This window comes from endosymbiont of Galathealinum brachiosum (assembly GCA_003349885.1).
Lineage (GTDB): Bacteria > Pseudomonadota > Gammaproteobacteria > SZUA-229 > SZUA-229 > SZUA-229.
Genome location: QFXC01000008.1, coordinates 115,344 through 173,014 on the forward strand (window position 1 = coordinate 115,344; position 57,671 = coordinate 173,014).

The window sequence follows — 57,671 nt, forward strand, 5'->3', positions numbered from 1 at the left end:
ATGGCGGTGCGGGTTCTGCCTGGGGTTTATCTGATTGTGATGCCTGTCATGCACTAGGCGTCGTTCATCAAAATGAACCGGCTATTCGTGACATAGTGAAAGTTAATGGATATGAAACCTGTACAGGTTGCCATGGCAGTAATGGAACAGATGCACCTCGCCAGTGTCTAGTTTGTCATAATGAAAATGACTTACCTGAAGCGCCTCTTCAATCCGGTCTACATAAACATGATTTTGATACGGGTGCGGATAATGAATTAGAGGATCAACAATGTATAGACTGTCATTATGCTTCAGATATGGATGGCGTGTTTAATAATAACCGTGACCTGACACGTTACGCTGATTCAAGTGGCGTTAATTCACCTTATTCAAATGGTACTGACTTTTGTCTGCGATGTCATAATCGTGATCATCAACAGGCTGATTTTCCTATTACAGATAAAGTTTTTGATGATCCTTTAATTGCCATTGAAGACACCTACACATTTATAGATAAACACGGGGAAATTAATTCAGCTGGCAGCGGAACCTATGCAGGTTTACGCAATAATTATGTTTATAGCAGCCGGGTTGAATGCACCGACTGCCATGCGATGCATGGTACAACTAATAGCAGGTTAATAATTGATCGGTCTGATAAGGGCACTAGCAAGCTTGATTTATCACTACGTGATCTGCCTCACTCAGTAAAAATAACCGCTGATGATTTTTCTCAGTTATGCGTGCTCTGTCATGATATGGAGACACTTCAGGATGAAGGTGATGTAGATACAGGTAATGGCCTTACAGGTGTCCATCTAACAGGAAGTAGCTGTATAGAGTGTCATAGTCATGGCGAAGCAATTCAGGCGGGCCTGTAATGATTCGATTATGCCTGCTTTTGTTTTTATTTTTATCTACTTCAGCTTATGCTAAAGGTGATCAGGAAATGCCAGCTATGCATCACCTGTATAAGGTTGAACCTTCAAAAGAAATATCAATTCCAGATGACTTCCCATTGAATAAAAATAAGGAAATTGATTGCCAGACCTGTCATGGTATTGAAGATATGAAGCAGCAGGATTTTGAAAAAATTGATAAAAAATCAAATGATTTTTTTCGTGAAGGGCCTTATGACAAAATTACAGACTTTTGTTATCGCTGTCATGATACAAAGCCGTATCAGCGGGATAATATTCATAAAATGCTGGATGAAGAGAATAAAATTATTAAAAAGACCTGTCTTTATTGTCATGAAAAACAGTTAGATCCTGAAGATGACTTAGAAAAGTCGGAACTTAAATTACGTCTGGAACCAGAGAATATATGTTATGGCTGTCATTTAGATATACCTCACTTTAATGCGCTTAATCATCAAATAAAACCAGATGATGAAATGCAAAAGAGAATCAGTGACTATGAGAAGGAGCATAAAATAATTTTACCGCTATCAGAAGCAGGCAAGATAATGTGTGTAACCTGTCACAGCCCACATGAGCTTGATGTAATCAGTCAGAATAAACCCGCTGGAAAACAGGTTGTTAATAATGATCTTGATAAAGGTATAACGTATAGCAAACATAAATGGAATGACGTTTTTAATAAAGATAAAAAGGACAGGCTTAATAAGTTTAATTTGAAATCATCAAAAGCACATATTTTAAATTATCAACGTATTGAAAAAGAAATTTTATTAAGACTGCCTGCAAAAGACGGGGCGCTTTGTCTGGCATGCCACGAGTTTGAAAAATAATATGAGAATAATACAAAACATTTTAGATATACCTAAAGAACAGAAAATACGTTATCTGATTATCATTGCATCCTGCCTTCTGTTTTTTGCACCTTTTGCTTTTATACCCGGTGCAGTAGGTAATGATGACTTGTGTGGAAAGATGTGTATGCGACGATTTTTTCTCTATTTTCCCGGCATGACACTAGAGGATTTAACAATGGCAATTACTGTAGCCTGGATGGGGGTTATATTATTATTTAGCATTTTCCTAACAACATTTTTTTACGGGCGTTTATGGTGTTCATATATTTGTCCTGTAGGTGGTTTCCCTGAGCTTGTCAGTCGTACACTGAGTGATCGTTGGAAAATAGAATATCGTTCTCTGCCACAGGTTCCAATACGTTACGGATATTTTGCAGTTTATGTCTTACTTATGCCAACACTGGGCATTAGTGCCTGTACCTTGTGTAACTTTATAACCGTACCTCGACTGTTTGAGTCAATGAGTGGAGGCATGCGTGGTTTTGCATATATATTTTCTACCATCGGTCTCGTTAATCTTGCATTACTTATACTTTTAGGTTTTTTTGCCAGCAAGGGTAGAGCTTATTGTCAGTTTCTTTGTCCTATCGGAGCGATGGATGGGTTGATTAATCGTATGGGTGCTAAGTTACGCTTTACGCGAAGAATACGGGTGGAGCGTGATCGTTGTACAGGCTGTAATATCTGTGCACGTAATTGCATGACAGGTGCCATAAAAATGGTTGATCGAGTTGCAGTTGTTGATCAACTCTCCTGCATGTCATGTAATGAATGTGTGAATGTTTGTGACTGGCATGCAATAGACTGGCTAGCTTTGCCACCAGACAATCAACCTAAACGTAAAAAGAAAGGCATTGATTTCCATCCATTACCTGATTGGGAAGCTGTTTACATTGTTAAGCCTGAAGCTAAAGGGCTTAAAGCTGTTAACTGGCAACGGGTGTTTATTGGCGTTATTTTGGGATTGGCCATTTCATTTGTTTTTATCACCCAGGTGCAGGCCAAGCAGCGCCAGACAGATCCAGATGGCTGTTTCGCCTGTCATGCGCTTGAAGGACTTGAGTATATTGATGAGAAAGGTGTTCTGCGAAATTCAACCATTAATCAACAACATTATCTCAGTTCATTACATGGCAGTGTTCCCTGCAAAGACTGTCATCGAGAAATAAAGGATTTTCCTCATAAAGTTGAGAACGGTGAAGTTGATTGTGCTGAATCCTGTCACCTTGAAGAACCATCTGAAGGTGAGGCGTATACGCACAAAAAAGCAACTGAGGTATTCGAAAAATCAACACATGGTGAGGGCTGGAGCAAAGGTTTTACGGGTGGAAATAGATTAAAAGAATCAGAGGAAGAACAAAACCCATCATGCCGATTATGTCATCAGAATAGTTTATATATAGATCCAGAAAAAATGCCTGAATTTAAAGCGGCATTTGATCATACCGAATCAGAATGTGGAAGTTGTCATCAGGGAGAAACATGGCTTAACCAGTTTGGTGGTCATATTATGCGACGTTTTCTTTCCGGCAGACAGAGTAAACAGGACGAAAACAAAATGTGTGATAACTGCCATGCAAATAAAGAACGTATGGCAAAAGTTGAAGTTGAAGACAAAGAAACAGGTATAAAACATAAAGTAGGCAGCAAATTTATTCTTGCAAGTAATTCTTATGAAAGAACGCTGCATGGCCGATTGTTAGCCAACAATGATGATCATGGTGTTTCGTGTAATGATTGTCATACCCCAGGAAAAGACAGACATGCAATCTTCAATCATAAACTGATCAGCGCATCAACACATAAAGATAATCTTGATAAAACCTGCTCGGCTTCAGGATGCCATAATTATTCTAAAAAATATATAAACTCAGCTTTTACCCAAACAGATATGCATGATCTGGATTATGTACCTGTATATGAAAGAATTATCTCATCGGAAGCACTTAACTTAAATTCCGGATGGAAACTATTTCTAGCATTTTTTATTCCAATAATAATAATACTGACTATTGGTTCTATTATATGGAGTTTATTTTCAAAACGAAGTAAGTCTGTTGTTTTTTCTCTGTTTGGTGGAAATCATTTCCAGGAAAAGATAATTGGAAGAAAACCGAAATCAAAAGTTAAAGCTTCTAAGTTTAAAAAGAAAAAACAGACTATACAGCGAGGGCAGGATAAATGAGACCATTAATATATTCAGTTATTCTGTACTCGTTTTTCTTATCTGTAAATGCTCAGCCACTTTACTTGAAACAATTTAATAACTCTAAAGTTGATGATAAGAAGATTGAGGAAGCCCATAAACAGATAAAAGAGCATTCAGAAATAGAGGTGAAAGATAACTTGTTTGTTCAGTCATTTCACAAACAAAATTCTAAAATAGAGACTGATAAGCATTCTTTTTGTATCTCCTGTCATCAGCAGAAACCACATAAGTTAAATAAAAGAAAAAGAAGCTTTCTGAATATGCACAGTGATTATATAAGCTGTGAAACGTGTCATTTCGTGCCTAAAAACACATTACTTACATACGAGTGGTTTAATTTTAATAATGATAGTAACAAGGTGTCTGCAAATCGAATTGTTCCTTTATTTAATAATAAACCAGTCATTTTATTAGATAACCATGAACTGGCTTTAAAAATAAAAAAAGAATGGAAAAACAAACCTTCGTTTGAAAAAGCTGGTCTTAAATATCGTTTGCATACACCTCTTAGTAAAAAAGGACCAGATTGCATGGGTTGTCATAATAACAAAGATCAATTGATTGATCTGGTTCCGCTTGGCTTTAAAGAAAAAGAAATTAAGAAACTACAACAGCATTCAATACCAAGGTTTTTCAGTCGGTTTACTAAAGATGATCAGCGATTACGTATGACTGATTTATTGCAATGATAGTTAAAGTTAAACAACTTTTAGCTGCATTAATATTGTTATCGATATTATTTAGCCAATATATTATGGCTGATATCACTGCGAATAAATTATTCTCTATTAAATCAGGGTTAAATCAGCCAACAGATATAGCCGTTTCTCATGATGGCAGCATTTATAGTCTAAATGGTGTATTGAGCAAGGTAATAGTTTTTTCCAATGATGGTAAGCATAAATTCGATTTTGGTAAAGCGGGAAAGGGTGATGCTGAATTAGATTTACCTATGGCTATAGCAATAAATAACAGGTTTGTATATATAGCCGATACAGGTAATGGCCGGATTTCGATTTACAATCTGCAGGGAGAATTTATTAGAGTTATAACTCTAACCTCAAACAAATCAGAAATAAAAAAGGTTTCTCCCGTTTCTCTACTGATAATGGATAAAAATATATTATGGAGTGATCGTCAGAACCATCAAATATGTGTCAGTAAGATAAGCGATGGAAAAACCTTGAGATGCTGGGGAAAAAAAGGTGATGCAGAAGGGCAATTCAATTTTCCATATCAATTAGTTGCTGATTCTCAGGGTTATGTGTTTGTTGTTGATGTGCTTAATTCTCGAATTCAGGCGTTTAGTTCAAGGGGTAAGCATTTTATGAATACTGGGAGTTTTGGTGTCAATATACCAGGTTCGTTATTCAGGCCTAATGGACTGGTATTAACTAAAGATAACTATTTAATGGTCAGTGATGCCTACCTTGGTAGAATTTCTGTTTTCAAAAATGGTAAACCGTTAGGTTTACTTACAAATGAATCAGGTAAACACCTGGTATTTAAGTCGCCTACAAGCCTAACGTTGAATAAATCACGTATTTATGTAACGGATACATTAAATAATAGTATTGATGTTTTTAATGTAAGTACAAATAATAAAAAAACAACCAATAAAAAATCATTTGATAAACCAGAATCAGGTAGTTCACAAAAAAACTGTATCACCTGTCATATATCATGGGCAGATAATTTTTCAATAGATCATCAGACTGATTTTCCTGTTTCTCCTGTTGCGCATCAGGACATGTGTTATAGCTGTCATCACGGTGTTGTTATAGATTCAAGGAAAGATATAGGTCATAAAGAGCAGCACCCTGATATCCATCACAAACGAAAAGAAATAAAGAAAAACTCAGATAAAAACAAAGATAAAATTCCAAAAGAATTTCCTGTTGTTATTCATAAGTCACATAACAAGCATGATATTTACTGTGGCAGTTGTCATACACCACACAAGCTTGAAACAGATAAACCTGCAAACCTTAATGATGAACATAATAATAGCTGGATGCGTGAGAAAAATAAAAGTAGTGAAATTTGTCTCTCGTGCCATGAATCAAAAATCGACCATATACAGGATAAATCACGCTCAAATAAAGGAATAAATCATCCTGTTGGCTTGTATTTAAAGCAGGCTGAACCGGTAAGAAAAAATAAACAATATTACGCAAGAGATAAAAACCTGCATAAAGGTTTACCTGATGAATTAACTAAAGCAGGTGCTACTACAAACAATAAGAATCAGATGATTTGCCAAAGCTGTCATAAAGTCCATGGTACTGAAGAAGAATCACTAACGGCTATTCAATCAGTAAATGCAAAAATTTGTCAACAGTGTCATCAGAGGCATGTGGCAGAAGATCTTATATCAGCTCGCAAAAAAGGAGTTCATCCAGTTAATATAAAACTGGATGAGCCGGTAAAGATTAACGGTAAAGAGATTGAAATAATAACCTGTCTAACCTGTCATGCCCCTCATAATGGAAAAAAAGACAGTGCACTACTTGTTGTAGATGATAAAAATGGTGAGCTCTGTAATGCATGCCATGAAAATTATAATAAGCTTGTAAACACTAAACATGATCTACGTTTAAGTGCAGAGAAAAGTAAAAACAGTTTTGACAAAACACCGGAGGAGGCTGGTTCATGTGGTAGTTGTCATAGCATGCATGAGGTTTCAGATAAAATACTATCGTTAGATGCGACAGAATTAGCTACATATAAAGGAAATGAAAAGCCACTTAATCGAGACCAGGCTTGTTTAAACTGTCATCGTAAAGAGGGTGTTGCTGACAAATCTCAAATAAAATTCTTTAGTCATCCTACGAACAATATTATCTTACGGTCAGACAAAAATAACATGCCACTAGTAGATAATAAAAATGAAATAAATGAATTTGGTGAAATAGCCTGTATTACCTGCCATAACCCTCATAGATGGTCGGGCCATAAAGCAATTGAAGATGAGGAGATTAAAAAAGAAAAACCTGAAAAACAGGTTAATGGTAATGTGCAAAGTAGCTTTTTAAGAAATAAGGCTATTCAGGATTCGTTCTGTAAGGATTGCCATGGTATTGAAACGTCAATGAGGTATAAGTATTATCATCTTGAATTATCACGCAAAATTAAAGATCAACAACACAAGTGATTTGATATCTCTGTAATCGTGATCATTATATCAAACATATTATGTTTTTCTGTTTGATGCTTTATCTTGTTGATCTATCGATGGATAGGAGTTTTATGTCCAGAAAGCAACTCATAGCTATTACTGATTAACAGTTTAGTGGTTGTTGTAGATATTTAGCACTTACTCTGGTTGATCTTAGCTATTTTCGACTACGTCTTTTTAATGGATTATATGCGCATAATGTATATTATGTTAAATAGATAATATGTATTAAATTTAACTATCCCTGCTAGTTCGCACCCATTCTCTAGCAATACTATTTCAATAGCATTCATTATACGTACGCTTAATAACGTCTTCGTATAATTCGAACTAATTATGTATAAGATTCGACTTATTCTTTCTTTTATAAACCGATAGTATGCTTTTAATACGTACTACAGCAGATATTCACACAATTACGTCATTATCATCAATGAATCCTGTCTATATAACTAGTAATTAAAATCAGTAAAAAACCGAGGAATTATCAATGTTGTTTAAAATGTCAGGAATTATTATATTTCTGCTCATGTTAACGGGCTGTACTGAGCCGCCCTACACTAATCTAGATAACGCTCAATTAAAATTAATGATTGATAAAGGTATACCTGTTTATGATGTACGCCGTGTTGATGAATGGCGTCAAACAGGTGTAATTAAAGGAAGTAAGCTTCTTACAATTATCAGTAGTGAAGCCAGAGTTAATCCTGAATTTATGCCTAACTTTACCCGTGCTAATGATATCAATAGCCAGGTCATTCTAATTTGTCGTACAGGTAATCGTACTCGAAAATTAGCAACTTATTTGATAGAAAATTATGGCTATAAGAATATTTATAATGTACAGAATGGTATTTCACACTGGATTCGTGAAGGAAATAGTGTCGTTCAGGCCAGAATTTAAAAAATAGACTAATTTAAGAGAAAATATATGTCTAACTTGTATGATTATAAACGTCGACCAATTGTTGAGTTATTATTTAGCATCATAATTCCTACTATTATATTAATGAAATTCAGTGGTGATGACGATTTAGGGGCAACTAAAGCCCTGATTTTTGCCTTATACTTTCCTTTAAGCTGGGGTTTATATGAGTTTACAAAATATAGAAAGTTTAATTTTATTGCCTTACTTGGCCTGGTAAGTGTTTTACTCACCGGAGGCATTGGGCTTTTACAACTAGATAATCAATGGTTAGCCATTAAAGAGGCATCAATACCCGCAATTATAGGATTGGCTGTGCTTATTTCTACAAGAACCCGCTATCCTTTAATCAAAACACTTATTTATAATCGAAAAATTATGAATACTGATAAAATAAAATCCAGATTAGATGAGCTGAATACTACCGATATATTTGAAAATCGTCTGTTAATTGCAACTTATTTATTGAGCAGTACTTTTTTCTTTTCAGCAGTAATGAATTATATTCTCGCAAAATGGATTGTGACAAGTCCAGCTGGTAGTAGCGCCTTTAATGAGGAGCTTGGTCAAATGACTTTATTAAGTTATCCAGTTATTGCAATCCCATCTATGCTAATGATGTTAGCCATTATTTATTACTTATGGCGCACTATACAAGGGCTGACTATGCTTAGGCTTGAAGAGGTATTTATACACAAGGAGACGCAATAAAACACTTGTTTTATTGATATATACCACTCGTTTTATTCGAGTTAAAACAAGGTGTTTTTTCGAATTTACGCAAACTTAAAGGTAGGTTAAATTCTAAACATCTACAATTAAAGTAAGTTAATAATTAGTTATATAGTTACTCTGTCAATTCATGATAATACATACTAACTTAAGTATAACTTAGCTGGAGATGGGAAAATAAAATTCCCTGCTTTTCTATTTATTGTATTAATATTCACGTCTTTTTCAGTTTTATCAAATGAAAATATAAAGCCTGATAAAACAAGAATTTACTACTATCTTGTAATGCTCTAAAAAGCACACCAGAGCATACTAATGCTAATTACTGTAATTACTTTATACAGGGCTTTCTTGCTAAAGCATTGGCAATCAATACATCAATTATTAATAATCAGAAAAAAATTAAATATAAACCTTACTGCACTAAAGGACGAATGCCTGCATCAAAGTTTAATTATTATTGCGTACCCGATAATATCTCTAATGATAATATTATTAAAATTATTGCAAAGCAACTACCGTCTGAAATAGACACTATAAAAACACTTAGAGATAATATTTTAACAACTCTACGTTCAGAATATCCGTGCAGGAAAGACAATGAAGCTTTGTCGACAACAGAAATGAGGTAATTACTCGCGGTAATATACAAATAATTATCTGTAGTCGCCTGCTCTATTAATTACATCCATTAACTGCTATCGCATTAAATTGTGTTACCAGTTTTTAACATTATTTATAGTTAATCTTTTTAATAGCAGAGTTTAATATTTAAATATTTAATGAAAAAAATAATCAGTATTAATTACAATAACAGAACAGACTAAATCGATAAATTCATCCGGATCTATAGGCTAGTAATAAAGTTCTTAATACCTAATCTCTGTGCTTGTTCAAATTTATAACTTCAGTGTATCCAGAATAAAAAATAGTTCGTAATTCTGGTTTGATCTGTAGTAATTGATGTAATAAATCAGAACCTGATAATTCAGACATTGTCTGATCACTAATTACAAGATCATAAATATCCGGTGTAATTTTAAAATATGATAATACTCCCATTGGCTCGTGCATCGTATATATCGGTTTAATCGTATTGATACATATCAAATACCCCCCTGCTGTTAAGGCTATTCCTTCCTGTTATGCCTTATTAAATGCTTTATAATAGACAGGATGAACGAAATTACCGAATATCAGCTCGTAGAAACCTGTCTACAGGAAAAAATGGATAACGACACCACTCGTTGCAATCTTTGCCTGTGGCGTTGCAAAATTGCACATGGTCAGCGCGGCTTCTGTCAGGCTCATGTTAATCGTAACGGTACACTCTATAACCTGTCTTATGGCATATTGTCATCGATAGATATTGACCCGATAGAAGATAAACCTGTTAAGCATTACCGTCCGGGCACCAGAGTAATGTCAGTTGGTAGTTATGGTTGTAGCTTTCGCTGTGGCGGATGCCATAATCTGGATATTTCCTGGGGTGTTGAAGCACTGGATGATTTGGCTAAGGGTGAATCAACTGAAGTATGGGTTACACCACAATCTCTCATAGACACAGCACTTCGAGCTGGGGTACAAGGAATCGCATTTACTTACTCCGAGCCTGCAGTATGGTTAGAATATGTAATAGATGTTTCAAAACTGGCACATAAAGCCGGTTTATATACGGTTTATGTTTCTAATAGCTATATCACCGATGAGGCACTGGAACTAGCTGCTCCCTATATCGATGTACTCTGCTCTGATATAAAAAGTATGCGTGATGATTTTTATCAGGACATCTGTCGACCAGCTAAAGTTAAACAGGTTTTGCATTCAATAAAGAAAGCCCATGAGTTAGGCATACATGTTGAAACTCGTACCAATATTATTCCTGGAAAAAATGATAATCCGGATGAATATTATGAAATAGCCTGTTGGGTAAGAGATAATTTAGGTGCTGATAGCCCCTGGCATATTACCCGGTTCTTCCCTGCTTATAAACTAAGTCATTTGCCATCAACACCCGAATCATCATTACTCGAAGCTGAAAAAGCCGCTAAACGAGCTGGGCTAAAAAATATTTATGTTTACAACGATAAAGGTTGTGACTGTGCAGAAGAAAACAAACCAATAGAAGCCTATTTAAATAGTAGTGCTGAAGAGTTACACCAGATAAAAAAATGCGCTGCAAGTTGTTGTGGCGATGAAGGTGTATTACTTAAAAAATACGAAATTAACGAAACAGATAAAAACGAAGGTAGTAAATTATGAGAACAGTATACTGTGCCATTTTGAAAGTTGAAGCTGAAGCACTTGATGCAGTTCCTCACCCGGGTGCACTCGGTCAGCGAATTTATAACAACGTTTCTAAAGAAGGCTGGAAACAATGGCTTGAGCGTTTAACTACAATTATTAATGAAAATGGCTTAAATACAGCTGATATTCGCAGCATTGAACTGATTGAGAAACATATGCAGGGTTTCTTTTTTGATGAAGGTGATTATGGTCAGGTTCCTGCTGGTTTTAATGCGGGTGGAGGTGCAAAAAAATAATTTTGTTGTCAGGCTCACTCAGCAAATAAAAATACTAATTAATTTTTACTCACGATATAAAAGTAAGTAACAAAACAAATCAGGCACGAAAACAGTTATTCTTTCAATAACTGTATAACGGGTGCCATTACAAAATTGAGCTGCTCGTAAGCCTTTCTTAAAGCGCTTACTACTTCAGCAGGTGTTTGGGCCTGAGCAAATATATAACCCGGGTATTGATTTCCCTCGGGTAAAGCAATTAACTCATTACCTTCTCGAATAACAATATCCACTTTATCAACATGAGGTGTTTTTCTAGCAGCCGCCAGGCCTTCTACCCTTCTCAATATACCGGACTGCTTAATAGGAATCATCATTACACCACGCGCATTTTCAGGTGCTTTTGTTTCTACCTGATTACCTGTAGCTAAAGAAACAACAAGCTCTTCTAAATTAAAATCGGCACCCGAATCCAGACTTCTAGCGCAGTCACCTCCAATTGTTCTACTTGCGACTTCCAGTATAAAAGCATCTTCCTGATTAACTCTTAATTCAGCATGTATCGGACCTGTTGTTAAACCATAAGATCTGCAGGCTTCTTCAATACGTTGTTTTATTTTTATCTGTATATTTTCATCAAGAGATGAAGGCGTTACATATATTGTTTCTTCAAAAAATGGTCCTGTTAAAGGATCTGGTTTATCAAAAATAACTAGAGTATGTAAATTCCCGTTTTGCAAATAACCTTCAAAGGCAACTTCCGCACCCTCTATGTACTCTTCTATAAGAACATGATTACGTTCAAAATCATCACCAGTATCAGATATGATTTTTTTAATGCGCTGACAGGCCGATATAAACTCATCTTTATTATTAACCCGTATCACTCCACGACTTGCGGATAAATTTAAGGGCTTTATAACACAGGGCCATGGTAATCCAGCGGTTTGACGATCCAGAGAATCCTCTAAACTAATCAGGCAATGTATCGGAACTGAACAGTTATCCAGCGAGAGATGAGCACGTGCCAGATCTTTTCTCATCGTTAGGCGTGCGGCCTCAGGAGGGTTATGCGGTAATTTTAAAACGTTGGCAACTTTAGCCGCCAGTTCAACTGTACTGTCATCAGAGCCCAGTATTCCGACGATATTTAGAGATTTCGATTTATCAATGATTGTTTTTAGCGCGTTATCATGCGAATCAAGGTCGATGTGTATTCCCTCATATACTTCAGATATAAGTGAATACTCACCCTTTGATGCAACAATCACATTTAAGCCAAGCCGCTTTGCTGCATTTATATAGGGCGCAATGCGATAACTATTCGGTTGTGAAATAAGTAGTAGAGAAGATTTAATAACAAGATTCTTTAGTAGATATCTTTCATGCAATAACAACTAGCACTAAACGTTATTAATGCATGAAAGAAGCTTACATTTGACAATTACAGGATTAAGCGCATCCGCCACCTGCTGGTGCAGCACCACCACAACCACCACAGGAACCCGAACCACCTGTCTGTGCAAATACATTTTTAAATACAAAGCTTTGATTCAAACCTTCCGTTTTGTAATCAATTTCAACACCGCTCAAATATCCAAGTGCAATACTATCTACGTATAAGTTAAGCTTTTCAGTTTTAAGAACGGCGTCAAATTCAGTTGCCTGCTCTACCAGTGTCATGCCATAAGCCATTCCGCTACAACCACCACCAGATACATAAATACGGATACCGGAGGCACCTGCTTCCTGATCTACGATTGCAGCAAGCTGATTCATTGCTTCAGGGGAAATTTTTACTTCATCAGTAAGCTGATTATTAAATTCAACTTCAGACATTATTGTCTCCAAATTTAAATGTTTCCTAATATTACCACGCATTTATCATTTGAAATTACATAAAACATTAATAACCAAATAATCTCATGTTTATTTGATCGAGTATTTTAGTGTTAGCTTATATGCAATCATACTGAAAACTCTAGATATAATAAAATACTTATGTAGGTGTGAAACCACATATGTCTATCGATATAAATTACTTTTAAAGCATTAAATTCTATAAATAATACTTATAAAACAATCAAATTAAATATTATTTTATTGATAATTATCAACAACTTTATGGAATAATTATGCCTATCAACTTAAGTTATACCCGAATAACAATAAAAAACTAAGCTTTTCTTGATTTTTATCATAGAGCTATTTATATTCATCATAATTATAAGAAAAATGAGTATAAGAAGTGTCAATTTAGCCATCTACTGGCATTTACTGGGTTCTACATTAAATAACAATAATACTCTGATATTTGAGATTTTATAGATTTACATATCAATTTATAAGTTATCGATGATTTTAAGCATGATGAGTCGGTGATTTTTAATATTTAAGTAAGATAAATATAAAAACCTTTACTCCAGGGGGTAAAAATGAGAGCAGTAACCCGGCCTTTGGGCCTAGCCTGTCTGTTGCTTGCAAGCAACCCGACTCTTGCTGATTATCAATTGAATCTAGCACCGGGTGTCACAAGTACCAGTCAGAACGCATACGATATTCATCAAATAGTAATGTGGATCTGCGTCGTAATCGGCATCGTTGTCTACGGTGTCATGACCTACTCCATCCTTACTCATACGAAAGCTAAAAATCATAAACCCGCAACATTCGACGACAACCTCACCATAGAAATTCTCTGGACGGTTATCCCCATATTAATTCTTATCGGCATGGCCGTTCCCGCTACCTCGGCTTTACTGGCTATGGAAGATACATCTAATTCGGATATGTCGATTAAAGTCACGGGTTACCAGTGGAAATGGCATTACGAGTATGTAGGTGAAGACGTGGGTTTCTTTAGTAACCTCAGCACACCAATGGATCAGATCAAAGATAAAGAAACCAAGGGCGAGAATTACCTGCTTGAAGTTGATAACAGAATCGTTATTCCAACAGGCAAGAAAGTACGCTTCCTGTTTACATCAAACGATGTAATCCACGCATGGTGGATTCCAGCCTTTGGTGTTAAGAAAGACGCAATTCCTGGTTACATCAACGAAAGCTGGACGCTTGTTGATGAGCCCGGTGTTTATCGCGGCCAATGCGCTGAGCTTTGCGGCGCTAACCATGGATTCATGCCTATCGTAGTTGAAGCTAAATCAGAAGAAGATTATCTGGCCTGGTTAAACGAGAAGAAAACGGCTCAGGCTGCAGCTAATGCAAGTGGCGACAAAACATGGACCATGGATGAGTTAATGGCCCACGGTGAAACTGCTTATAACACAAGTTGTGCAGCATGCCATCAAGTAGGTGGTGAAGGCTTACCCGGCGCGTTCCCTGGCCTTAAAGATAGCGCAATTGTAGTTGGTGACATAGCTAAACACATCGAAGTTGTTGTTAAAGGTGTAGCTGGTACAGGTATGCAGGCCTTTGGTCCGCAGTTAAATGATGCCGATCTGGCAGCGATTATTACTTATGAGCGAAATGCATGGGGTAATAACACTGGCGATATGGTTCAACCGTCTGACGTAAAAGCGGCCCGTTAAATTAGACTTAAAAAAGAGGCAAATATGAACGCTGTAGTAGAAGAACATCACGATCACGATCATAAGCCTACTGGCTTAGGTCGGTGGCTGTTTAGTACAAATCATAAAGACATTGGAACCATGTATCTGTGGTTTGCATTTACCATGTTTTTTATTGGCGGTGCGTTAGCACTGGTAATTCGTGCTGAATTATTTCAACCCGGTATGCAAATTGTAGAACCGGAATTCTTTAACCAGCTAACTACGCTGCACGGGTTAATCATGGTATTTGGTGTGATTATGCCCGCTTTCGTTGGTTTGGCTAACTGGCAGTTACCAATGATGATTGGTGCTCCCGATATGGCATTACCCCGCATGAACAACTGGAGTTTCTGGTTGCTACCGGGTGCATTTGGTCTGCTGATTGCCAGTCTGATCATGAGCATTTTGGGTATGGGTTCAGCGCCTAACTTTGGTTGGACATTTTATGCTCCGCTCTCCACTACTTATGGCCCGGATAGTACTGATTATTTTATATTCTCAGTTCACTTAATGGGTATCTCATCTGTAATGGGTGCAATTAATGTTATTGCAACAATTATGAATCTGCGTGCGCCTGGCATGACGTATATGAAGATGCCTATCTTCGTATGGACCTGGTTCATTACTGCGTATCTTCTAATTGCGGTTATGCCTGTACTGGCTGGCGTAGTAACGATGATGTTAACGGATAGACACTTTGGCACCAGCTTCTTTGATGCAGCGGGTGGTGGTGATCCGGTTATGTTCCAGCATATCTTCTGGTTCTTTGGTCATCCTGAAGTATATATTATGATTTTACCGGCTTTCGGTATTATCTCTTCAATCGTACCCACCTTCTCGCGCAAACCATTATTTGGTTATAGCTCAATGGTATATGCAACCGCATCTATCGCCTTCCTGTCATTCATCGTATGGGCTCACCATATGTTTACAACAGGTATGCCGGTTGCGGGTGAATTATTCTTTATGTACGCCACCATGCTTATTGCGATACCCACAGGTGTTAAGGTCTTTAACTGGATCTCAACCATGTGGCGCGGTGCGTTAACATTTGAAACGCCCATGTTATTTGCGATTGCATTTATCTTCTTGTTTACAATGGGTGGATTTACCGGCTTGATGCTTTGTATCGTTCCAGCTGACTTCCAGTACCACGATACTTACTTCGTAGTTGCCCACTTCCATTACGTTCTGGTTACCGGCGCAGCCTTCTCTATTATGGCAGCGGTTTATTTCTGGTTACCAAAATGGACAGGTAATATGTATGACGAGAAGCTGGGTAAACTGCATTTCTGGTTAACCACAATCTCAGCTAACGTATTATTCTTCCCTATGCATTTCGTTGGACTAGCGGGTATGCCACGTCGTATTCCTGATTATGCCTTGCAATTTGCAGAGTTTAATCAGATAGCTACGGTTGGTGCATTTGTGTTCGGTTTCTCACAGTTAATCTTCCTTTACGTAGTTATCAAATGCGTTAAAGGTGGTGAGAAAGCGACTGATAAAGTATGGGATGGCGCACATGGTCTGGAATTTGATCTTCCATCACCTGCTCCATTCCATAGCTATACAACACCACCTGAAGTTAAATAACGGACGGACTGGATAAATATAATGGCAGTGCAAAACTCAGATAAACAGACAGTTAGTAAACCCGGATCAGAAAATAACGGGATTATTGGCAGATTACTGCTTCTGGTAGTAGTTATGTTTGGTTTTGGTTTTGCGCTGGTTCCGTTGTATGACATTTTTTGTGATGTAACAGGTTTAAATGGTAAAACCGGAGATAAAGTTAGTTTTGTTACGGCTCCCATCGTAGATGAAAGTCGCTTAATCAGAATTACCTTTTTAGCCAGCTTAAATGAATCAATGCCCTGGGACTTCAAACCTCAGCAAAGCTTTATTGAAGTTCACCCCGGTCAGCCAACGACTATAAATTATGTTGCAAAAAACATATCCAGTAAGAGCATCGTAGGTAGCGCAGTTCCCAGTGTTGTTCCCGGGCTTGCTGCAGCCTACTTTCAAAAAACAGAATGCTTTTGCTTTACCCAGCAGGAGTTAAAAGCCGGTGAAGAAAAAATTATGCCTGTCACATTTATTGTCGATAGTGAATTATCAACAGATATAAATGAGATAGCATTATCCTATACTTTCTTTATCAGCAAACAAAATAATCAGGATTTAACTGAAGTTATAAAAGAAAAAAATACGAAGGCTAAATCCATAACACTTTCACTTAATCAGGAACACATATTATGAGTACTGCAAGTCACGGTGAATATTATATTCCGGAGCCCAGTAAATGGCCCGTAATTGGAACAGTTGCACTAACAACCTCAGTTATTGGTGCAGTAAACACAATCCATGCTGGCGAGATGAGTCTTCTCTTACCTGTTGGTTTATTAATGATTGCTTATTTATTCTTTGGCTGGTTTGGCGCTGTTATTGATGAGTCACTGGCTGGTAATTACAATACACAGGTAGATAAGTCATTCCGCCTGGGCATGATGTGGTTTATCTTCTCTGAGGTTATGTTTTTTGCTGCATTCTTTGGTGCACTGTTCTATGCAAGGGTATTAGCAGTTCCCTGGTTAGGCGGAGCAGGTAATAATGCATCAACCCATGAGTTTTTATGGCCTGCATTTGAAGCGGTTTGGCCATTACTGAGTAATCCTAGTTCAGATATTGTAGCACCAAGAGAAGCAATGGGCGCAATGGGCTTACCTGCTATTAATACGGCTATTCTATTAACTTCAAGTGTAACGGTAACCTGGGCACATCATGCATTACGCGCAGGCAATAGAAAACACCTGAATATTGGACTTGGTCTAACTGTTCTATTAGGCGTTTGCTTTCTAATATTGCAGGTCGAAGAATACATTCACGCATACAATGAATTGGGTCTTACAATGGACTCGGGTATTTATGGCAGTACATTCTTTCTGTTAACCGGCTTCCATGGTTTCCATGTAACAATGGGAACAACTATGTTATTTGTGATTTTAATTCGTTGTTTGAAGGGTCACTTTACAGCAGATAATCACTTTGGATTTGAAGCGGTAGCGTGGTACTGGCATTTCGTTGATGTTGTTTGGTTAGGCCTGTTCATATTTGTGTATTGGTTATAACTTTAAATAAGTCGTAAGTCAGAAGTCTTTTAATTTTAAACTTAAGACTTCTGACTTAAGACTATCTTTTATAATCCATGCGGTTGAATAAGACCTATAGCCTGTCCAATTAAAAGCAGTATAAAAATCCCAACTGAAAGACCTATTCTCCATGTTAAAGATTTAACAAGCTTATCTGAATCACCTTTATTGTTCACAAGATGGTATAGTGCTGAACCTAAGCTAACTACAACAGTTAACAATAAAACTACAATAAATATTTTGAATATCACTCTACTAACCTCATTTATAAACGCGTAATTTAAATTAATTCATCATGCCAGGTATACAAATAAAAAATTATAATTTTAAAGCTACGCTTATACCTAGCCTGGTTACCATTGCCCTGCTTTATATCATGGTATCACTCGGCTTCTGGCAACTTGACCGTGCTAATTATAAAGCTAATTTACAGTCATTAATAGAGAACAAACAAGACACTCAAGCCATACCTCTTAACTCAGTTGCTAAAGAAGAAAATGACTGGTTATACCAGCCCGTTTTTGCAACTGGTCAATATGATCAGGCTCATCAGATATATCTGGATAATCAGATTAATAACATGGTAGCTGGCTACAGTGTTTTTACACCGTTGATGATATCAGCTGATCAGGCAATTTTAGTAAACAGAGGCTGGCTTCCTGTTGGAGTTAGTCGATCAGAGCTCCCTGACATATCGGTTGATACTCAAACATTACGAATTGACGGAGTAACAGCACACCCGCCGTCCAAAGGTTTAGTTCTATCCAGCAATGCTAATATCTATAAAAAATGGCCCGTCGTTTTACAGTACGTTGACCTGGTTGAAATACAAAAAGAACTGAATTATAAATTGTTGCCAATGGTTATATTAATGAATCAGGCTAACCAAACATCATTAAAACCCCTACCCTTTAAAATTAATATGAGAAGTGAGAAACACACTGCATATGCATTTCAATGGTTCGGGCTTTCACTGGCATTATCTATCATTTACATTGTCGTTAACACAAGAAAAACACAAGAGAATTAAGGTTTATACATGACTAATGAAACAGCAGCTCAACCACAACGCAGCAATATGTCCCTATGGGTATTAACTGCATCATTTTTTATTCCAGCCATTCTTGCTTATGGTTATTTTTATCTAGGTGATAGACCTGCAGTTAAAAGCAATGGTAATTTAATTATTCCAATAGTCGATATACACACATTAGGTATGACTGGAAAGTCTGGTGCTGCATTATCAGAAGAGGAACTAACCCCTCACTGGCGCTTACTTTATTTTGTTGGATCTAAATGTGATTCACAATGCGAACAGACTCTTTATACAATGCGCCAAACTATTATAGGCATGGGTAAGTACCAGGATCGCGTTAATTACGGGATTGTTCTTACCGGTGATACAGACAAAACATTTACAGATTTAATTGAAAAAGAGCACCAGAATGCGGGGCTTCTGTATACAAGCGCTAAAGCCGTTTCGACGATTTCCGCACTTGAAAAAGACCCTGAAAATATGCAATCAATTTATCTGGTAGATCCTTTAGGAAATATTATGATGTATTTCCCTAAAGAACTTGATCCAAAATTAATGCGTAAAGACTTTAATAAGTTACTAAAAGTTTCTCGCTTACGTTAATAATAATTATCAATGGTATGCAGCCTCTTTATCAGAAATTAAAATATTTTTATAAAGAGGCTTATGAAATAACTCAATAATACTTTCTAGAACAATGAATCAAATATTTTATTTACGACCCTTCTCTGACCTTCTTCAATAATAACATCTCCAAAGTCTTTAGATTTAGCCGCTGCAGGTGTATTTCGCATCTGAATTTGCATCTGCTTGTACTGTGCACTTTGAGCCTGTTGCATTTTAGCTAATTTTTCATCCATTATTTTTTGCTGTTTAGCCATTTCAATACGTTGTTTATACAGACTATCTACACGTTTACCTTCATAGTATTTACATTCTTCTGGTTCGCCCTCATGAAAACAGATACCTAAACCATTAGGCTTGCCCTGTTTCATTTTTCCATCGTACATGGGCTGTCCGTTATACTTCACTTTGCCATTAACACGATGACCATTTTGAAACGCACCTGAATAACTTAGATTTTTATCGTTATTAATCGCACTACCACTACCATGCGCAAATCCTGCATTGCAGCTTGAACCTTTATATATCCATCCATCTTCTTTTATTTTACACTTCTGGCTAAGGTAGGCCAAAGCTGTATCAATCTCTGGTTTAGACTTATAACCCGGGTAAGTTTTTATAAAAGACAAACAGCTAGATTTTTTACCCGTTATTCCACAGGCAATTTCGAAACGCTTATCAATTCTTGGTGCATTATTTTGCATAACCGTAAATATTTTACGTTCATATTTTGGGTTAGAAGACGTTTCCTCTAATTGTTTACATTTAATATAGTTAAACTTTTTGCATGATTCATTAAAACGAATTCGTAATACCAGTTCTTCAGCATTAGCTGGTGCAAACACACCATGTATATCCTGTTTTAAAACAGGCAGACATTGTTTGGTGCTTTTTTCTGCGCTACATGCCTGAGTTATTTTTTTATCGAATGATGTGACATTCTTACAATATTTATTTAATTGACAGCTAAGATATTTGGCACTTGCAGACTTGCTTGAGATAACTAAATCAAGAGAATTTTTACCTGATTTATTAGTTGCATTTAAAAGCGTTTTGTTTCGAGATAGATATTTAACTATATTAAGCTGATTATATTGTGCGGCAATATGTAATGCAGTGTTACCAGATGAGTTGGTGGTTTTTAGCAGGCTTTTCTTCTTAGATAAAACTCGCAATTCTTTTAAATCACCATTTTTTGCCAACAACAATAACTCGGGGAGACTTTCATAAGCTTCGAGTATTTTAATTTTTTCCTCTACATTACTAATCATTACTTTAACGGCAGGATTGTCTTTTACATTCTGATCCATTTCACCGTATGCTTTGTGCACCTGCTTAGCAGCATCTGCTGGGCTTACTGCTATATTACCCTGATCGGTCGGATCCAGTCCTTTTTCAATTAATGCCCTAATAACGACAGGTTCTGTAATAAAATAAAACAATGACATTCCGCTATCATTTTTAATATATATATCTGCACCGTTTTTAATCAACAACTCAAGCATGATTATACTTTTCGCATAAAATACAGGTGTCACCCCTATCATACCTTTACTATTTGGACTTGCTCCACGCTTGATTAGTAACTCTGCCGATTTTGGCTTATCGAACATCACCGCTTTGTGTAACAAAGTAAAATTTCCGTCTGTTTTCTTATTTATATCCGGCATGGTATTTAGATAGTTACTCAGACCAGTAATATTTCCCTGCATAATCATTACATCAGGGTTATTAGATACGGATGCAGTTGATCGCTGAGAGTAACTTACCATTGCCGGGTTCGAGTTACAGGCTACTAGAAACATTACGATAGTCAGTACAGAAAAAAGTTTAAATATATTCACGATACAGCCTTATATATTTTAGTTAGATGCTTAAGGGGTGTTAAGCTTTGAGAGAAAAAATAAATACAGGTCATTCTATATTCATTTAAATTTTATGAATTCAGAATTAGACGATTATTGAAGAATAGCAGATATTTGCAGCGTTTCAGTCTATTCAAGTGATTAAAATGACATATTCAAGTTTAAGGTGTTGCAAATGTCATAACTAACTGAACAACACCGATCATTCCTAATATAAAAACAACGACAAATATTATACCTGCAAGAATAAAAGTTGATGGTTCACCATGCTCAAAATCACGCTCGCGATTCGCTTTTGTCTGTATCCCGCTAGCGGCAAACATGGTGCTTTTTAAGACATTTAATAAACCAGTGCCTTTGCGATTTTCTGAATCCTGATTATCCACAATAACCTCTTATTTTAACGATTAATTTATATAAAATACTTAATAGATAATACACTGCCAATCATAGAATTCTATAAATAATAGAGATATTTCAAAAAAATCACTATTACTAGCTTTATAAGGAATATATTGCTTCCCAAATGACCAGTTAGTGTGATATACAAAGATACATAACCCTAATTTAGTGCGGTTATAAATCTAAATTATGATGTATAAATAACAAAATAAAACCGATAATTACTAGAATAAGTTCTATACTTAATTTTAAGTAACTTATTGTTTAAATGAGTAAATTTATCTAATAAAAATGTGGAGTATTAACCAATGCTGTTCAAACACTTTTGCCATGTCTACAAACCTAAAGAATGCCTACGGGACGCTGATCGAGAACCTGCCCAAATAACCGATATATTGCTTCATGTAGCTGTATTATCATTAATACCGACAATTTGTGTGTATTTTGCCACTGTTCATATTGGTTGGGATCTTGGTGTAGATTCCCTCTTCACTATGACGCCAGAAAAAGCCATTATTGCTGCATTAGCAGGTTTTGCTTTTCTTAATATTGGTGTTTATGCTTTAGGCTACGCTATATGCTGGTTTGCCAAAACATTCGACTTAAACCCTAAACCCCTCCACTGCACAGAATTAGCTGTTTTTTCTTCACTTCCATTGTTTCTATTAGGTTTTGTGGCGTTATATCCAGTTTTATATATTAATGTCCTTGTCGGCCTGTTCGCTATGGCTGCAGCGGTTTATCTCTTATATACAGGTATCCCAATTTTTATGCATATACCTGAAGAAGAAGGTTTTGTATATTCAACCTGGGTTATCACTATCGGGCTTGTTATGCTTGTTGTATTTCTTGGTGCAGCAATCTTCTTTATATCAGCTACATCTGCTTAAACCTAAAACTTAAATACTATTAAAAAGCCCGCTTTAGCGGGCTTTTTTTTGTTTAATATACCGCTAGTCCAATATTTCTATATGCCTCTTACAGCATGACTATACTTGCGGATGAAGACTGTTTTTCTGGAGCGCCCCACTCATCTAATCAGGAGAACCCAAATGAGAAAACGACTCTATTTTTTACTTCCAAATCTGGAAGAAGCTAAAAAAACGGTTGATGAACTATTACTTGCCAGAATAGATGATCAACACATCCATGTTATGGCCAAAGACGGTATCGACCTGGGTGACTTACCAGAAGCAACCATATTTCAAACCAGCGATATAGTGCATGGCGTTGAAACTGGTATGGTTATAGGTGGTATCTCTGGTCTGGTTGGTAGCATTATAGCAATAACCGCACTTCAGGTTGGCTCAGTAATGGGCTTAGTTGTACTAGGTTGCACTATTTTCGGTGCAGGTTTTGGTATCTGGACATCAGGCATGATTGGTTCAAGCGCCAAAAATTCAAGATTGAAAGAATTTGAACAATCCATGAACGAAGGAAAAATACTATTGATGACTGATGTGCCAATGGAAAAGGTTGAAGTTATTACCCAGAAAATGGAAGCTCACAAACATACTGTGCTAGGTGGCTCTGATCCTAGTATCCCAGCATTCCCATAAAGTTAAGCTTATTACCAGATGAGCACTCACTATGTTGCTCACTGGTAATAAAATTCTATTTACATAAATGCTCTGAAAATTATTCTTGCGTAATGATCTAGTAATAAAAATCCGAATAAAGCACTCAAATAAAATATCGAGTAACCAAATGTTTTCATTGCATGCTCGTCACTATCACCCGTGTTATATAATTTAAATGCGTGATAAAGAAAACCTAAACCTAAAGCAAGAGCACCCGCAAAGTATATTAAGCCCGTCATATGAATAACAAATGGCATCATAGTGACAGATAACAACATTGCAGTGTAAAGAACGATATGTAATTTAGTGAATACCACACCGTGAGTTACGGGTAACATTGGTAACCCTGCACGCGCGTATTCTTCTTTTCTTTTTATAGCTAATGCCCAGAAATGAGGTGGTGTCCATACAAAAATAATCAGGAATAATAATAACGCTTCACCATTAACTTCACCCGTCATTGCTGCCCAGCCTAATAAAGGTGGTGCAGCACCGGCAGCGCCGCCTAATACAATATTTTGAGGGGTAGAACGCTTGAGAAACATAGTATAGATAACCGCATAACCCACTAATGAAGTTAACGTCAATAATGTGGTTAATACATTTGTCCATATTAATAGTATTACCATTGCAATAACAGCAAGTGACAACGCAAAAGTTAATGCCTGTCTGGAAGATAACTCTCCCTGTGGCAATGGTCTATTACTGGTTCTTTCCATAACCACATCGATACGTTGATCTACCCAGTGATTTAAAGCTGCTCCTGAAGCAGATGCGAGACCTATACCTAAACAGGCAGCAATAAATGTATCCAGTGGCAAAGCACCTGGCGATGAAAGTAACATGCCTACAATAGCGGTAAATACAATTAAATAAACAACTTTAGGTTTACATAAATTGTAATAATTTCGCCAGTTAAAACTGGATGAATTTAAAGTAACTTCAGTCATGATAGTGCCTTGTTTGAATCATTTGAGGGGGTGATTTTTTGTGAGCCCAGGTTAAGGCTATAATTTAATAGCAGCAATGTTAATAACAGTACTGCAGCAATTGCATTATGTGAAACAGCTATTGGTATTGGTAACACCAGTACCACATTCGCTATACCCAGTGATACCTGAACGGTTAAAAATACAAGTAGAGTTATTGCCAGTTTTCGTAAAATAATATTATCTGTTTTAAATAAAATTAATAAAGCCAAAACACTTAACGTAATCGTAGTAATAATTGCACCAATTCGGTGTAAAAGATGCACAGTGACACCCGCTTCTAAAGAGAGTGAGCCACCTTCATAATTAACAGTTGGATCTTTAAAAAATACAAAGGCCTCTGAGAAATTAGTTTCAGGCAACCACTCTCCCTGACAGGTTGGGAAATCAGGGCAATAAAGTGCTACGTAATTTGTACTGGTCCAACCACCTAAAAATATTTGTAACGCCAGTATGAGTACAGCGAATTTCGCGAGAGGTTTAATTTTTTCCCTTGAATTAATACTTCTGATTTTATTAATCCATGGCTGACTATGCTTGAGGAATACCCAGAATAATAAACTTAATGTTAATAAACCAGTTAAAAGATGTAAGGTTACAATTGTCGGTCGCACAAGCTGGGTTACCGTCCACATACCCAGTAATCCCTGAAAGATGACCAAAGCCACAAGCAATAAAGGAAGCCTGAACTGCTGGTTTTCATTGTGACGGTGTTTCCAGGCAAGAAAAGCCATAATAAGAATGAGAAGACCCAGGCCACTGGCGAAATAACGGTGTATCATTTCTTTCCAGGCTTTACCTGAATGCACTTCTATATTTGGATACAGGTTTACAGCCTGTTTAATTTCATGGGCCTCATCTGGTGCACCTATCTGACCAAAACAACCTGGCCAGTCAGGACACCCCAGCCCAGCATCAGACAGCCTCACATATGCGCCCAGAACGATAACAAAGAACGCAAGTAGACAAGCTGTAAGGCTAATACGTAAAAACCACTTATTATTCAAAAAACACCCAGAAATTCATTTAATTTTTGACTCAATCGATGCTATATGAACAATCGAATTGATGCAATTCAATATTTCTTTGGAACGATAAGTATATGTTTTTTATATTATAAGCATATTCTGCTTTAGTTATATTATAGAAATATCAATTTAAAGCATATTTTTACCTTTTTAAAAGGTTAGCTGAATAACTTAGAAAAAATCAGGCTTAGAAACAACCCCTGTTATGTTGACAAGAATCAATGCCAGATAGTTTTCTTTCAAACTACAATCATTCGGGTTTTCCACAACTCACTGTTCTAATTATTAAAAATGCAGCTTTCTGATTATGTAAATACATTCGGGCAAAATTTATTGCAGAAATACGGAGAAAGAGTTCACAAAATTTCTTTAAATGCTAATTTAACCTGCCCTAATAGAGACGGAACAAAAGGCATTGGTGGATGTACCTTTTGTAATAATGTTTCTTTTAATCCGAACGCACGAGATCCTGACTCAATTACCAGTCAGATTGCTTCAGGCCGTAAAGTAATCAGAAAAAGAACTGGAGCAAAAAAATATCTGGCATATTTTCAGGCATACACAAATACCTATGGCGACATTAATCAATTAAAACAACTCTATGATCTGGCGCTATCAGAGGATGATGTTATTGGGTTATCTATTGGAACGCGGCCAGATTGCGTGCCAGATGAGGTGCTTGATTTATTGGCCGAATATCAGAACAGAGGTTATGAGATCTGGCTCGAGTTAGGTTTACAGTCTTCATTTGATGAAACACTTAAAAAAGTAAATCGTGGACATGGTTTTTATGAATACTATCAGGCAATACATTCTGCTCATAAACGCGGAATAAAAGTTTGTACTCATTTGATACTTGGTTTACCTGGTGAAAATTATCAACACTTTGAAAAATCTTTGTCTCGAGTTATTGACGAAGGTGTAGCGGGATTAAAGCTTCATCCATTACATGTAGTAAAGGGTACGCAATTAGCAAGAGAGTGGTTGAGAAAAGAATACATACCTCTATCACAAGACGATTATGTTATGGCTGCAGCTAAATTAATTGAAATGACACCCAGAGAAATAATTTATCACCGGGTTACAGGCACCGCATCTAACAATATTTTACTTGCACCAGAGTGGTGCTCTAAAAAGTGGAATGTAATAAACAGCATTACACAGCAATTACATAATCTTAAAGTTAATAAAACAACATTAACTAACAATAAACAAACTATTCAATATGCATAATATAAATACCATACAGAATGAAAAAATGGAACTGGTCTGCCCTGCAGGAAACCTGCCCGCTTTAAAAATCGCTGTTGATAATGGTGCAGATGCTGTCTATATCGGTTTTAAGGATGATACAAACGCTCGTCATTTTGCAGGACTTAATTTCAATGAAAAACGTACTATTCAAGGTATTGAATATGCTCATAACAAAGGATGCAAAGTTTTTCTCGCAATCAATACTTATCCGCAGGCTAATGGGTGGGAGCGCTGGAAAGATGCAATTGATCTAGCATCAAAATTACATTTTGATGCGCTTATTGCTGCTGATATTGGCGTTTTAGATTATGCCTCAACTAAATACCCTGATTTACGTTTACACCTGTCAGTTCAGGGTTCTGCAACTAATACTGAGTCTATACAGTTTTACTACGAAAACTTTGGAATACAAAGAGTCGTTCTACCTCGTGTCTTATCTCTTAAACAGGTAGAACAGGTTGCGAAAACCAGCCCAGTTCCTCTTGAAGTATTTGGATTCGGAAGCTTATGTGTAATGGTAGAGGGTCGTTGCCTGTTATCTTCATACGCAACAGGACAATCACCCAATACATTCGGTGCATGTTCACCTGCAAGCGCAGTTGAATGGCAGGAAACATCGAGCGGATTACAAACACGGTTAAATAATATTTTAATTGATCAGTATAAAAAAGATGAACCTGCTGCCTACCCTACACTTTGTAAAGGCCGTTTTGAAGTTTCAAATAATACTTATTATGCGATAGAAGAACCTACCAGTTTAAATACAATTGAATTATTACCCGAACTACAAAAAATAGGTATAGCAGCAATCAAAATTGAAGGCAGACAGCGCAGCCCTGCATATGTAAAACAGGTATCTGAAGTCTGGCGTGACGCACTTGATAGCTGCCACAAAAATATAGAAGAATACACAGTTAAACAACAGTGGCTGAAAACCCTTCATTCCGTGTCAGAAGGTCGTTCTACCACTTTAGGCGCTTACCATAGGCCATGGCAATAATATGAATGCTTCTTCAGTAAAGTTATCACTGGGTCCAATTCAGTACTTCTGGGATAGAGAAACTACAATTAATTTTTATAAACAAATTGCTAATACTAAAATTGATATAGTTTATTTAGGCGAAACCGTCTGTTCTAAACGAAAATTACTTAGACGTGATGACTGGCTTGAGATAGCAGCATTACTTAAATCTGCTGGTAAGGAAGTAATATTATCAAGCATGACATTAATTGAAGCTAATTCAGAACTCTCTGCAGTTAAAACATTATGCTCAAACACAGATTATACTATTGAAGCAAATGACATGTCTGCTGTGCAGTTATTAAAAGGTAAATCATTTGTTACCGGTCCTGCTGTTAATATCTATAACCCTCATAGCTTAAATATGCTTGCTAAATATGGTTTAAAACGATGGGTATTACCCGTTGAATTATCTAAAGACACACTTAAAGATATGCAATTACAAAGACCAGAAAAAATTGAAACAGAAGTTATTGTATATGGCCGTTTGCCTTTAGCATACTCAGCTAGATGTTTTACAGCCCGATCGCATAATCTGCCAAAAGATGACTGCCAACTTCGTTGCCTTGATGATCCTGACGGTTTGTTATTATCAACACAGGAAGATGAGAAGTTTCTCATAATAAATGGCATACAAACTCAGTCAGCTAAAACCAGCAATTTAATTTTAGATATAGATGACCTAATTAATCTAAATGTCGACATTCTTCGGATTAGTCCACCCTCAAGACATACAGAAAAAATTATAGATCTATTTTACAAAACTTTAAACGAATCCTATCCAGCTCAAAAAGCAAACATTGAACTACAGAAACTCATGCCTGCCGGTGGTTACTGCAATGGTTACTGGCATGGAACAAACGGTATGAACTGGCAGGAATCAACAGAGGAATTATCATGTCAGGTAACACAATGAAACTAATAAATAACACTTTTGACCTGGACAATCATCAGGCCTACGAAGACTGGCGTTATGAAAAACTCGATAATTACCCAACACAAGTTGAACAACTCATTGTAGAAGTTAATGATCCTTTAAATTTAACAACAACCGAACGCCAGGCTATTATTAATCTTTATAATAAAACTAACATGGTTGTTTATGTTAGCGATAGTGGAACTAACCCGGATAAACGACTCGCACTATCACTTGCTGATAAATTTGGCTTAAAGAATCTAGATAACAATATGGGTGCAGATGATGACGGTATAACATCTTTACAGGTATCAAATATTAAAGGTCGTGAAAGATATATTCCTTATTCTAATAAAGAAATTCACTGGCATACAGATGGTTACTACAACAAACTTGATAAGCAGATTTACGCTTTAAACCTCCATTGTGTCAGACCTGCAAAATCAGGAGGCGAAAACGCAATAATGGACCATGAGCTCGCATATATAAGATTGCGAGACCAAAATCCAGACTATATAAAAGCGCTAATGGCTTCTGATGTTATGACTATTCCTGCGAATATTAAAGACGGTAAAACAATACGGCCAGACAGAAAAGGTCCTGTTTTTTCTATCTGGGGAGATGGAAACTTACACATGCGTTACACTGCCAGAGCCCATAATGTAATCTGGAAAGATGACTCGATTACGCAAGCGGCAGTACAGGCACTGGATAACTTATTAAAATCAGATGATCCTGCAATCTTTAGAGCGACATTACAACCAGGCTGGGGATTAATTAGTAATAATGTATTGCATGACCGAAGTGGATTTGAAGATGATAAAGAAGCACCTCGATTATTATACAGATTAAGATATTTTGATGCTTTAAGTAAAGGCTAGTTAAATTAAAATACGGGATACTAACGATACTGTTAATTTGACGACTCTCCTGTGAAAGCAGGTATGTCGATGAATTGATTTAAACAGAAATATTATTTCTAACTGAATAATCGTTTATATACTGGCAAGCTTTTAATTAACAGCGATTCAATTTTAGCAAAACTACCCTTTGATTCCAAATCAAGACCATCGAGAAAATTTTTAAGTTCTAGCCCTAATTCAGTATCACCCTGCATTATTAACCTACGTTGAAATACTAACGTATCCGGATCTTGTTGACGTGCTGCAAGTTGTAAAAAGTCGTATATATTCGCCTGTATTTTAATATCATTCTCTTTAGCAGCAGTCATTGAAATTAAACGCGCGCTCTTCAGGCCTACATAATATTCGATATTTAGGTCACTAACAGTAACACAGAGTCTTTTATCTTCCAGAAAATCAAGTTCGCCTTCATTTATCTGGTCTTTTAATAATTTATTTAAAAAAGAGGCAAGAATACGAGAATGTATTGAGGAAGGTAACATCTTAAATGGTAAAGATAATACATTTGGTAAGTCAGGTGCTTTTTCAATATTTGTTGTTAAATTCATAATGGTATATTACTGAAACAATAATGTTTGAATTTTGATAAATATCAATAAATTGATGAAGCACTAAACAACTGATATAGTTGATTTAACGGGGCATTACTAAGAAAATAAGATGAAAAAACAACAAAGCATTATATTAGCTATATCTGCGTTAATTGCAGCAAGTGCCGGTATTTGGATGGGACAACAAAACCCTGACACGCAACTACCCAGAATTAAACCAGCTGCCATTCAGGGCGCTATTTATCCAGCAGCTAAAACAATAAATGACTTTTCACTTGTAAATCAACATTCTGAGAAAATAACAAAAGACAACTTTATTGACCACTGGAGTCTGATTTTTGTTGGTTATACCCATTGCCCTGATATATGCCCGACTACAATGACAGTCATGAATCAGGTAAGTGAATTTATGCAACAACAAAAAATCCAGCCACCTCGTATTGTCTTTTTATCTATAGATCCTCTTCGAGATACATCTGAATCACTGAAATCTTATGTGACTTATTTTAATAAAGACTTTATTGGGCTAACTGGATCAGTTGAAGAGGTTACTAAATTAAGCAAGCAACTTAATGCGGTTTTTAGAAAATCCCCGGGGGCAAGTGGTGAAATTTCGAATGATGACTATTTAATGGATCACAGTTCTGCTCTAATGCTCATTAATCCACAAGGTAATTTACAATCTATCCTCACTGCACCGCATACACCTGGAAATATAATTGAGAGCATTATTAAAAGTCAGGCTTATTATAAGGGAACACATTAAGTTAAATTTCTATTCTTATTTCTATTATGAACATTAGAATAGAAACTTAAGCTTTAGTTATCTTTTAAACTTAACAGCCTATAGCAATTAAAAGCGAACTATCCATGTACCTGTTATGCCATTCGTGCCATCAATTGAACTAGCAAAAGCACTGGCATCTTGTCTTGTTTTAAAACCGTTTACCCGTAACCGATACCAGTTATTACCATTTACAACGGCACTTTCAATGCTCGTTGCATAACCAGCAGCAGCTAAAGATGCCATAACCGGTCTTGCAGATGATTCACTTGCTACCGACATTAAATTAACAGCCCACTGCCCATCAATACTCAACACACCAGCACCAGACTTTAATTCAGTTTCATCTGCCCATTTGGCCAGTTTGGCCTGTGGAACAGGAGCTACAGGTAATGCTGGTGCATTTTTAGGAGCTATAAAAAAGGATAAAGGATCTTCCATCGCAAATTCGGGCTCACCCTGTTTTTTTGCTGTTATTTTACCTTCAATCAGGCATAAGATATCCTTTTCCAGATTAGAACTGCCCCAGATATCTGTACCTCTTATACCTGCGGTTATACTACCAATCCTTACATCCACTTTACGACTACGTTTTTGACCTAGTGCAGAAGTAGTAAATCTGAATGCACCTTTAATTACCTCTAATGCAGCTTCAAATATATCAGTATCTTGCTGAGCAGGAATGAGTGTATCTAAATTTAATTCTGCATTTTCACCTAGTTTTACAAAACTACCTTCATCCATTCTTAATAGCAGTCTGGCACTTGTTCCTGTAGTCAGCTTATCTCCACCTTCTAACTCCATTCCCGGTATAATTGCCAATAACTCTCCATTTCGCTCGAGCCAGGCAGGCATTTGTAATGCTTCTACTCTTCCACCTGCAGCATAAACTGAAGTTGAGAATAAAAAATTAGCGGCTATTAGTAAAACAGTAATAATAGAAAATGATTTGAAAAGTCTTGAGGGATTTAAGTGATAATACTTAATTGCGGATAATTGAGATTTAGAATGTGTGCCATGCTGATACTTCATTTTAGGTCCTTATAATATACTCTGTTCTATGTGAGTCTTATTTTTTTTATAAGTTTAGCCTAAATATCGTAAAAAGCCTGTTTATGTGAACTCTGTCATTATTTTAGTGTATATGAAAGAATTTCAACTACCTGTTCAGGTGATGAACATACAGCTACTGCAGAGGCATCAACCTCTTTTAAAGCATGAGTTAACTCTTCATCATGCAGGGTAATTATTGATTTACCCAGTGCAGCTGCGTAACCCGCATCGAAAGCAGCATTCCATTGTTTATATTGATTACCAAAACGCACAACGACAACATCAGCATCTTCTATATACTTTCTAATACGTATAGAGTTAATTTTTGCTGCTTTGTGATCTTTCCAGAATGCTTCAGTTTCAGAGCCAAGAATTTTTTCACCACAGTCGTCACTCGCTTCATGGTTGGTTACGGGTGATTTAATGTCAACATCAAGACCACAGTCTTTTACACCCTGAGTAATTTTTTCACGCCAGTCACTGTGAATTTCACCGGATAAATAAATTTTGAAACTCATATTTTTTCTCTGTAAGGGCTTAAGGTTTAAAAACTAACACGGTTTGAAATCAGGGCGACATAAAGGTCGCCCTGAACACTATGGCATTTCGTCTACTTCTTCTTCTGTTTCTTTTGCATGCTCAAGGAAATCGTGCTTTTCAACTTTCATCATAACAAGACTGTTACTTGCTACATAAATTGAAGAATATGTACCAACAAACACACCAATAATAAGAGCAAATGCAAAGCCATGAATGACTTCACCGCCCAGCATAAAGAGTGTAACCAGCACGATTAACGTGGTTAAAGACGTCATAACTGTACGTGATAAGGTAGCATTGATAGACATATTTAGTATTTCTATAGCAGTACCTTTTCTTTGTGTTCGAAAAGTTTCACGAATTCGATCGAGAACAACAACCGTATCATTTAATGAATAACCTATTACAGCAAGTATTGCGGCTAATACAGTTAAATCAAATTGCATTTGAACTACAGAGAAAACACCAATGGTTATTATTACGTCATGAATCAAAGCCAATATGGCTGCAAATGCCGATTTCATCTGAAAACGAATACCCACGTAAACCATAATACAGAACAGGGCAATCAGCATAGCAAGTCCACCCTGCTCCCTTAACTCATCACCAACCTGTGGTCCGACAAATTCTATACGACGCATATCAACCTGATCAGTTGATGTGTGTTTTAAAATGTCGAGCACCTCATCAGAGATACTCGCGCTGTTTACGCCATCTCTGGGAGCTATTCGCACCAGAACATCTTTTGATGTACCAAAATGCTGAATCAGAGCATCTGAATATTGACTACTAGCTAATGCATTACGCACTGGCTCGAGTTCAACGGATTGTGAATAACCAACTTCAATTAGATATCCACCCGTAAAATCTATCCCAAGATTAAGACCCCGTGTATATAAACTTGCGATAGATACAATTATTAAAACTAACGAAAACCCAAGTGCTATTGTACGTTTACCCAGGAAATCGATTTTGGTTTTGCCTGTTAAAAAATGCATTTTGATTTCCTATATTGAAATTGATTTCAGGTTGCGCCCACCATAAAACAAATTAACCAGTGCGCGTGTTCCCATAATAGCGGTAAACATTGAAGTTAAAATACCAATTGATAATGTAATAGCAAAACCTTTTACCGGCCCTGTTCCAAGACTAAATAAAACAATAGCGGCTATTAATGTTGTTACATTGGCATCCGCAATAGTACTAAAGGCTTTTTCATAACCTGCATGTATACTTGCCTGAGGCGAGTTACCGAGTCGTAACTCCTCACGGATACGTTCAAATATTAATACATTTGCATCAACGGCCATACCAACGGTCAAAACAATACCGGCTATACCTGGTAGTGTTAATGTCGCCTGCATTAATGACAGTACAGCGGTAATTAAAACTAGATTCGCTGTCAAAGCCACATTAGCAATCAATCCAAAAGAGCGATAATAAACAACCATAAAGACCAGTACCAGACAGAAACCAATCATCACCGAATTAAAGCCCTGTTCAATATTATCCTTACCCAGGCTAGGACCAACTGTTCTCTCTTCAACAATTTCAACGGGTGCTTTTAATGCACCAGCTCTTAATAACAACGCAAGGTCTCTTGCTTCAAAAGATTCAAGCCCTGTAATCTGGAACTGCTTACTGAACTGCCCCTGAATAGTAGCAATATTTATAACTTCTTCTTTATGCGTTCTAACTTTAACTTTTTTACCATCAACCATTTTAGTAACTATTTTATTTTCTATGAAAACAACAGCCATTGGTTTTTTAATATTTTCACGGGTTGTTTCACCCATTTTTTTGGCGCCCTTCCCATCAAGCCTTACACTTACTGCAGGCGAACCTGACTGAGTATCAATTGTTGATGAAGCGCTATTGATTTGATCACCGGTTACAATTACACGGCGCTTAAGTAATACCGGATCACCATTTCGTTCATGATAAAGTTTTGCATTAATGGGGATAGAACCACCATTTTCTGCATCCATCCATTCTAACCTTGTACCTTGAGTTAAACGAAATTCCAGTGTAGCGGTTGCACCTAATATATCTTTTGCTCGTGCAGTATCCTGAACACCCGGTAACTGAACAACAATTCGATTTTCACCCTGTTGCTGTATAACCGGTTCTGCAACACCTAACTCATTAACACGGTTACGTAAGGTTGTTACGTTTTGTTGAATTGCAGATTTACGTTCAGCTCTAAGGGTTTTCTCAGTAATTGTGGCAAAAACTTTTAAATCATCTTCTTTAGATGTGTATTCTAAATCACGAAACTGAGATTTTAGCTTTGATTCACCCTGCTCCATGCCTTCAACATCACGAAACTGTATTGTGATACTGCCATCCGATGCTTTAATGCCCCGATAACGAACTTTTTCTTCTCGTAAATAACTACGCATTTCAGAAGTAATATCAGATTCCATGTTTTTAACAACAGACTCCATATCAACTTCGAGAAGGAAATGAACACCACCGCGTAAATCGAGACCGAGATACATAGGTAGTGCACCTAATGACTGTAACCATTCAGGTGTTGCAGGTGCCAGATTAAGGGCAACTGTGTAATCACTATTTCGACTTATAAAATCGAAGGATTTTACTGTTGATGCGGCAATAAGCTGAGTTTCTACTGAATCGAAACGAATCAGAAGTTTGTTATTCTTTAACTCACTGGATTTTTTCTGAATCGAAGCCTGCGTTAGTAATTCATCCACTTTAAGTTGTGTAGCTTCATCAACTTGCTGATTACGTAGAGAGATTAGTACAGATGGATCTTCGCCATAGAGGTTTGGCATTGCATAAATGCCACCTGATATTAGTACTACTACAAGCAGCAGGTATTTCCAAAATGAATACTGGTTAATCATTCTTATTGCCCAATTTTTAAACTTAGTTATTAATATAGTTATTTTATTTGTGACGAAATATACCGGCTCTCAGGTTGAGACCGGTATATTTTGAGTTTTATTTCTGTTCTTTTATAGTGCCTTTAGGCATGAGTGTGCCGACAGCTGCTTTTTGAACTGTGATATTTACATTGTCACTTATCTCTAAAGTAATATAACCATCAGAAACTTTAGTGATTTTTCCAAGAATACCGCCCTGTGTTAACACTTCATCGCCTTTACTTAAAGCGGTAACCATCGCTTTCTGCTCTTTAGCCCGTTTACTTTGAGGACGAATTAAAAAGAAGTAAAACAGTACCAGTAAACCGATTGGAAAAAGTAAGGCAGTTATCGGGTCGCCCTGTTGTGCCGCAGCTGCGCCACCTTCAGCCAATGCATCTGATATAAAAAAACTCATAAAATTCTCCACCCTTTAAGGGTTATATAATGTGGTTTGTTAATTTTTGCGCGCTATTATGCCATTTTGAAGGCTTAACGTCAGTAGTGATTACACAAGTAACACTCTTTATCGCCTTTATTTGCAAATGCCCTTAGATACAAACAAAACAGGCGCTTACACCTGGCACCTACAACTGCAACCAAATGAGCACTACTACGCAATTTCTCTGTTAATTTTATTCAGCACCATTTTTACGTGCTGCATAGAAGTCTTCTACATAGGTATCAAACCTGTCTTCTTCAATAGCTAATCTTATATCTTTCATTAATTGTTGATAATAATGCAGATTATGGATGGTATTTAACCTTGAGCTGAGGATTTCTTTGCATTTATCCAGATGACGTAAGTAAGCACGACTGTAATTACGGCAGGTATAACAGCTACATTTGTCATCAACAGGTCGAATATCGTCCTTATATTTGGCATTTCTGATTTTTACTATACCAGTTGAGGTATATAAGAATCCGGTTCGAGCGTTACGTGTCGGCATAACACAATCAAACATATCAACACCACGGCGAACCGATTCAATAATATCTTCTGGCGTACCAACCCCCATTAGATAACGCGGGTGATCCTGTGGCAATAAAGGTGTGGTAACTTCTAATACTTTATTTCGCTCATCTTTTGGTTCACCAACCGAGAGACCACCAATTGCATATCCATCAAAGCCGATATTTACTAGTGCATTAGCTGATTGTTCACGTAAATTTTCATGCATACCACCCTGTACTATCGCAAACAGCGCTGATTCATTACCCTCATGGGCTTTTTTACTTCTATCAGCCCATCGTAAAGACAGTTCCATAGAATCCTTAGCTTCCTTCTCTGTGGCAGGATACGGGGTACACTCATCAAAAATCATTACAATATCTGAACCAAGATCACGTTGAACATGCATCGAGCTTTCAGGAGTAAGCGTAACTTTCTTTCCATCAACAGGTGAATTAAACGTGACGCCTTCTTCGGTGATCTTGCGTAGTTTTGCCAGGCTAAAGACCTGAAAACCACCTGAATCAGTTAAAATAGGTTTATCCCAGTGCATAAAATCATGGAGATCACCGTGCTTTTTAATAATTTCTGTGCCAGGACGTAACATCAGGTGAAAGGTGTTGCCCAGTATGATCTCTGCACCGAGCTCTTTTAGCTCTTCAGGTGTCATGGCTTTCACCGTGCCATATGTTCCAACAGGCATAAAAGCCGGAGTTTCAATCGTACCCCGTGGAAATGAAATCTGGCCTCGCCTTGGACCACTTGAACCTTTGATTAATTTGAATTGCATCAATGACATAGATCAACTTCTTAATGTTGTTTAACCTGATAGTAAATAAATTTTTTATGGAGCCTTAAGTCAAAGCGGACACCCTGTGAGGTTTTTTACCTCGGACTTACGATTTATGACTTATGACTGCTTTTCCAGAAACATAGCATCACCATAACTGAAAAAACGATACTTCTGTTCTACAGCATGCTGGTATGCTTTCATCATAGTTTGGTGACCTGAAAATGCACTAACTAGCATCAATAGTGTGGACTGAGGTAAATGAAAGTTGGTAATCATTGCATCAACCACTTTGAATTCACATCCAGGATATATAAATATCTGGCTATCCCCATGGAATTCCTTTAATTCACCTTGCATAGCCGCTGATTCAAGACTTCTAACAGCCGTTGTACCAACAGCAATAACACGACCACCCTTAACTTTCGTCTCGTGTATTTGGTCAACTACTGTTTGTTCTACATCTATATACTCAGCATGCATATGATGATCTTTTATATTATCAACCCTCACAGGCTGAAAAGTGCCAGCACCAACATGCAAAGTAACAAAAGCAGAGTTAATACCTTTCTCTTTAATTTTTTCGAGCATTAACTGATCAAAATGCAAACCCGCTGTAGGTGCAGCAACCGCACCAGCATGTTTGGCATATACCGTCTGATATCGTTGCTGATCTGCTTGCTCGTCTTCTCGTTCAATATAAGGTGGTAAAGGCATGTGACCAAATTCATCAAGCAAATCTAACACACCTGTATCTTGCTCCCGAGCCGCATCTTTAAAACGTAGCTTAAACAGGTCGCCTACTCGTTCAAGCATCGTTGCCTCTATGCCCTGTTCCAGTATCAATCGAGCACCGGTTTTTGGGGATTTGCTTGCTTTAACATGTGCTAACAAATGATGCTCATCAAGAACACGCTCTACCAGAACCTCAACCTTGCCACCGGTTTCTTTCAAACCGTGTAAACGCGCAGGTATGACCTTTGTATTATTAAAAACAAGCAGATCATTCGGCGTTAATAAATCCAGTAAATCTGGGAAATGCAAATCAGCTATTTTATCATCACGAAGATGCAATAACCGACTAGCAGTTCTGTCTTGCAATGGGTATTGAGCTATTAGCTCTTGAGGTAAATGAAAATCAAAATCAGCAGTTCGCATGGCGCGGGAGTCTAACATAATCTTAAAGTGCTGGAAAACCAACAGAAACACACAAACCGCATTAGGAAGCCTAACAAAGTGTTTAAAAGAACAATTCAGGCTAAACATTAAATAAATCAGGACTTATACTGAAAAATCACGCAATTAATCGAAAATTTGCTTTTAAACAGAATATTTTCATATTTCAACTAGAATTACATAATACCACTGGAATTACTGGAATGAGATAAGCACTTATTCCAGTTACATTACAAGAATTATGAAAACTAACAAAATTAAACCTGTTCTATTCGTAGGCTTAATATCAATTTTAATATTAATGGCTGCTTCAATTAGAAGCAGTCTGGAACACATGTCTGATTATAATAAAAAGACCAGTTCCCTAATCACGCAGAACAATCTGAAAACTCAATATTATCTAGCTCTGCAAACTTCCATATACCATCGACATATAAGCATCAGAAACCTCTACCTACTCAAAGATGAGTTTGATCAGGATGATGAAATTATGCGTTTCAGGTCTTATGCTACAGACTTTATTAAAGCCAGAGATCAGCTCCTGTTATTAAATTTAAGCAAAGGAGAAATAAAAGGATTAGATAAACTTCTAGAATTAGTTAAAGCGATACAACCAGAACATGAAAAAATACTGGAATCAATAAAATCAGGTGAGCCAAAAACTAAAATACTGAGTATTCTTGAAAAAAGAATCCATCTACAGGATAAAATTGTTGAGAGTATAGAGCAAATTATTCACGCTCAGAAAATAGAAAGTCAAAATATTATTAACAACATAAAACATGAATACCGCAATACTAAAAACACAATTTATTTAATCTACCTCGCCAGTTTTTTATTGGTCGTGGTAATCTCTTATCTTGTATTAAGGAAAACTCAAAAATTAGAAGACCGGTTAATCAAGGCTAATAAAAATCTTGAACAACTGGCAACAAAAGATAGCCTGACTGGGCTATATAATCGACGACAGTTTAATCATGAGATTGAATCCGACTGGTTGCATTGCTCAAGGGGAAACACACCTCTTTCAGTTATTATGATCGACGTGGATAATTTCAAACAATACAACGATGCATTCGGACATGTTAGAGGCGATAACGTATTACGCAAAATTGGCATGAAATTAGGAAAAGTAGTTCAACGTGAAACAGATATTGTTGCACGATATGGAGGTGAAGAATTTGTCGCTGTCCTACCATCAACTTCACAGGAATACGCTGCAGAAATAGCATATAAAATACTACAAAGTGTACGTGATTTAAATATTAAACATGTATCTGAAAATGAGATAGTGACAGTAAGCATTGGATTAGCAACTAAAATACCCAATCATAATACTGAATACATGAGTATTGTTGAATCTGCTGATGAAGCACTTTATCAGGCGAAAGAAATGGGACGCAATCAGATTTATATTAAAAAAGATAACTAGATCTTTATACTTAGACTAATTTGTAGAGAACCTTCAGTTATGATGGTAGAAATTCAATTGGATAAGTAACAGTAACCTGCTCCACTTTCTTTGCACCAAATTTAAACAGTTTAATACGACTTAACAGGCGTTTTTCAAGTTTTGCATCTTTAAGCTCACTTGAAATGATTTTCACTTTAGTCACATTACCAGCTGGAGCGATAGTAATTGCGAGTACAATCTTACCTTTTAAACTCGGATTCTTACGTCTTGCACGGTTATAGATAGAATATAATTTGCTTTTATTCTGGTCAAATACAATCGTAATCTCTTCTTCAGCTCTAACACCACCCGTTCTGGATTTTCGCTTACGACTGGCATTTTTAGATTTATCCAGTGAACCCGAAGATAGCAAAGATTGCTTAACCTGCGTGATTTCCTGACTTGACAGCTTAGTACTGCCAATACGTGTTGCATATTTACTGGACTTAACACCACCACTTCCTTTACTGGTATCAGCCGTTAAAAGAGCTTTATTAACTGCAGTTGCTTTAGTAGCAGAGGAAGAGCTTGATTTAACCTTGCCACCTACCATTGCACTTACATCAGAAGTATCCATCAGATCTGCTAGCTCATTACCCAATGCTAATAAACCAGAATCAGCTGCTTTATCACGTGCTTTCTTTTGTATTTTTGTTAACGGCTTTTTATCTACCTTTTTTTTAGGTAGTTTTTTTACTTTAGGCTTAACTATTGGCTTCGGCTTGGGTTTTGGCTTTGGCTTTACTACTTTAGGCTTAGGTTTTTCTTTTTTCTCAAGAATAAAATTTGCAATACGTTCTGGTACAACTGCTTTTGCTTCACGATCGGGTTCGGGAACATCAATTATTGACATCGTTACTGCGAATAGCAGTGAAATCACTATTGTGACAACTACAATTAGCTTAAAACGAGAATCACTTCTACTTTCTGGATGCCAGCTTAATGCTAGTTGATCGTAGTAAATAGCAGTCACTAGCTATTTTCTCCAGAAGCAGGTTTTTGCATAGCTGCAAACGCAATTTTTGTGTAATTTGCTTCACGACAGGTTGCCAGAATTTTTCTTAATAACTCATACGGAATATTTTCATCTCCCATAATAGTTACCGCTTTACCTTGAATCTTGCCATCTGGAGTTTTTACAACCCTGGATTTTGAAGCCTGGAATTCAAGTTCTTTTTCAAGACCCTTTATTAACGGAGATGCATCTCTCATTACATTATTTAGTATTGCAACTTCTCTACCCTGAACAAGAATACTTCTTTGAGTTACTGATATGATAAGCGTTTCTTTTGGTGCTTTAGTAGCCGTAGAAGTAGGTAAATTTATATCTTTTTTCTTTGGAAGCTGATGCACATTGGAAGAACTAACCAGAAGAAAAAATACAAGGATAGTAAATATATCCATTAATGAAACAAGATTTAAAACCGGCGTTTTACGACGAGCATGATGACGCTCCATTCTTTTTGCACGTTTCGACTTATCCATCATTTTGTTGGCACTCCATTCACTGGAGAATTTTCAACGGGAGCACTAACCAACAGTTCAGGTGCATCACCTATTGAAACATTAGGGAATAATTCGACAGTAACAACTTCAACTATCTGTACCACGTCTGCATAACGAACACGATCCATCACTTTAATTAATGTTTTATAATTAATTTTAGGTTCCAATAATAACGTAATACTCTGCTCTTCAGGAAACCGCGCTTTTATTTCTACCAGTATATCGGTAAACATTTTCCAGTTTGTTTTACCATCAGTTCGAGCCAGGTATTTAATACGACCAAGGTTAGCATCTCTAATTTCAAAACTGTCTTTACGAACAACAAGTTCAAGTTGCAGCTTAATCTTCTCTTCCTGTTTGGCTACAGAATTTTTAGAGGGCAAATTAAGTTCGAGCACAGTTACTCGCGAAAACACTGCTGTAATCAAAAGAAATGGAATCAGGATAACCATTAAATTTAAAAATGCAGTGATGTTTAATTCAACATCCTGATGTTTATGTTTACGCCTGACCAGCTTCATGTATAAGCGCTCTTAAATGTTTTTGAATACATTATGTTAAGGTATTAAAGACTAGTCTTTAGCAATCAGGTTCAAACACTTAACAGCGGCCATTTCAATATTATCCACCAGACGAGCAGTTTTGGTCACCAGATATGAATGTATTAATATGAGAGGTATTGCTGCAACCAGGCCGAATGCTGTGGTATTCATAGCGACAGAAATACTGGCCGATAATAGATCAGCTTTCTCAGCAGGATCAGCAGAAGCAACCGCTGTAAACGCATCAATAAGACCTATGATAGTGCCTAGAAGACCAAGTAGAGTCGCTATATTTGCATAGGTTGCAAGATAATGAGTTCTTTCCTCAAGTTCAGGCATAACCTCCATCATGCCTTCCTCCATCGCTGATTCAATACTCTGACGAGGTGAATTAGTATGTTTACGAGCAAAGCCATAATTTAACATAGTTGCCAATGGCGTTTTAACTGTTTCAGTTAATTTCATTGCACGGGCATAATCTTCAGCTTTGAGCATTGGAACTAACTGATCCCATACTTTTTTAGTCTTGCTCTGAGTTTTAACTATATAAAGAAATCGCTCAATAGCGATAGCAAGGCCGATAGCTAAAACAACCAAGATGATATACATAAATGCACCACCGTCTTGAAAAAAGCCTACAAATGCCATGAGAATCCCCTTTAAAATAAATTTTTAACAATTCTATAGCTTTTTATAGAATCGGCATACTAATAAATAAACATAACATTAAGTTTGTTATGTTTTTGAGTTGTACATTCAACTTTGCGTATCTAAATAGATATAAGTAGTTAATCTATTTTGTTTAAAGCTCAAGCATAAATAATAATCTGTAATTATTGAATACTTTTTACTCATCGATATCACTATTTTTGAAGAAAGCGATAGTCTTCATAAAAACAGACGATTCTTCTGAAGTATCATCATGTGACTCAACATCTGAATCTAAACCAGATGATTCAGTTTTACGACCATTAAATTCTTCGTCTATTTTATCAATTATAAGTTTACGTCTGGAACGATATTCATCCAGACGAATATGATTCTGATAATAATCTTTAGACAGGTCTCTTAGTTTTGTAGAGTAGCTTATATCACTCATAACCATTACCTCAATTCCCTCAACACTCTAAACCCTGTTTGTACATCAGCCGAACCATTATGTGCATAAGTTGTTGTGATCTCACAATTTTCCATTGTCTGCTCAAATGACCCACCTACAGCAACCAGCTTACGACCTTTATCATAAACCCACTCCTGTACATTTCCTACATAATTGACCAGTCCCCAGCTATTTTGCTTACCGATATTAGTACGCACAAGCTTTCCGCCTTTGTTTATACCACGAGTACTTAATTTACAGTTTCTATTTGCATCAAGTTGTTTGCGCCTGGATTTTGCTGCATATACCCACTCATTTTTAGTCGGTAAACGATATTTTTGACCTGTTTGCTTACTTAACCACTTAAAATAAGACTTAACAATATTGAAAGTCTGGTTAGAAGCCGGCAATTTATCATCTGCCGATTTCAAGGTTTTACAGCTGGATGACCTGCTACAAAACTTATTAAGCTCCTTAATTGAAACTTCATATTTACCAATTGCGAAAGTTTTTAATTTACTGTTGCCGGGTATAACAACAAGCACTGGACCATTTCCCGCTTCTTTTGTTTTATCTTTGCAAATCGCTCGTTTACCACGAGCACCCAGTCCAGCAAGAGATTTATCACAGGGATCTCGAGACTGTATCTGTATCGCAGCTAATACTTTATTAGATTTAAATATACGTAAACTATGTTTTTTTGCTTCACGTGCACGTTCAGGAAATGCTTTTCCTGTTTGTTTAATGCAAGCAGCTAAAGAATTAACAAGATTATTTTTAAGCCCACTATAACGATTACTATCAAGATCCCTTAATTTATTAATTGCTGTTTCAAAATTACGCATATTTAAACGTCCCTGACATTTCAACTGCGTATTTACATTATTCAAAGCCACATCAAACAACTGTACATTTTTTTGTTTTGTCGTTAGTTTATTCTTAATTTTTTGTTGTTTTTTCTGGTTCGCAAGCATATTAGCCTGTTCTTTTTTAGCCTGTGCAGCCTGCCTGTTTTTATTTCGCTGTATAGCTGAGGCTATATCTTTTAATTTCAGATCAAGCGTATCATTATTATCTGTGTAACGTTTCGCATTCGTTATCAAATGTTTTGCCTTACTATACTTATATGCTTTGATTGCTGAATCAATTTCTTTCAAATACAAGTTATAAGCAAAAATCTGTTGATCATTAACCCACGGATCTTCTCCTTTTGTTAAAACCTGTAAATCCTTAATATCCTTCCAGGTCGAATCTTCCCATGGATCAGTAAAGGTAGGGTTTTCTAACAACTCCGCTAAATCTTCCTTATAAAAATCAATTTTGATTTTTAGCTCAAGCTCATTACGTATATCAAATTCCGAATACGGATCCACCGTTTTTTCCTGAACAAACAGAAAATAAGCGGTAATAACAACAGATAGCAAAAGCGCAAATACTGTCGCCATTTTATTAGTCGACTTAATTTTAGGTGAAATAGCCTCAAGAAATTTTTCAACTGAACCTATTCTGTCTTCACGCTTAAATGAAATTGCTTTTTCTATCGCATTCCATTGATACTTTTTTATATTGGTTATTCGTTTAGGTTTTAATTTCTGCCTGGCCGCTTCATCAGCAGGAACCTTATTGTATGGGTGCACTCCGGTAAATAATTCATATGCCACACAACCAAGTGCATATATATCATCACGGATATCAGGCTCTTCACCTTCCAGCATTTCAAGGCTTGCATACGCTGGTGTTAAAGCACCAAGATTACCCGCGTCAAATACGGTTTTATCTTCCGGATTATCATCAAGATGTTCTACTTTTGATACCGCGCGTGCTATACCAAAATCAAATACCTTAGCAATCCCTCTTTTTGTTACAAACACATTTCCGGGTTTAAAATCTGAATGGATAATTTTTTCAGCATGTGCATGCGATAAAGCTGAAGACATACCTTTAATTATTGTCCAGGCATCATCCGTTGGAAGACCCGTTGATTTATACTGTCTAATCAACTGATCAAGCGGTTGACCATCCATAAACTCCATCGTCATAAAAACCGTGTCACCATCACGGTCAAAATCGAAAACATTCACAATATTGGGGTGCGCTATACGTTGCGATTTTCTTGATTCACGCTGCAGGGAAATAAAAGCTTCAGGATGAGATTTAAACTCTTCACTCAATACTTTTATAGCAACATATGGGTCTCGATCCTGAGCTTCAACTTTTAACAGATCTTTTGCTTTATATACGATACCCATTCCGCCTGCACCTAAAACACTTTCAAGTACAAAACGTTCTTTTAATATACCGTGCTCACCTACTTCAACAGAAGACGCAAGAAATTGACCGGTTGATAACGCTGAATCAAAACCATTCGAGTTATCATCTGATGGGGGTGTAACTCTTGTTTTATCTTCAGGTATTGATACATGAGGATTAAACTGAGTAACATCAGATGTTACCGCCGGTTTTTTAGCTGATGCAACTCTAGTCTTATCATCTAAAACTTCAGAATTTACTTTTGGAGTAGCTATACGAGTTTTATCATCTGCATGCACATTTTGCTGAGGTTTTCTTGATGGTGCAATTCTTGTTTTATCAGCACCTGTATTTTCAGACATATTTTTCTTTGCAGCAGATGCAATACGTGTCTTATCATCAGATTGTGTATTATTTGATGCAGGTATTTTTATTTTTGTTTTATCTGAGTCTTTATCACTCATATTAATTCACACTATTCCTGCAGTATTACTTGAGTTGAGTATGCAGCATCCGGTTCACCCTTAACCAGTATCACAGACACATTATCATTGGCTCCATTATCAAGAGCCTGTTTAATTAAACTATCAACAGCATCCTGTAATGGTAATGTAGACAAAGTATTGCTTATATCATCTTTAGAAACCATATTGTAAAGCCCATCACTACACAGTAAAAATGTATCGCCCAACTGAACGCTAAAAACATTAATATCTATATATACTTCCGGGCTTGCACCAATGGCGCGTGTTATTACATTAGAATCAGGATGATATTCAGCTTCTTCTGGTGTAATAAAACCCTGCTGAACCAGTTCTTCAACCTGACTATGGTCACGTGATAACTGTATGAAGTTATTATTACGAAAACGATAGAGACGAGAGTCACCTGCCCATAAACAAATACCAACATGTCCCTTAATAGCAAGCGTAACAATAGTACTGCCTAATGTACGTCCATCAAGCATAATATCTGCATATTCAAGGATACGGTGATTAACATCGATTAAACTATCTTCGACACTATCTACGAACTCATTTAAAGATGACTTGTTTGTAATCTCTGTAAGAGATTTAACAATCATATTGCTGGCAACATTACCTGCCTCATATCCACCCATACCATCGGCAACTGCCCATAGCTGAATATCAGGCAACGATATAATCGAATCCTCATTAACTTCTCTGACCATGCCCACATTAGTGTCCTGCGCTGAATTCCAGCGAATGGGGCGTCTGATCGTTGTATCACTCATAAATCAGTTTCCAGATAAACCAGGAATCTCTACTTAGAGATTCCCCTGTTGAATATTATAGGGTATTTTCCAGTCACGTTGTTGCCATTGACCATCTAACATTGAGGCAATACCCGATATAGGCGGCAAACCCTGACAGGTAAATAACATCGGACTAATTAATTGAGAACCCGATGTTTGCCATAAGCTAAAACTTGACAAACTAGACGTTAAAGCTGCATTTAATATATAAGGCAATGCTACATTCATCTGATCTTCTGTAGAATTCAAACCAAATAACATCGGCCCCATTTCACCCAAATTAAATGTTGGCTGATAATTTTCAGAAACTGGTAGCTCAAGGTTATTTACTTCTGCGATTAAAATATCCGCATCTATACTTCCGTCTAAAGCCGATAAGCAATGAGTTTCAATGGCATCAAACCAGTGAGCATGATCGAGCATAAATTTAACAGGTGTAATACTCGAATTAACTGGCTTCACAATACTAATGGGAAAATAACGTCCTACCCTGTCTACACTAGGCATCATTAAACCTGCCCACATATTATTATCTATAACACCAGGTGATAATACAAAGCGCCAGATTGGACTGGTTAAGTAGATATCTAACCAGTCATCGCCCATTTGCTCCTGTGATCCAGATATAAAATGTTGCAACCATTCATCCCAGGGAGTAATAAATGATGTATTTAAATTACGAAAAATAAAATCACCATAAGCAGGCAACTTACCATATAGACCTGTTTGTAATTCAGCATTCATAACGAATAAATCTCTAAACCAGCAATTAAATAGATGATGGGCATCTAAATGAGCCCAACAGGTTCTGACTAAAAGGATTATTTACGCTTTTAGCTTTAATCAAATATTTAATATTATGTTTTATTTTAGTAATTTTATTTTTTCCTTTATTCTTATTATCAACCAGTTCTGTTACAGAATATGTCACAAGATACACATTAGATTTCTTTGTTTTCTTTAACTTAGATCTATCCTGCAACTTAAACCATGCCCACGGACCATCATATGCTCTCTCATGACGATCTTCATCCAGGTCTTCAAATACAATACGTACTCGTTTATTTTCATCTTCACCAGACCAGTGTAAATCTTTCCAGAATTTTGGACCATGATTATATGTAATACGCTGATCACCAACCTCTAACAGAAAACGGGCATCTATCTTATCCATTCGATATGGCTTTAACTGGAATGAGATACCCGGTATTTCCGGGTTTTTTCTAAAGAAAACATTTTTAATTGTCTGTGCACGTCGCACCTGTTTAAGCGTGGCAGCACTTAACCCGAGTGAGTGATTATCAACAACACGGTTACGCCAGCCTTTACGTGTATTAATAAAAGGTTTTATTAAATCGACATAAAATTTATCCATTGTTCCGCCAGGTTTAAAGAACTCACTAAAATCAAACAGGGCGAGCTCATCACTTGATGAACGCTTAAGCGGGTAACGGCCAACGAGCGCTTGTGAGTACTGACTGTACACCTGATTCTTCCATTCACTATTTACATATTGATGTGCTGAAGACAGTATAATCTTCCATGTTTCATCTGAAATGGATATCAACCAACGCTTAACCGGTTCTGGTGTTTTCTTGGAAAAGCTTCTCAAACTAGTAATAGCATTACCTGCACCACTTAAATAACGTGCTTTGGCAATTTGATAGGCCTTTTTATTCGGATCAGGTGACACGGAAATTTCACCGAGAAAATCCTGTAACTGTTGTACTTTTTGAACAATAGAAGAAATAGGTGCCGGTTTCTTACCACTTTCTCTTAACAGCACATTCATATCTCTAAATTGCTGATCAACCTTTGTACCTTTAAACTTATTTGCCATAAAACCAGTTACTGAACCAGCTTTGCCTTTTCCATGATCATCATTTAAATTCTGCATGAGCTGGCTGGATAACTGAGTATTGTTTCCACTAACCTGCAGTATTGAAAGCAATGGTGAATAAACTGGATCTGTAAAACTGGCAAGCACTTCCCCAGCCTGTTTTATACTTGTAAATTTAGCAATTTTCAGACTATCAAATACTTTTTTCCAGTGTGAAATATAATCAGCCATATACAGGCCTTTAACTCTTTCACTAATTTCATCAAGGTCATCTTTAACAAAATCAACACGTGCATTTTCATCATCTGATAATACCCATCGTTCATTTACAATATCAGCAATAACGGGTGAATCTGTCGACAGGTCAATATTTTCATAACCTTCTTTGGTAAACATGTAAGGAACTAACAACGTTCTCTCAACAGCTGGTGAAATTGTGTATGCATCACGCACAGCTTCACCAAACATATTCAATACATCAATTTTCTGATTAAACTCAGGCTTGGTTCTAATTCGACTATAAATTCGCTTATGCACAGGCACACGTAATAAAGTATTACGAGTTTGACTCACTACTCGAGCATTCAGTTGCGTTGGTTTTAATTCAAGATTTAATAGTGCTTTTAAGTGCAATTCCAGCTCTTTACGCTTAGATGCTTCACCCTGCATGTTTTGAGTCCAGTCTGTTACGAACCAGTCTGAAATCAACTGTTTGTCCATATACTGAATTTTATTGAACATTAAATATGTTCTAAAACTATTATATAAATCCCCACCCTGATGACCTTTTTGAATTTGCTTTTCAAGGTAGTTAATTATCCTTGGCAAAAAGAGTTCCCTTAACTGAGCCTCATATGCATTGTTTGCGGATGTATCCACATTACCATCATAAAGCCCCATACCAGATAACCAGGGGTGTTCATCCTGATCATAAACAATACTCGCTTTAGCCAGTGCGTTTAATGTAGGCAATACAACCCTTAAATCTTTATTCCATAAACTAAGACGTTTATTCTCAGCATTAAACTCGGCAATATACGATTCAACTTCAGACATAAACATATTATGTCGAGTTACACTTCCAGCCCATACGGTTAATAGACCGATAGTGACAACCGCTATGGATGCATAAGCTGTACGTTGCGCCCATTTTATTAATACTTCATATTTACGATTTGAACCTACGAGCTCAGATTCAGGAAAAATAACTTCACGAAACAAATTACCAAGGAAAAAACTTTTCCCCTGTGCCTGTTGTAACTGGACATTTTCACGACCAAATCCGAAGTTTGAAGAAACAGAAGACATCATTCGATCGATAGGTGTGCCGTCCTGTGTACCACTGGTAAAATAGATTCCTCGTAGATATGGCTGAAACTGAAATCTATTTTTAACAAAAGTCTGCTTAACAAAACTATCAATAACAGATTTAAGATTTTCCATTTGTTGTGGAAAACCCTGAATAGCTGCACGACGTTTAACATCACGCTCTGAGTGAATACGTGACAATTCTCGAGAGTATAATCTTTCAAGTAATTTATTATACTCTGCATCAAGATAGTCAAAATCAGGACTTTGAGATGGCTTTGGTGCATTGGGCAGTGAAACACCCCACACCTGCTCTCTTTCTTCTTTACCTAGATCTTCAAAATATTCAGTAAACCCGGATGCCAGATCAGCTTTGGTAAACATGAGATAAATTGGGAAACGTATCTCAAGCTTTTCCATTAACTCATCAATTCGAGTTCGAATCGTTTTAGCATGTTGAATACGCTCTTCTTCAGTTTGTAGAAGCAGATCATGAATACTAATTGCAATAATTGCACCGTTAATTGGACGTCTGCGTCTGTTCCTTTTAAGCAACTGTAAAAAACCTTCCCAGGCACTACTATCAACTACTTTATGACTATCCTGTGTTGTATAACGTCCTGCTGTATCAATAAGAACAGCTTCATTAGTAAACCACCAGTCACAATTACGCGTACCGCCTATTCCCTGAAGAGCGCCTTTACCAAACTGTTCTGCAAGTGGAAAATCAAGACTTGAATGAACAAGCGCGGTCGTTTTACCTGAACCAGGGGGGCCTATAATAATATACCAGGGTAGTTCATAGAGCGCTTTTTTACTTCCCTTACCACTGAATTTTAATTTCTTTAGTGTCGACAACGCATCTGAAAAACGTTGATTCATCTGTTGCATTTCTTCAGATGTCTGATCAGATGAGCCATCAAGTACCAACGACTCCTGATTGCTTTCTAAATCACCTACAAGCTCTTCATTCTGTTTTTTATTCATCATCTGAATACGTAAATTATTCAGACCCCAGATAACTACCAGAACAATAATAGCGACTAAACGTGAAACCGTGCTACCTAATGGGGCAGAGTTATCATCACCAAACTTTATCATCGGCCCGATAAACCAGACAATAATAGAAAGTGCAATTAACCCGATAAGAGAAATGACAATTTTATTTTTAAAAAACTCAGCAATTTTTTTCATAGATTATTTAACTGTTATTATTTTAATATAATTTATTAAAGTAAGTTTTATAACTAACTTACTTATCCTTTAAGTTTAAAGATTTTTATAGCTAGTTATTTTTGTCTGGTGTTTTACGTGCAACTGTTCTCATATCTGTAATTTCATCCAGTTGTTCAACTACAGGTGAAGACGAATCATAAAGCCATACCCTGAAACCGGAGTAACTTAAAAACAGAATAGCACCCACAATGCTACCAATTACCCACATTGGAATATAATCAGCCAGAGAGTTACGTGTCTTCCCAAGTCCTTGCCAACTTGGTGATAATGAACGCTCATACTCGCCTCTTTGTCGACGTATAATTGTAAATAACTCGTCTCTCATTTGTTCAATCATGTCACGACCACGATGTATAACCCGATACTTACCTTCAAAACCAAGACTTAAAAATATATACATTAATTCCAGAATAAATAAATTTTCACCCGGTTGCTCTTTCATTCGGTCAAGGATTAGGAAAAACTTTTCACCACCGGATGTTTCATTATGGAAAACACTTAACAGGGTTCTTTGAGGCCATGCACTTTCACTACCCCAGGGGGTATTTAAAACGGCCTCATCCAATGCAACGCACACCGCATATCGTGCAGATAAAACCACTTCTGGTTTAATTCCAGTTTGTTTAGCCGTAGTTTCAAAGTTTTTTATTTCATTAACCATACGTTGATGTAATCCACCAACATCCGGATGTGAAACTGAAGAACGTGTTTTTTCGAAAACCGCAATTAATACAGAAGCGGCATTCACTAACGGGTTTAATCCACTCGTAGTATTAAAGTATGCTGTGGCACCTGCCGCAGTTTGTGGCTGATAAGATTGTGCAGACTGTTGCTGCACTGGGGCCTGTTGGACTGGTTGCTGAGGCTGCACAGGTGGTGGTACGGGTGGCTGTTGCGCAGCACCTCGCCCACCTCCAGGCATAGGCCTGATAATTGTACGATCTCCATCTACTGATGGTTGTCTAAATACTGTCTTGTCAGAATCATCTGATGACATATTAAGCTCCATTTAAAACAGTTTCAAAACTGCTAATAAAATAATAACTACTGACGAACTGCCCAGAACTCTAATTCTAGCCCGGGGAAATCTCCACCGATGTGTAATGCGAATCCACCAGAGTGTTTCAATTCATTCCAGAAGTCACTTTGTTGATCAAGTTGAAAATAGGTAAAACCTGAGTGAAATGGAATTTGTCGCGGCGCTACAGGAAGTGCTTTTATAGCAATACCTGGCATCGCTGCATTGACTAACTGTCTTATCCGTTCAACTGGTCCAATTTTAATTTGTGCAGGTAAGTGAGTACGTAATGCCTCTTCTGGCACATCGGCTCTAACCGATAAAATAAACATGGCAGAACCAATAAGTGATCGATCAGCAATTTCTGCAACTCGAATACCGTATTTCTTTTCTACCAGATTAAGTGAAATTGCAGTTTGTTCATAAACCATACTTAAACAATTTCTTAATTCAGCTATTACAGGAGTGAATGTGGCCTGCAAATCGTCATGCAGGTACATTGGGAAAGTTGGTGTACGTTTCGACTTACTTACAAATGTTGAAAGCTCACCCACCATTTGTACAGATTCCGCAAAAAGGTCAACCGGATGTAAGCCGTTCATTTTAGAAAGGTGATTTGACATAGGCTCTAATCGATTAATTAATTGCAACATCATATAGTCTGCAATCTCAGCCGTGCCACCACGATTAGTATCTGCAAGACGTCCAGCAATTGCTTCACCTCTATGATGTAATAAACCAATTAGCTCAGTTAAAAATCCTGATAATTTTGGTGATTTCTTACAATCCAGACAAGTTGCTATGTAACTATCATCTAACAAAACATTTTTGTCTTCACGAGACTCGGCTATACGCACTAAACCTATACAGGCATAACCGCTTAAATCATCTGTTTCTAGCATTAGACGAAAACGTAGCTTTCCAACATGCATCGAAATATTATCGCCGGATTCATTAGAGACATCTCGAGTTTCCTGCTCGTAACTAAAATATCGTGCCAGACCCTGCGAGCTTTCTTCGGCAATTACATCAACTGCACCAGGACGTTTAACAGGCACGCAAACATAAAGAATTGAATTATGGATATTTTCAGGAACATCGAATACCGGTGGTGGTTCATCAACATCAGGAAAGCTAAACGGGGTTCCATCAGGAAAGACACCCTTGCCTTTTATTACTGATACTTTTCCCAAAGTAAGCAATTGCTGATCAATTTCAAACTCATGCATGCCCCAGCCATAAGCTCCATATGCTGAACATTTGCCCTGCAACAGGCGTTCAAAATAACGTTCCTGCTGCTGGAAATGCTGCGGATTTAAAAACATTCCTTCTGACCAGACAACTTTACTATCTAATGACATTTTTTATTCGCCAGTTTTTATTTATTTAAAGCCACATAATTTATTATGTGGCAACAATTCAGTGTTAATTAAAAAAGTTTCTTTAATTTATCAGCTGATTTTTTAGTTTTATCTGCTGTATCCTGTGCTTCGTCTGCACTTTCTTTTGTTTTATCTACTTTTTCTTTAAAATCACTGCCATCATCAATCTCTTCATCAATCTCTTCATTAAATATAAGCTCATTACCTGATACACGTATAGAAACAGAGTTTCTAAAAACATTATTTGCCACTACTGGAATAATTAACTTGTATTTTGAATGTTTATATTCAAGAAACTCAGCATATAAAGCTACATAATGCGTTTTTGGAGATAAAACAAAATGCTCAGAACGGTTATCACCAGGCTTAAAATGTTTTAGTTTATGAACGGCCAGCATATCAGCACCTAGCACTTCTTTATCACGCTCATATAATTCAATAAAATCTGATTTTTTCATCATTTTTTTAGATTTTAGTTCATACATACGAATAAAAACCGGTGACGGTTTACCAAGCTCATCCGGATTTGTATCAGCATCAACTTCAAAGGTAATTTCCAAATCAGTATCCAGACCGAAATAACCTCCAACTGCGCCGTTCATTGACTGGCACGCTGTTAAAACAGCAAAAAAAGATGTTATTAAAATAAGTTTTAAAAGACGAAAGTTTTTCATAAAAGCCCTATTATTATGTTTTATTTTTTTGTGACTTTCTCGCGATTGTCAATTTTTGTAGCTGCTCTTCATAAGCCTGCACAAATTCATCACCAAATAAATACTGAAAAGAACTATCAATATCACCCGCAAGCTCATTATAGTATTCAAGATAAGCATCCCAGTTTTTTGCTTTCTGACTGGCAGGCATAAGCCCTGATTTTTTCTGTTTTGCAAACCGCTGCTCTAGTAACACAGGATCAAAGCGCTCAATAACACCTTTAAAAGCTGCTCGAATACCAGCTAATATTGCTACCTGATGCTCCGCAATACTTTCAAAACTTTCCTGTACTGCTTCTACCGGTTTTTTATATGCATTACCCTGTTTAATAAACATATTTTCAAGGGCATCATCAATATTAGCTGAAAATTTAAGTGGATTATTTTCTACCGGTTGAATAGTCGTTACATTCATTCTAAATTCATTTTTTATGGAGCTACGTGATCCTAACACCTGCATCAGGCCACTAACCATTTCACGCACAACTTCACCAACAACCTGATTAACCCTGGTAATTTCTTCATCATTCATATTTAACTGATGTAAACCCATCGCATTAATTAAAGTAGTATCAACAGTAACGTTACTGGGAATGCCTTTTTGCTGGGAAATCATTTGCTGCTTGAGAACTTCGAGCTCGGATTGAAGTTTTGCCTGAGCTTGCTGTTGCGCCAATAGCACCTCGTTTGCTGGTGTATCAAATTTTCCTGTAAGGTGATGTTGAGCTACCGGCTCATCAGCAACTGTTACTGGTGCTACGGGTTTTGCAGGTGCCTGAGGTTGTGCTGGTTTAGGCACAACAGGTGGTTCAGTTAATGGCGTTGATGGTTTTATTTGTGGTGTAACATTCTGTGCTGCAGGAGCTGCAGGTTCTGATGACATAAAATCATCATCCCAGTCATCGGGTATACCACCACCAGTAGATGGAGCACCAGAAAGCTGGTTGTCTGGTGTTGCTTCAGGCCAGGAAACTTGCTGGTTTAAAAGGTCTGACTGATCTGAATGTGAAGGCCCGCCGAATGGATCACTCGCAGGTTGAGAAGCAAATGAATCTCCCCCGCCAAGGCCATCAAGACCGCCTTTAAAAGGGTCATTAGTGTCACCTGGAATGCTACTTCCAATGCTTCCACCTTGCGCTTTATCCAGAGCAGCAAGCGGGTCTGTTTCTTCGGGATTAGCAGTAAAGAGCGAGTCAGCACTGGAGACATGACCGCCACCAAACGGGTTAGCGTCATTTTGCCCAAAACTACTTTCCTGGGGTGCTGATGAAAAAATATCATCCATAGAATTACCAGAAGCAGAACTCGCGCTACTGGCAAACGGATCAGCTGATGCACCAAAATCCTGTTGCGCTGCACCGGCTACATTAGCAGAAAATGAATAATCCCCCAGCTCAAAACTATCACCATCGTTAATTGGTAACCGGGTACCTTTACCCATTGGATTTACAGCACCATTAAAGAATGTGCCATTCGTACTTAAATCTGTGAGGTAAAACTGACCATTTTCACAACTGAGCTGGCAATGGCATGAAGATAAAAATCGTTCCGGATCATCAAGCACCCAGTTATTATCTTTAGCACGCCCAAGTGAACCACCCGCTTCATCGAAGGTTTTAGTTGTCTCAGCGAGATTAACTGATTCCGGGGCTCTATTAATGGTTACTATTAATGGCATCTAATACATCATCCTGACAATTATCTTAATTACATTTTAATTATGGATCTGTTTGAACGGTTAACTTCGTTAAAATTTTAGTTAATTAGACTATTGTAGCCTTTCAAAAATCTAAAACCAGACCAAGCCGCAAATATTACCCATAGATTGTTGATGTTCCAAGTAATTGACGATAATTCTTAAGAAATATTTTAACTTAAGACCATAAATCACGCTGTTAGCTTTACATAAGCATTTCAATACCTTATAAGTATATAGATTAAAACGCCAGCGAAGGCGAAATATTAGTCTTTGCTAATAGAAATAAAAAAATAAAGCGTAAGGAATAAAAATAAATGGCGTCTGAAGAAATAATACAGCTGGACAGTCTTTTACAACCCATCTCGGAAGATAACCCAGTTGGTGATGATATACGCGAAGACTCCTCCCCTACATCCGCTTATTACTCAATCAAAGATGCGCGTAATGCTGCACGTGCAGCAGAACGCAACAACATGTTTGATGGTGATAGCAGTGAAGCTGATGATCAATGGCGAAAAATTCTTGAGCTAGCCCCTGATATTTTACAGAACAATGCAAAAGACCTCGAAGTAGCAAGCTGGTACACAGAAGCGTTAATACGACGTTATGGATTTCAGGGTTTAAGAGACGGCTTTAGATTAATACATGGTTTAATTGATCAGTACTGGGATAACCTTTACCCATTACCAGATGAAGACGGCGTTGAAACCAGAGTTGCATCTCTCACCGGTTTAAACGGAGAAGGCGCTGAAGGTGTAATTATTGCGCCAATTAGAAATGTACTAATCACACAGGGTAATGAGCCAGGACCTTTTAGTTTATGGAAATACCAGCAAGCGCTTGAAGTAGAAAAAATTATTGATGAAGAAGCTAAATCCGACAAGGCATCTAAATTAGGATTTAGTAATGAAGATGTTGAACGTTGCGTATCTGAGTCAAGTGAAGAATTCTTCGTAAATATATGCGATGACGTTAGTATTTCTATTGATACTTATAGAGAAATTGGCAGCATGCTTGATGAATACTGTGGCATAAACGATGCGCCGCCTATTAGTAACATCATCAACATACTGACAGAAAGTCAGGGCGCAATAAACCATATAGGCAAATATAAAATTCCAGCTGATGATGCAGGTGAAATGTCTTCGGATGAATCTGGCGATGCATCTGATCCATCGGGTGAATCTACAGGTCAGGTAGCGCAAGCCTCAGGCCCAATCAAAACCAGAGCGGATGCATTTAAAAAACTCATAGAAATTTCTGAGTTTTTTCGTAAAACAGAACCACATTCGCCAATTTCATATATAATTGAACGAGCGGTAAAATGGGGTGACATGCCTCTGGATGACCTTATGAAAGAACTGATACCCGACTCTTCTGCAAGAGACTTCTATGGTTCTTTAACTGGCGTTAAAACTGAAGACGAATATTAATTAAAAAAACAAGAGGAATAAAACATGTCTGAAAGCATTCACGACAAACTAAAACGAGTAAGGAAACCCCGTGTTCACATCACCTACGATGTAGAAACTAATGGTGCCGTACAGAATAAAGAAATCCCTTTTGTTATGGGTGTAATGGGTGATTACTCTGGTGACAACACAGAGAATAAAAAAGCCCTGAAAGACCGCAAATTTTCTCAGGTAGACCGTGACAACTTCAATGAAGTTATGAACAACATCTCACCTGAAGTAAACATGAAAGTCGAAAATACGCTTGAGGGTGATGGCAGCGAAATGTCTGTTGAACTCGGTTTTAAAAGCATGGAAGACTTCGAGCCACAAAATATTGTTGAAAAAGTCGATCCACTGAAAAAATTAATGGAAACACGAAACAAACTTCGTGACCTGTTAACAAAAGCGGATCGTTCAGAAGATCTTGAAAACTTATTAGAAGAAGTATTAAGCAACGCAGACTCACTCGCCTCTTTACAG

General features: G+C 37.0%; 55 protein-coding genes (2 of these 55 cut by a window edge). 26 read left to right on the forward strand and 29 right to left on the reverse strand.

The genetic code is table 11. The features are described from left to right. The 8 genes from DIZ80_06550 to DIZ80_06585 form a co-directional block, all read left to right on the forward strand. On the forward strand, positions 1-863 hold the 3' portion of the coding sequence (locus DIZ80_06550) for a hypothetical protein (GenBank protein RDH83794.1). Its footprint begins 109 nt before the window's first position; 863 of the gene's 972 nt are visible here — the last part of the coding sequence; its start codon lies off the left edge, out of view; its stop codon occupies positions 861-863. After that, a complete protein-coding gene (locus tag DIZ80_06555) occupies positions 863-1,735 on the forward strand; it encodes a hypothetical protein (protein ID RDH83795.1) in 873 nt (290 codons plus the stop codon). The genes DIZ80_06550 and DIZ80_06555 overlap by 1 nt, the downstream gene beginning before the upstream one ends. A gap of 1 nt (position 1,736) precedes the next feature. Further along, positions 1,737-3,944: a hypothetical protein gene (locus tag DIZ80_06560; GenBank protein RDH84115.1), complete on the forward strand. Its 2,208-nt coding sequence runs from the start codon at positions 1,737-1,739 to the stop codon at positions 3,942-3,944. Next, positions 3,941-4,657, forward strand: a complete 717-nt coding sequence (locus tag DIZ80_06565; protein RDH83796.1) for a hypothetical protein — start codon at positions 3,941-3,943, stop codon at positions 4,655-4,657. Before DIZ80_06560 ends, DIZ80_06565 begins: the two co-directional genes overlap by 4 nt. After that, a complete protein-coding gene (locus DIZ80_06570) occupies positions 4,654-7,122 on the forward strand; it encodes a hypothetical protein (GenBank protein RDH83797.1) in 2,469 nt (822 codons plus the stop codon). Before DIZ80_06565 ends, DIZ80_06570 begins: the two co-directional genes overlap by 4 nt. 514 nt (positions 7,123-7,636) lie before the next feature. Continuing rightward, positions 7,637-8,050, forward strand: a complete 414-nt coding sequence (locus DIZ80_06575; protein RDH83798.1) for a sulfurtransferase — start codon at positions 7,637-7,639, stop codon at positions 8,048-8,050. Between the two features lie 27 nt (positions 8,051-8,077). After that, positions 8,078-8,782, forward strand: coding sequence for an MFS transporter (locus DIZ80_06580; GenBank protein ID RDH83799.1), 705 nt, complete (start codon positions 8,078-8,080; stop codon positions 8,780-8,782). A gap of 383 nt (positions 8,783-9,165) precedes the next feature. Beyond that, positions 9,166-9,435, forward strand: coding sequence for a hypothetical protein (locus tag DIZ80_06585; protein ID RDH83800.1), 270 nt, complete (start codon positions 9,166-9,168; stop codon positions 9,433-9,435). A gap of 244 nt (positions 9,436-9,679) precedes the next feature. Here DIZ80_06585 and DIZ80_06590 read toward each other — a convergent pair whose 3' ends face one another. Beyond that, a complete protein-coding gene (locus tag DIZ80_06590) occupies positions 9,680-9,877 on the reverse strand; it encodes a hypothetical protein (GenBank protein RDH83801.1) in 198 nt (65 codons plus the stop codon). Positions 9,878-9,979: 102 nt separating this feature from the next. Here DIZ80_06590 and amrS point away from each other — a divergent pair, with 102 nt between their 5' ends. Then, on the forward strand, positions 9,980-11,065 hold the full coding sequence (amrS, locus tag DIZ80_06595; GenBank protein ID RDH83802.1) for an AmmeMemoRadiSam system radical SAM enzyme: 1,086 nt from the start codon (positions 9,980-9,982) through the stop codon (positions 11,063-11,065). Then, positions 11,059-11,346 (forward strand): oxidative damage protection protein, encoded by a 288-nt coding sequence (locus DIZ80_06600; protein ID RDH83803.1) that lies wholly within the window; start codon positions 11,059-11,061, stop codon positions 11,344-11,346. The genes amrS and DIZ80_06600 overlap by 7 nt, the downstream gene beginning before the upstream one ends. A gap of 95 nt (positions 11,347-11,441) precedes the next feature. Here DIZ80_06600 and DIZ80_06605 read toward each other — a convergent pair whose 3' ends face one another. Continuing rightward, positions 11,442-12,596, reverse strand: coding sequence for a hypothetical protein (locus tag DIZ80_06605; protein ID RDH83804.1), 1,155 nt, complete (start codon positions 12,594-12,596; stop codon positions 11,442-11,444). Between the two features lie 181 nt (positions 12,597-12,777). After that, positions 12,778-13,164 (reverse strand): iron-sulfur cluster assembly accessory protein, encoded by a 387-nt coding sequence (locus DIZ80_06610; protein RDH83805.1) that lies wholly within the window; start codon positions 13,162-13,164, stop codon positions 12,778-12,780. A gap of 596 nt (positions 13,165-13,760) precedes the next feature. On the opposite strand from DIZ80_06610, the gene coxB reads away from it, so the two are divergent. Genes coxB through DIZ80_06630 form a run of 4 tightly spaced genes read left to right on the forward strand, consistent with a single transcriptional unit; the run spans position 13,761 to position 18,022 of the window. Further along, the gene (gene coxB, locus DIZ80_06615; GenBank protein RDH83806.1) at positions 13,761-14,873 is read left to right on the forward strand and encodes a cytochrome c oxidase subunit II; all 1,113 of its coding nucleotides are present in this window, start codon (positions 13,761-13,763) and stop codon (positions 14,871-14,873) included. Positions 14,874-14,897: 24 nt separating this feature from the next. Further along, positions 14,898-16,487 (forward strand): cytochrome c oxidase subunit I, encoded by a 1,590-nt coding sequence (gene ctaD, locus DIZ80_06620; protein RDH83807.1) that lies wholly within the window; start codon positions 14,898-14,900, stop codon positions 16,485-16,487. A 21-nt stretch (positions 16,488-16,508) separates the two neighbouring features. After that, entirely contained in the window at positions 16,509-17,153 is a 645-nt protein-coding gene (locus DIZ80_06625) for a cytochrome c oxidase assembly protein (protein RDH83808.1), read from the forward strand. Then, the gene (locus DIZ80_06630) at positions 17,150-18,022 is read left to right on the forward strand and encodes a cytochrome c oxidase subunit 3 (GenBank protein ID RDH83809.1); all 873 of its coding nucleotides are present in this window, start codon (positions 17,150-17,152) and stop codon (positions 18,020-18,022) included. Before DIZ80_06625 ends, DIZ80_06630 begins: the two co-directional genes overlap by 4 nt. Positions 18,023-18,090: 68 nt before the next feature. Here DIZ80_06630 and DIZ80_06635 read toward each other — a convergent pair whose 3' ends face one another. Beyond that, positions 18,091-18,294 (reverse strand): twin transmembrane helix small protein, encoded by a 204-nt coding sequence (locus DIZ80_06635; GenBank protein ID RDH83810.1) that lies wholly within the window; start codon positions 18,292-18,294, stop codon positions 18,091-18,093. Positions 18,295-18,338: 44 nt separating this feature from the next. On the opposite strand from DIZ80_06635, the gene DIZ80_06640 reads away from it, so the two are divergent. Together DIZ80_06640 and DIZ80_06645 are read left to right on the forward strand one after the other, a co-directional pair. Continuing rightward, entirely contained in the window at positions 18,339-19,073 is a 735-nt protein-coding gene (locus DIZ80_06640; protein RDH83811.1) for a hypothetical protein, read from the forward strand. A gap of 9 nt (positions 19,074-19,082) precedes the next feature. Continuing rightward, positions 19,083-19,682, forward strand: a complete 600-nt coding sequence (locus DIZ80_06645; protein RDH83812.1) for a hypothetical protein — start codon at positions 19,083-19,085, stop codon at positions 19,680-19,682. 86 nt (positions 19,683-19,768) lie between these two features. On the opposite strand, the gene DIZ80_06650 is transcribed toward DIZ80_06645, so the two are convergent. Both DIZ80_06650 and DIZ80_06655 read right to left on the reverse strand, forming a co-directional pair. Then, positions 19,769-21,547, reverse strand: a complete 1,779-nt coding sequence (locus tag DIZ80_06650) for a hypothetical protein (protein RDH83813.1) — start codon at positions 21,545-21,547, stop codon at positions 19,769-19,771. A gap of 182 nt (positions 21,548-21,729) precedes the next feature. Then, positions 21,730-21,891, reverse strand: a complete 162-nt coding sequence (locus DIZ80_06655) for a hypothetical protein (GenBank protein RDH84116.1) — start codon at positions 21,889-21,891, stop codon at positions 21,730-21,732. A gap of 387 nt (positions 21,892-22,278) precedes the next feature. Here DIZ80_06655 and DIZ80_06660 point away from each other — a divergent pair, with 387 nt between their 5' ends. Together DIZ80_06660 and DIZ80_06665 are read left to right on the forward strand one after the other, a co-directional pair. Then, positions 22,279-22,860: a hypothetical protein gene (locus DIZ80_06660; GenBank protein ID RDH83814.1), complete on the forward strand. Its 582-nt coding sequence runs from the start codon at positions 22,279-22,281 to the stop codon at positions 22,858-22,860. A 162-nt stretch (positions 22,861-23,022) separates the two neighbouring features. Further along, on the forward strand, positions 23,023-23,529 hold the full coding sequence (locus tag DIZ80_06665; GenBank protein ID RDH83815.1) for a DUF1269 domain-containing protein: 507 nt from the start codon (positions 23,023-23,025) through the stop codon (positions 23,527-23,529). A 59-nt stretch (positions 23,530-23,588) separates the two neighbouring features. Here DIZ80_06665 and DIZ80_06670 read toward each other — a convergent pair whose 3' ends face one another. Together DIZ80_06670 and DIZ80_06675 are read right to left on the reverse strand one after the other, a co-directional pair. Beyond that, positions 23,589-24,500: a protoheme IX farnesyltransferase gene (locus tag DIZ80_06670; GenBank protein ID RDH83816.1), complete on the reverse strand. Its 912-nt coding sequence runs from the start codon at positions 24,498-24,500 to the stop codon at positions 23,589-23,591. Next, positions 24,497-25,546, reverse strand: coding sequence for a cytochrome B (locus DIZ80_06675; GenBank protein ID RDH83817.1), 1,050 nt, complete (start codon positions 25,544-25,546; stop codon positions 24,497-24,499). The genes DIZ80_06670 and DIZ80_06675 overlap by 4 nt, the downstream gene beginning before the upstream one ends. A gap of 312 nt (positions 25,547-25,858) precedes the next feature. Here DIZ80_06675 and DIZ80_06680 point away from each other — a divergent pair, with 312 nt between their 5' ends. From DIZ80_06680 to DIZ80_06695, 4 genes are read left to right on the forward strand one after another with little or no spacing between them, the layout of a single operon-like run. Continuing rightward, positions 25,859-26,800: a TIGR01212 family radical SAM protein gene (locus DIZ80_06680; protein RDH83818.1), complete on the forward strand. Its 942-nt coding sequence runs from the start codon at positions 25,859-25,861 to the stop codon at positions 26,798-26,800. A gap of 25 nt (positions 26,801-26,825) precedes the next feature. Continuing rightward, complete coding sequence (locus tag DIZ80_06685) at positions 26,826-27,821, forward strand: protease (protein RDH83819.1); 996 nt, start codon at positions 26,826-26,828, stop codon at positions 27,819-27,821. Position 27,822: 1 nt separating this feature from the next. Further along, positions 27,823-28,758 (forward strand): U32 family peptidase, encoded by a 936-nt coding sequence (locus DIZ80_06690; GenBank protein ID RDH83820.1) that lies wholly within the window; start codon positions 27,823-27,825, stop codon positions 28,756-28,758. Next, positions 28,755-29,639: a taurine catabolism dioxygenase TauD gene (locus DIZ80_06695; GenBank protein ID RDH83821.1), complete on the forward strand. Its 885-nt coding sequence runs from the start codon at positions 28,755-28,757 to the stop codon at positions 29,637-29,639. The genes DIZ80_06690 and DIZ80_06695 overlap by 4 nt, the downstream gene beginning before the upstream one ends. 98 nt (positions 29,640-29,737) lie before the next feature. Here DIZ80_06695 and DIZ80_06700 read toward each other — a convergent pair whose 3' ends face one another. Next, entirely contained in the window at positions 29,738-30,229 is a 492-nt protein-coding gene (locus tag DIZ80_06700; GenBank protein ID RDH83822.1) for a sterol-binding protein, read from the reverse strand. Between the two features lie 112 nt (positions 30,230-30,341). Here DIZ80_06700 and DIZ80_06705 point away from each other — a divergent pair, with 112 nt between their 5' ends. Then, positions 30,342-30,998: a hypothetical protein gene (locus DIZ80_06705; GenBank protein ID RDH83823.1), complete on the forward strand. Its 657-nt coding sequence runs from the start codon at positions 30,342-30,344 to the stop codon at positions 30,996-30,998. 87 nt (positions 30,999-31,085) lie between these two features. Here DIZ80_06705 and DIZ80_06710 read toward each other — a convergent pair whose 3' ends face one another. The 7 genes from DIZ80_06710 to DIZ80_06740 form a co-directional block, all read right to left on the reverse strand. Then, positions 31,086-32,048 carry a hypothetical protein gene (locus tag DIZ80_06710; GenBank protein RDH83824.1) on the reverse strand — a complete coding sequence of 321 codons (963 nt, stop codon included), beginning with the start codon at positions 32,046-32,048 and terminating at the stop codon, positions 31,086-31,088. A 98-nt stretch (positions 32,049-32,146) separates the two neighbouring features. Then, a complete protein-coding gene (locus DIZ80_06715) occupies positions 32,147-32,587 on the reverse strand; it encodes a hypothetical protein (protein RDH83825.1) in 441 nt (146 codons plus the stop codon). A 78-nt stretch (positions 32,588-32,665) separates the two neighbouring features. Next, positions 32,666-33,607, reverse strand: coding sequence for a protein translocase subunit SecF (secF, locus tag DIZ80_06720; GenBank protein ID RDH83826.1), 942 nt, complete (start codon positions 33,605-33,607; stop codon positions 32,666-32,668). Positions 33,608-33,616: 9 nt separating this feature from the next. Beyond that, positions 33,617-35,476, reverse strand: a complete 1,860-nt coding sequence (secD, locus tag DIZ80_06725) for a protein translocase subunit SecD (protein RDH84117.1) — start codon at positions 35,474-35,476, stop codon at positions 33,617-33,619. Positions 35,477-35,576: 100 nt separating this feature from the next. Further along, positions 35,577-35,915, reverse strand: coding sequence for a preprotein translocase subunit YajC (yajC, locus tag DIZ80_06730; GenBank protein RDH83827.1), 339 nt, complete (start codon positions 35,913-35,915; stop codon positions 35,577-35,579). 217 nt (positions 35,916-36,132) lie between these two features. Continuing rightward, entirely contained in the window at positions 36,133-37,239 is a 1,107-nt protein-coding gene (locus DIZ80_06735; GenBank protein RDH84118.1) for a tRNA guanosine(34) transglycosylase Tgt, read from the reverse strand. A gap of 120 nt (positions 37,240-37,359) precedes the next feature. After that, positions 37,360-38,397: a tRNA preQ1(34) S-adenosylmethionine ribosyltransferase-isomerase QueA gene (locus DIZ80_06740; protein ID RDH84119.1), complete on the reverse strand. Its 1,038-nt coding sequence runs from the start codon at positions 38,395-38,397 to the stop codon at positions 37,360-37,362. Positions 38,398-38,656: 259 nt separating this feature from the next. Here DIZ80_06740 and DIZ80_06745 point away from each other — a divergent pair, with 259 nt between their 5' ends. Next, positions 38,657-39,847, forward strand: a complete 1,191-nt coding sequence (locus DIZ80_06745; protein RDH83828.1) for a hypothetical protein — start codon at positions 38,657-38,659, stop codon at positions 39,845-39,847. A 37-nt stretch (positions 39,848-39,884) separates the two neighbouring features. Here the strand turns inward: DIZ80_06745 and DIZ80_06750 are convergent, their stop codons facing one another. From DIZ80_06750 to tagH, 13 genes are all read right to left on the reverse strand, one after another. Next, positions 39,885-40,841: an energy transducer TonB gene (locus tag DIZ80_06750; protein RDH83829.1), complete on the reverse strand. Its 957-nt coding sequence runs from the start codon at positions 40,839-40,841 to the stop codon at positions 39,885-39,887. Then, on the reverse strand, positions 40,841-41,353 hold the full coding sequence (locus tag DIZ80_06755) for a biopolymer transporter ExbD (GenBank protein RDH84120.1): 513 nt from the start codon (positions 41,351-41,353) through the stop codon (positions 40,841-40,843). Before DIZ80_06755 ends, DIZ80_06750 begins: the two co-directional genes overlap by 1 nt. Next, on the reverse strand, positions 41,353-41,895 hold the full coding sequence (locus DIZ80_06760; GenBank protein RDH83830.1) for a biopolymer transporter ExbD: 543 nt from the start codon (positions 41,893-41,895) through the stop codon (positions 41,353-41,355). Before DIZ80_06760 ends, DIZ80_06755 begins: the two co-directional genes overlap by 1 nt. Positions 41,896-41,946: 51 nt before the next feature. Next, positions 41,947-42,564, reverse strand: coding sequence for a flagellar motor protein MotA (locus DIZ80_06765; protein ID RDH83831.1), 618 nt, complete (start codon positions 42,562-42,564; stop codon positions 41,947-41,949). 199 nt (positions 42,565-42,763) lie between these two features. Then, positions 42,764-43,021 carry a hypothetical protein gene (locus DIZ80_06770; protein RDH83832.1) on the reverse strand — a complete coding sequence of 86 codons (258 nt, stop codon included), beginning with the start codon at positions 43,019-43,021 and terminating at the stop codon, positions 42,764-42,766. After that, positions 43,021-45,729 (reverse strand): protein kinase, encoded by a 2,709-nt coding sequence (locus DIZ80_06775; protein ID RDH83833.1) that lies wholly within the window; start codon positions 45,727-45,729, stop codon positions 43,021-43,023. Before DIZ80_06775 ends, DIZ80_06770 begins: the two co-directional genes overlap by 1 nt. Positions 45,730-45,740: 11 nt before the next feature. Next, complete coding sequence (locus tag DIZ80_06780) at positions 45,741-46,520, reverse strand: serine/threonine-protein phosphatase (protein RDH83834.1); 780 nt, start codon at positions 46,518-46,520, stop codon at positions 45,741-45,743. Positions 46,521-46,553: 33 nt separating this feature from the next. Further along, positions 46,554-47,285, reverse strand: coding sequence for a type VI secretion system-associated protein TagF (gene tagF / locus DIZ80_06785; protein RDH83835.1), 732 nt, complete (start codon positions 47,283-47,285; stop codon positions 46,554-46,556). Positions 47,286-47,310: 25 nt separating this feature from the next. Next, a complete protein-coding gene (icmF, locus tag DIZ80_06790) occupies positions 47,311-50,883 on the reverse strand; it encodes a type VI secretion system membrane subunit TssM (protein ID RDH83836.1) in 3,573 nt (1,190 codons plus the stop codon). Between the two features lie 91 nt (positions 50,884-50,974). Then, positions 50,975-51,673, reverse strand: coding sequence for a type IV secretion protein DotU (locus DIZ80_06795; protein RDH84121.1), 699 nt, complete (start codon positions 51,671-51,673; stop codon positions 50,975-50,977). Positions 51,674-51,969: 296 nt separating this feature from the next. After that, positions 51,970-53,304: a type VI secretion system baseplate subunit TssK gene (gene tssK, locus DIZ80_06800; protein RDH83837.1), complete on the reverse strand. Its 1,335-nt coding sequence runs from the start codon at positions 53,302-53,304 to the stop codon at positions 51,970-51,972. 68 nt (positions 53,305-53,372) lie between these two features. Next, positions 53,373-53,999 carry a type VI secretion system lipoprotein TssJ gene (tssJ, locus tag DIZ80_06805; protein ID RDH83838.1) on the reverse strand — a complete coding sequence of 209 codons (627 nt, stop codon included), beginning with the start codon at positions 53,997-53,999 and terminating at the stop codon, positions 53,373-53,375. Between the two features lie 13 nt (positions 54,000-54,012). After that, positions 54,013-55,716 (reverse strand): type VI secretion system-associated FHA domain protein TagH, encoded by a 1,704-nt coding sequence (gene tagH / locus DIZ80_06810; protein RDH83839.1) that lies wholly within the window; start codon positions 55,714-55,716, stop codon positions 54,013-54,015. 335 nt (positions 55,717-56,051) lie between these two features. Between tagH and tssA the strand changes: the two genes are divergently transcribed. Then, positions 56,052-57,170 carry a type VI secretion system protein TssA gene (gene tssA, locus DIZ80_06815; protein ID RDH83840.1) on the forward strand — a complete coding sequence of 373 codons (1,119 nt, stop codon included), beginning with the start codon at positions 56,052-56,054 and terminating at the stop codon, positions 57,168-57,170. Between the two features lie 24 nt (positions 57,171-57,194). Further along, a protein-coding gene (tssB, locus tag DIZ80_06820) for a type VI secretion system contractile sheath small subunit (protein RDH83841.1) crosses the window boundary here: on the forward strand, positions 57,195-57,671 show its 5' portion. Its footprint extends 42 nt past the window's final position; the window shows 477 of its 519 coding nt (coding positions 1-477); it begins with the start codon at positions 57,195-57,197; its stop codon lies beyond the right edge, outside the window.

Coding starts and splice junctions, on each gene's coding strand:
- DIZ80_06690 (RDH83820.1), top strand. CDS start 27,823: ATGAATGCTTCTTCAGTAAAGTTATCACTGGGTCCAATTCAGTACTTC.
- DIZ80_06710 (RDH83824.1), bottom strand. CDS start 32,048: ATGAAGTATCAGCATGGCACACATTCTAAATCTCAATTATCCGCAATT.
- DIZ80_06740 (RDH84119.1), bottom strand. CDS start 38,397: ATGCGAACTGCTGATTTTGATTTTCATTTACCTCAAGAGCTAATAGCT.
- DIZ80_06625 (RDH83808.1), top strand. CDS start 16,509: ATGGCAGTGCAAAACTCAGATAAACAGACAGTTAGTAAACCCGGATCA.
- DIZ80_06755 (RDH84120.1), bottom strand. CDS start 41,353: ATGGATAAGTCGAAACGTGCAAAAAGAATGGAGCGTCATCATGCTCGT.
- DIZ80_06565 (RDH83796.1), top strand. CDS start 3,941: ATGAGACCATTAATATATTCAGTTATTCTGTACTCGTTTTTCTTATCT.
- DIZ80_06745 (RDH83828.1), top strand. CDS start 38,657: ATGAAAACTAACAAAATTAAACCTGTTCTATTCGTAGGCTTAATATCA.
- DIZ80_06555 (RDH83795.1), top strand. CDS start 863: ATGATTCGATTATGCCTGCTTTTGTTTTTATTTTTATCTACTTCAGCT.
- DIZ80_06630 (RDH83809.1), top strand. CDS start 17,150: ATGAGTACTGCAAGTCACGGTGAATATTATATTCCGGAGCCCAGTAAA.
- DIZ80_06655 (RDH84116.1), bottom strand. CDS start 21,891: ATGTTTGCCGCTAGCGGGATACAGACAAAAGCGAATCGCGAGCGTGAT.
- DIZ80_06770 (RDH83832.1), bottom strand. CDS start 43,021: ATGGTTATGAGTGATATAAGCTACTCTACAAAACTAAGAGACCTGTCT.
- DIZ80_06645 (RDH83812.1), top strand. CDS start 19,083: ATGACTAATGAAACAGCAGCTCAACCACAACGCAGCAATATGTCCCTA.
- DIZ80_06665 (RDH83815.1), top strand. CDS start 23,023: ATGAGAAAACGACTCTATTTTTTACTTCCAAATCTGGAAGAAGCTAAA.
- DIZ80_06660 (RDH83814.1), top strand. CDS start 22,279: ATGCTGTTCAAACACTTTTGCCATGTCTACAAACCTAAAGAATGCCTA.
- tagH (RDH83839.1), bottom strand. CDS start 55,716: ATGCCATTAATAGTAACCATTAATAGAGCCCCGGAATCAGTTAATCTC.
- tssJ (RDH83838.1), bottom strand. CDS start 53,999: ATGAAAAACTTTCGTCTTTTAAAACTTATTTTAATAACATCTTTTTTT.
- DIZ80_06560 (RDH84115.1), top strand. CDS start 1,737: ATGAGAATAATACAAAACATTTTAGATATACCTAAAGAACAGAAAATA.
- DIZ80_06780 (RDH83834.1), bottom strand. CDS start 46,520: ATGAGTGATACAACGATCAGACGCCCCATTCGCTGGAATTCAGCGCAG.
- DIZ80_06590 (RDH83801.1), bottom strand. CDS start 9,877: ATGCACGAGCCAATGGGAGTATTATCATATTTTAAAATTACACCGGAT.
- DIZ80_06735 (RDH84118.1), bottom strand. CDS start 37,239: ATGCAATTCAAATTAATCAAAGGTTCAAGTGGTCCAAGGCGAGGCCAG.
- DIZ80_06680 (RDH83818.1), top strand. CDS start 25,859: ATGCAGCTTTCTGATTATGTAAATACATTCGGGCAAAATTTATTGCAG.
- coxB (RDH83806.1), top strand. CDS start 13,761: ATGAGAGCAGTAACCCGGCCTTTGGGCCTAGCCTGTCTGTTGCTTGCA.
- DIZ80_06775 (RDH83833.1), bottom strand. CDS start 45,729: ATGAGTGATAAAGACTCAGATAAAACAAAAATAAAAATACCTGCATCA.
- DIZ80_06765 (RDH83831.1), bottom strand. CDS start 42,564: ATGGCATTTGTAGGCTTTTTTCAAGACGGTGGTGCATTTATGTATATC.
- DIZ80_06575 (RDH83798.1), top strand. CDS start 7,637: ATGTTGTTTAAAATGTCAGGAATTATTATATTTCTGCTCATGTTAACG.
- icmF (RDH83836.1), bottom strand. CDS start 50,883: ATGAAAAAAATTGCTGAGTTTTTTAAAAATAAAATTGTCATTTCTCTT.
- DIZ80_06700 (RDH83822.1), bottom strand. CDS start 30,229: ATGAATTTAACAACAAATATTGAAAAAGCACCTGACTTACCAAATGTA.
- yajC (RDH83827.1), bottom strand. CDS start 35,915: ATGAGTTTTTTTATATCAGATGCATTGGCTGAAGGTGGCGCAGCTGCG.
- DIZ80_06570 (RDH83797.1), top strand. CDS start 4,654: ATGATAGTTAAAGTTAAACAACTTTTAGCTGCATTAATATTGTTATCG.
- DIZ80_06685 (RDH83819.1), top strand. CDS start 26,826: ATGGAACTGGTCTGCCCTGCAGGAAACCTGCCCGCTTTAAAAATCGCT.
- ctaD (RDH83807.1), top strand. CDS start 14,898: ATGAACGCTGTAGTAGAAGAACATCACGATCACGATCATAAGCCTACT.
- amrS (RDH83802.1), top strand. CDS start 9,980: ATGAACGAAATTACCGAATATCAGCTCGTAGAAACCTGTCTACAGGAA.
- DIZ80_06705 (RDH83823.1), top strand. CDS start 30,342: ATGAAAAAACAACAAAGCATTATATTAGCTATATCTGCGTTAATTGCA.
- tssK (RDH83837.1), bottom strand. CDS start 53,304: ATGTCATTAGATAGTAAAGTTGTCTGGTCAGAAGGAATGTTTTTAAAT.
- DIZ80_06610 (RDH83805.1), bottom strand. CDS start 13,164: ATGTCTGAAGTTGAATTTAATAATCAGCTTACTGATGAAGTAAAAATT.
- DIZ80_06580 (RDH83799.1), top strand. CDS start 8,078: ATGTCTAACTTGTATGATTATAAACGTCGACCAATTGTTGAGTTATTA.
- tagF (RDH83835.1), bottom strand. CDS start 47,285: ATGAATGCTGAATTACAAACAGGTCTATATGGTAAGTTGCCTGCTTAT.
- DIZ80_06670 (RDH83816.1), bottom strand. CDS start 24,500: ATGACTGAAGTTACTTTAAATTCATCCAGTTTTAACTGGCGAAATTAT.
- DIZ80_06715 (RDH83825.1), bottom strand. CDS start 32,587: ATGAGTTTCAAAATTTATTTATCCGGTGAAATTCACAGTGACTGGCGT.
- secF (RDH83826.1), bottom strand. CDS start 33,607: ATGCATTTTTTAACAGGCAAAACCAAAATCGATTTCCTGGGTAAACGT.
- DIZ80_06640 (RDH83811.1), top strand. CDS start 18,339: ATGCCAGGTATACAAATAAAAAATTATAATTTTAAAGCTACGCTTATA.
- DIZ80_06695 (RDH83821.1), top strand. CDS start 28,755: ATGAAACTAATAAATAACACTTTTGACCTGGACAATCATCAGGCCTAC.
- DIZ80_06760 (RDH83830.1), bottom strand. CDS start 41,895: ATGAAGCTGGTCAGGCGTAAACATAAACATCAGGATGTTGAATTAAAC.
- tssA (RDH83840.1), top strand. CDS start 56,052: ATGGCGTCTGAAGAAATAATACAGCTGGACAGTCTTTTACAACCCATC.